Here is a 55,953-nt window from a genome sequence, read left to right as displayed (position 1 = left end):
CGTTGAAAAGATAACCAACTGCCCCACCTTCCGTTGCCGCTCAGCCCGGAGCATCCCTTCCCTTTCATCCCAATCGACCTCGTCGACTGACCTCACAAGGTCAGCCAACTCGTCATCGAACAGGGCCGGATCAAGGTCACTGGCCAGGTAGATCCGTTCCTCACGTTGACCTTGCCGGCTTCCCAGGTCGGCCACCACCAGCCACTCATGCTTAATCAGGGCGTCTGGCTCAGAAAACACTGCGGCGCGCCCGTTGGAGAGACGGTACTCGGATGCACTTGCACGCCTCTGCAGGCCTATTCGGTCAGGGTAGGCGAACGCCAGGAGGCACCCTACCCATCGTGGGTGATCGGGCTCGCTGACGGGGCTGGAGGCCTTCCCACGCAGCAGAGATCGGTACTGCCGAGCAGACTGCTTCACGTGCTGGAGGGAACCCCCACTACGACGTGAATGTTGCTCGCCTGACAAGGCACTCAGCCTGGTGTGAAGGTCGGCACCTGTTCCACGCAGGATGTCCTTTTCACCCAGCACAGCCGCGATGTTGCACGCCAAGTCATCCAGCCCCATCGCATTGCCTTTGAGGAGCATGTGGGCGATCCGTGGATGCGCCGGGAGCTCGCTCATGGCTGATCCGTGCGGTGTGAGCTGTCCAGCATCGTCGAGTGCGCCCAGACGCTTCAGCAGGTCTCTGGCTTGGCCAAAAGGAGCTGATGGAGGTTGGTCGAGCCAGGTCATCTCTTCCGGCTTCATTCCCCACCGGGCCAACTGGAGTGCCAGGGCTGCGAGATCCGCCTGCAGGATCTCTGGAGTGCTGTAGCCGGCCATTTGCTCGTGCTGCGACTCCGACCACAGGCGATAGCAGACGCCTGGCTCCAGGCGCCCTGCTCGCCCCGCACGCTGGGTAGCGCTGGCCTTCGAGATTCGCTGCGTGTCGAGTCGGGTCATGCCACTGCGAGGATCGAACTTCGGCACTCGCTCCAGACCACTGTCCACCACGACCCTGACGCCTTCGATGGTCAAGCTGGTCTCGGCGATGTTCGTAGCCAGTACGATCTTCCGGGAGCCTTTGGGTGGCGGGTCTATCGCAGCACGCTGTGTGTTCAGGTCAAGGTCACCGTACAGCGGGCATACGATCACGTCGGGACGGCTGCTCAACTGCTCTTTGAGTGTCTCTGCCACCCGCCGAATCTCTGCCTGCCCAGGAAGGAAAACCAGAACGCTTCCAGCCTGTTCGTTGATGGCAGCCAAGCAGGTGTCAGTGACCCTCGCATCGATTCGCTCGCCCGGCTGATAGGGGCTACCCCAAACCGTCGAGACGGGATGCATTCGCCCTTCACTGGTGATCACGGGAGCGTCACCCAGGGCCTTCGAAAGCCGATCGCCTTCGAGCGTTGCGGACATCAGAAGCAGCTTCAGTGGTGGCTCATCACGCAGGAGCTCCCGGCCACTCAAACACAGCGCAAGGGCAAGATCAGCGTCCAGGCTGCGCAGGTGGTACTCGTCAAAGATGACAAGGCCTACGCCATCCAGGGCAGGATCATCTTGGAGCCGACGAGCCAGGATACCTTCCGTGACGACTTCGATCCGGGTGCGCGGGCCGACCTTGCTTTCAAGGCGGATGCGGTAGCCGACCGTCTGACCAACCTGCTCACCCAGTTCGCTTGCCAACCGCTCGGCCGCCGCACGGGCGGCCAACCGCCGGGGTTCGAGCATGAGAATGGTCTGCCCCGCCAGCCAGGGCTCGTTCAGCAGCGCCAGCGGCACGCGGGTAGTCTTGCCGGCGCCGGGGGGGGCTTCGAGCACGGCTTCGTCGCGGTTTTCCAGGGCCTGGCGCAGGGCGGGCAACACGGCATCGATTGGTAATGAAATCATGGTGGTCCTCGAACAGTCGCGCGAGTATAACGGCGAACCCAGCCTGCTCTATCATGGTCTTAGCTTCAGGTACTGGCGCTTCGCTTGCCCTGCTGAACACCTTTTCGGAGATTTACATGCGTATCCCATCCCGCGTCATCGGTGGCGCACTCATCGTCACCCTGCTGACCCAGCTGACGGCCTGCGGCACGCTGTTCTACCCAGATCGCCGCGGCCAGATCGATGGCAAGATCGACCCCGTGGTCGCCGCGATGGATGCCATCGGCATCCTGTTCTACGTGATCCCGGGCCTGATCGCATTTGGCATCGACTTCGCCACCGGCGCGATCTACTACCCTGGCGGCCGCACGGCGCAGGTCGCCCCGGAAAAACTGCGTGAAGCGGTAAGCCCGGATGGCAAGGTCGACAACCTCAAGCTCCAGGCCATTCTCGAAAGCGAGCTGGGCCGGCGCCTGCCGCTGAACGATCCGCGGCTGATCCAGCACCGTGGCAGCGTCGAGCAACTGGCCAGCTTTGGCCTGGTACCGGCGGCCTGAACCGCCCAAGGACAGCACTGAGGCATGACCACCCCCGCTGAACACCAGCGCCTACTGCGCCTGGCAACCCGCGCCTCGCTGGCGGTTGCCAGCATCCTGGTCCTGAGCAAGGCCGTCGCCTGGTGGCTGAGCGGCTCGGTCAGCCTGCTGGCGGGGCTGACCGACTCGGCACTGGATGCCGTGGCTTCGTTCCTCAACCTGCTGGCTGTGCACTATGCGCTGCGCCCGGCCGATGACGACCATCGCTTCGGCCATGGCAAGGCAGAAGCCTTGGCAGGCATGGCCCAAGCCTTGTTCATCGGGGTGAGTGCGGTACTGATCGGCTTCCAGGCATTCGAGCGCCTGCAAACACCGCAGCCACTGGGTGATACCGGCATCGGCATCGGTGTCATGCTGCTGTCGCTGGGGTTGACCATTGCCTTGCTGGCCTTGCAGCGCCGGGTCATCCGCCTGACCGGCTCAACGGCGGTGCGCGCCGATTCGCTGCACTATCGCTCTGATTTGCTGCTCAATGGCAGCATTCTCCTGGCCCTGTTGCTGGCGCGCTTCGGCTGGCCGCAGCTGGATGCACTGTTCGGCCTGGGCATTGCCCTTTACATCCTCTGGAGTGCCCTGCAGATCGCCCGTGAGAGCACGGGCATCTTGATGGACCAGGAACTGCCCGGCGACATCGGCGAGGGCATGACCGACCTGGTGCTGGGCATCCCCGGCGTGAAAGGGGTGCATGACCTGCGTACGCGAGTGTCCGGCAACCAGTGGTTCGTGCAATTGCACCTGGAGCTGCCCGGGCAGTTACCGCTGCACGAGGCACATGCCCTGTGTGTAGAAGCCTCGCAGGTAATCCGCGCACGTTACCCCAAGGCCGATGTGATGGTGCACGCCGACCCTGTCTGAGCCTCTCACCTCAGTTGATACTGTAGCCCCGCCCACTGAAGCAGGCGCCCAACGCACGCCGGTAGGTGTCTGCCACGTTGCCCGGCGGCGCATAGGTCGCCGTCGCGGGATCGAACCCGGACTGGCTCACCGCCCAACGATGGCATTGGTAGCGGTCCTGGTCCTGCTGCTGCTGCCCTTGCCCGGACATCGGGTAGGCCACCACATCGTACGCATTACCTGCAGGCGCCACGGGCGCCGGCGCCGGAGCCACGGCAGGTGGGCTGACCACCACGTATTGCTGGGAGTCGGCCAGGTACTGGTAATAGGTATCGGCAACCAGGAAGAACAGCGCGTTCCCCACCCAGACTTCACGCGCATAGGGCGGCAGGTAAGCCACCCGCACGCCATAGGGCGGTGTCACCACGATGTAGCTACCGGCGTGCGGGCGGTACCAATAGCCACCTGAGTAGAAGTAATCCTGCCCACGGTACGGCACTTTCCAGTAACGGTCGGGGAAATGATCGACGGTGTGCCCCGGGCGGTACTGTGGCCCAGGCCCCCAACCATTGCCGTGCCCGTCCGGGCGCCCCTGCCATTCACCACCAGGCCGTTGCCCGGGGCCACCCGCTTCCCACTGGCGGTAGTCGCCATTGCGCCGGGGAATGTCCTGGTAATAGCCTTGGCGCGCCGGCTGAGTCTGGCGCACCTCGTCACGCGAGTTGAGCGATGAGCGGCCTTCGGCACCGCCATAGGCGTCCTGTCGGCCATTGCCGCCGCGCCCATCTTCCGGGCCTTGAGCCAAGGCCCCCAGGCTGATGCTCATGCCAAGCAAACCTACACCGGCCCACTGCCAGATGCGCGACTTCATGGTGTTCCTCTCGGTAAAAACGGCACGCTGACAGTTTACCGCGCCCGTACCCCGGGCAGATGAAATCACGGACATGAAAAAAGGGAGGCCACTGGGGCCTCCCTTCGAGAATTGTCGTCCGTGCTCGGCGCTTGTGGCGCCGGCTCACCTCACACGCTCTTGTGGAGTGTGTGTAGCCCGGGGGCCTGCAGATCCGGTGGGATGGCGGGCCGCGACCGCCCGCCTAGGGCGCGTCGCCGTGGACTGATGTCCGGGCAGTGATTCTGTGGATAAAGATACGGGAGTGCCTGGGGCAGGAGATTGCGAATATTGCTCATATAAATAGCACTTGCGCAATTTTTAACCCTGGATCGATAATTCACAGCAATCCGAACAGAAAAGGCCTTTTCCATGAGCAAGCTTGACCGCTACGACCTGAGCATCCTCGCCGAATTGCAACGCGACGCCCGCATCTCCAACCAGGAGTTGGCCGAACGCATCGGCCTGTCGCCCTCGCCGTGCTCGCGTCGGGTCAAGCAGTTGGAGGACGACGGCTACATCTCGCGCCAGGTTGCCCTGCTCGATCGCAAGAAACTCGGCCTGAGCCTGACCGCCTATGTGCTGATCGGCATGGACCGCCATACCCCAGAGCGCTTCGAGACGTTCGAAGCAGCGATTCGCAACTTGCCCCAGGTGCTCGAATGCAGCCTGGTCACCGGTATGGATGCCGACTATCAGCTCAAGGTCGTGGTGCCGGACATGGATCACTACCAGAAATTACTACTAGGCAGCCTGACCCGTATTGAAGGCGTCACCAGCGTGCGCTCCAGCTTCGTGCTCAACCAGGTGCTGGCGAGCACCGAGCTACCCTTGACCCACCTTCGTTAAATGCTCGCACCGCCCGGCGTATAATCAGCCGCTCAGCCAGCCTGGAGAACAACAATGGATCCCGCCGTATTCGAAGAATGGATGATGATCATCCTGGTCACCGTGTTGATCGGTTTCATGGGTTTCATCGTCTGGGACCTGGCGAAAAAGTCCAAGGCTGGGCGGTTTGGCACGATGATCCTGTTCTTCGTACTGGGCTTGGGGGTGCTGGCCTTCATCATCAAGAGCGTGGTGGTGGGGTTTCTGGAAGGGGTCTAGCGGCCTCTCGAACGGGTAGGCGATGACGGAATGTAGGCTTGCCAGCGCCTAAGGTCATGGGGGCTTGCCCCACGAAACAGGCAACGCGGTGGTGGCGGGGCAAGCGTGCAGCCACAGGAACTGCGTCAACGTTCGAAGGGCAGTCCAGGCACCCCGCGAGCGCTACAGCCTTGCCGGCACCTCGCGCCAGCAGCCCTGCTCCAACCCATCCAGTGCCCAATCCCCAATTCGCACCCGCACCAGGCGCAAGGTCGGCAAGCCCACCGCCGCCGTCATGCGCCGCACCTGGCGGTTACGCCCCTCGCGAATCACCAGCTCCAGCCAGCTTGTCGGCACGCTCTTGCGATAGCGTACCGGCGGGTTGCGTGGCCACAGGTCAGGCTCACCCAGGCGCCGTGCTTGAGCCGGCAGCGTCGGGCCATCATTGAGCTCGACCCCCTCACGCAGCCGCTGTAACTGTTCGTCGCTTGGCTCGCCTTCGACCTGCACCCAGTAGGTCTTGGCCAGCTTGTGCCTGGGATCGGCAATGCGCGCCTGCAGCCCCCCATCGTTGGTCAGCAGCAACAGGCCTTCACTGTCCCGGTCCAACCGCCCGGCCGGGTAGACGCCGGGGATATCGATGTAGTCCTTGAGCGTCGCACGCCCTTCGCCGTCGCTGAACTGGGTCAGTACATCGAACGGTTTGTTGAACAGGATCAGGCGCGGCTCGGCCGGCGGCGCCTTGGGCTGGCGTCGCGGGCCGGCAGGCCGCGCCTGCGGGCGGCGCGGCTTGGAACGGGGTGGAAGTGGCATGGACCCTCAGCGGAACGGCGGCTCATCGAAGCTGCGCAGTTTACGCGAGTGCAGCGAATTGAGCTCGGTGCGCAACAGGTCGAGTGCGGCAATGCCGATCTTCAGGTGCTGGCTGACCGCACGGTTGTAGAAAGCGTTGGCCGAACCCGGCAACTTGATTTCACTGTGCAACGGCTTGTCGGACACACACAGCAACGTGCCGTAGGGCACCCGCAGGCGATAACCCTGGGCGGCGATGGTGCCGCTTTCCATGTCTACCGCCACGGCCCGCGACAGGTTGATCAGCGGCCGTTCCTGGGCCCATCGCAATTCCCAGTTACGGTCGTCGTAGGTCAGCACGGTGCCGGTGCGCAGGCGCTTTTTCAGCTCTTCGCCACGTTCGCCGGTGACCTGCGCTGCCGCCTCCTGGAGCGCCAGCTGCACTTCTGCCAGCGCGGGAATCGGGATGTTCGGCGGCACGACCCGGTCGAGGATGCCGTCGCGGCGCATGTAGGCGTGGGCCAGCACATAGTCGCCAATGGTCTGCGACTGCCGCAGGCCGCCACAGTGGCCGATCATCAGCCAGCAGTGCGGGCGCAGCACGGCCAGGTGGTCGGTGATGTTCTTGGCGTTGGACGGGCCGACGCCGATGTTGACCAGGGTGACGCCATCGCCGTCGGCCGCGATCAGGTGGTAGGCCGGCATCTGGTAGCGGTGCCAGACCACGCTGGCCACCAGCGCCTGCGCCTCACCGTGGTCCATGCCTTTTTCGATCGACACGTTACCCGGCAGCACCATGCGCACGAAGCGCGGGTCATCTCGCAGTTGCTCGAGGCCGTGGCTGATGAACTGGTCGACATAGCGGTGATAGTTGGTCAGCAGGATCCACGGTTGCACATGGCGCCAGTCGCTGCCGGTGTAATGCACCAGGCGGCGCAGGGAGAAATCGACGCGGGCGGCGTCGAACAGTGCCAGAGGCAGGGTCTCGGCGCTGCCCCAGTCGCACAGGCCATCGGCAATGTTGTCGGTGGCGGCGGACAGGTCGGTGCTGGGGAATACCCGCGCCAGTTCGGCGGCGGTGATACCGCTGCCAGCCAGTTCATCGCCCTGGTCGACCACATACGGGTACGGGATGTTCTGTTCACTGATGCCGACTTCCACGGTCACGGTGTAGTCATGCATCAACGGGCGCAACTGCTCGAGCAGGTAACCGCGAAAGGCCGCAGGCTGGGTGACGGTGACGCTGTAGGTACCGGCGACCTGGACCTTGGCATAGGCGCGGGTGGTGGCGGCAACCTCGCCGTGGCTGTAGTAGGTCAGGCGCAGCGCCGGGTACCGGTACACGGCGCGCTCGTCGGCGTCCGGCTCGGTACGATCCTTCAGGTAACGCTTGAGGGCCTGGCTGAGGGCCCCGGTGGCCTGTTCATGCAGGGCCGCCAGACGATCGACGGCCTGTTCGGGGGTATCAACGACTACAAAGGCGTGGCTCACACTGTGCTTCCTGTCTGGACATGCGTGTCAGCCATCTTGCCTACCTTCGTCGCTAAAAACACCCCCTGTCAGCTCGGCCAGACAGGCGTAGCCCGCGCCACCAGCGCCTGGACGTCGGCGCCCCGGGGCAAGGCCCCATAAGCCCGGCCGCCCGTTGCCAGTCGGCTGCCGATGAAGGCATCGCTGACCGCCGCATTTCCGGCCTCCAGCAACAGCTTAGCCTGCAGGGCCAAGGCAATGTCCTCGGTCAACTGCCGCGCACGGTACTGAATGTCACTGGTGTCGGCGAAGGCGCCCTTGAGGTTGCCGATGTGCGCAGCCAGCCGCGGGTCGCCGTGCCCATCGCCCAGTTCGGCGAACAGCGCATCGAGCACGCCCGGCTCCTTGGACAACGCCCGCAGCACGTCCAGGCACTGCACATTGCCCGAGCCTTCCCAGGTGGAATTGACCGGCGCCTCGCGATAAAGGCGCGGCAGGATGCTGTCCTCGACATAACCGGCACCGCCCAGGCATTCGGCGGCCTCGTTGATCATCCCTGGCGCGCGTTTGCAGATCCAGTACTTGCCCACTGCCGTGACCAACCGGGCGAAGTGCGCCTGGTGCGGGTCATCGAGCTGCTCCAGGGCTTGCCCCATGCGCAGGCTCAATGCCAGCGCCGCTTCGCTTTCCAAGGCCAGGTCGGCGAGCACGTTCTGCATCAGGGGCTGCTCGCTCAGCACCCGGCCACCGACCTTGCGGTGCGCGCAATGGTGGGTGGCCTGGGTCAGGGCCTGGCGCATCAAAGCACTGGAGCCGACCATGCAGTCGAAACGAGTCATGGCCACCATCTCGATGATGGTCGGCACACCCCGCCCCTCCTCGCCCACCATCCAGGCCAGGGCGCCACGGAACTCCACCTCGCTGGAGGCATTGGAGCTGTTGCCCAGTTTGTTCTTCAGGCGCTGAATGTAGAACTGGTTGCGGTTGTCGTCCGGGCGGTGGCGCGGCAGCAGGAAGCAGCTCAGGCCCTTGTCGGTCTGCGCCAGGGTCAGGAAGGCGTCGCACATCGGTGCCGAGCAGAACCACTTGTGCCCGACCAGTTCGTAGGGCTGGCCCGGGCCGGGGCTGCCGACTGGGTAGGCGCGGGTGGTGTTGGCACGCACATCGGTACCGCCCTGCTTTTCGGTCATGGCCATGCCGATGGTTACGCCGGCCTTGTGGCGATCGCCGACATTGCGTGGGTCATACTCGCGGGCGAGGATCTTCGGCAGCCAGTATTCAGCCAGTTCGGGCTGCAACCTGAGCGCAGGCACAGCGGCGAAGGTCATGGTCAGCGGGCAGCCCGTGCCGGCTTCAGCCTGGCTGTGCAGGTAGGTCATAGCGGCCCGGGCCACATGGGCGCCGGCGCGGGGCTCGGCCCAGGGCAACGAGGGCAGGCCGTGCTCCACGGCTGTGCGCATCAGTTCATGGTAGGCGGGGTGAAATTCCACCAGGTCGATGCGGTGGCCATAGCGGTCGTGGCTGCTGAATTCGGGCTTGTGTGCATTGGCCAAAAAACCGGCAGCCATCAGCGGCCCGCCCGCCAAGGCACCGTAGGCGTCGATCCGCGACTCGGCCCATCCGGCCCCGAAGCGCCGCGACCACGCCTGCAACGGCAGGTCCAGGCGGTACAGGTTGGCACCGTCGAGCGACGGCGGCTGGTTGGTGACTTCGTGGGTTTCAGCGTACTGGTGCAGGTTCATCGCGAGCTCCTGGAGGCCGGGTATGCCTGAAAGCCCCAGTGAAGCACTCCCTGCCGGGCAGTCAAAGTGACAAAAATGACTAAACGTGTAGTCGCAGCCCGCTAACCTAGAACCCGTTGCCCGCCGAAACCGCCCTGCCCGGCGGCCTCTGCAACTGGGCAATCGCCACCTGCAAGGTAAACTCGAACCGGCTGCCCAGCCCGCGCGTCGACTCGTGGGACAACCTGCCGCCCAGCACCTCACCCATCTGCCGGCAGATAGACAGGCCAATCCCCAGCCCGCCATAGCGCCGGGTCATCGAACCATCGACCTGGAAGAAGCGCTGGTAGAGCAGCGCCTGGTCAAGGTCATCGAAACCGATGCCGCTGTCGCTCACGGTGAACGTCAGCACCAGGCTGCCCGGCCCCTGACGTCGGCCGCGGGCCTGAATCATCACCCCGCCCTGGTGGGTGAACTTCAGGCCGTTATCTACCAGACAGCCCAGGCAACGGGCCAACTTGTGCGAATCGCCAAGCAATTCGTCCGGCAGGTCGGCGGGAACATCCAGGCTCAGGTACAACCCCTTGCTCAGGGCCATTCCGGCGTAACCGGCGCGCAGTTCCTGAAGCATGCGGCGCAGGCTGAATGGCGCGGCCTGCACCCGCGCCCGCCCGGCCTGCAGTTCGGTGAGGGTCAGGATATCGTCAACCATGCCCATCATGTCCTGGGCAGAGCCCGCCGCAGTACGCTGGTACTGGGCCATCTCGGCGCTCATGGGCAGCGTCTGCATCAACTCCAGCGAGCCGATCACGCCATTCATTGGCGTGCGCAACTCGTGGGTGACGGTGGCGAGGAATTCGTCCTTGAGCAGATTGCTCCTGGCCAGTTGCTGGTTCAGTTGCTCCAGAGTACGCCCGGTATCACGCAGGGTCTGCGCCTGCTGGTTGCGCATGCTGTTGATACGGTCGGCCAGCGCCAGGGACAACAACGCCACCTCCAAGGCCGAACCCAGCTGGCTGGCGTACATGGTGATGAACACGTTGGGCAGATACCCCAGTACCATCAGGGTGTTCACCAGCCCGCCGAGCAGAAACGCCGTCCAGGCGATGATGAACCAGCGCGCCACGCGCAGGCCGCGCGACCAGGCATACAGCCCGGCAGTGAAAATGCTGACGGTGAACAGCAGGGCCAGTACCGTGGCCATGCGCAAAGCAATGCCGTAGGGCATGGTCACCGCCAGCAGCATCACCCCCCCTCCACCGAGCATCAGTAGCTGCAGAAGCCGGTCCAGGCCCCGGCTGAGCTTGCCCAGGCGCAGGAAGTAGCGGGCGAACTGGCAACCGAACAAACCGGCCGCACCGATGAACAGGGGCGTCGCAGCATTGGCCCACCATGGGCTGTTGGGCCAGAAGTAAGCCACCCCGGCGCCGTTAACCGACACCTGGTAAAGGCCGAATGAGGCGATGTAGAGGATGTAATAGAGGTAACTGACATCTCGCACGCTGAGGTAGATGAACAGGTTGTACACCAGCATCACCAGCAACACGCCGTAGATCATCCCCAGTACATACAGCCGAGTGGGCTGCTCTTCCATGTAGGCTTCGCTCGACCACAGCGCCAGCGGCGCCTGCACCGATCCCTCGCTGTGCAAGCGCAGATAGACCGTGGTCGCCTGGCCGGGTAGCAAGGGTAACGTGAACAGGTAGTTGTTCTGGCGGATCTGCCGGCTGTCATAGGGCAGGGCATCACCGGTGCGCTGCACCAGGCGGTAGACGCCATCGCTGTCAGGCAGGTACAGCTCGAGATGGTCCAGTGGCGGATAGGCCAGTTCCAGCAACCATTGGCGAGGAGCGCTGCGGGCCGGGGCCAGGTAATGCAGGTCGACCTTGAGCCAGAACACCGAAGTCGAATAGCCGGCGTTCAGCACGTCTTCATGGTGTGTGCGGAAGCGGTTGGCGAACAGGGGCGCCGAGACCTGGGCAATGCTGGCGCTGCCCTCGCGGTCTTCATACACCTGCATGACCCTGCCCAGCGGAAGATGCCGGGTGGTATCGTCGAATTCGACCGCACGGGCCAGCACGGGCAACAAGCCCAGAAGCACAATTACCAAATAGCGCATACAGCCCCAGCATGGCCTGTCCAGTTGCGTCGCGATGGCCCCCTATCCTTTTGAGACGACGAAATCCGGCAGCACCCGTTTATCGAGTTATTCGAGCACTCTAGCATAGCTTTCCCTGCGGGTAACGAGCCACTCCAACCTTGAAAGAAAAGGCTCTAAAACAATGCTTTCAGAGCATATCAAAGGACAAATCTGACCATCCGATCAACAAAACCCATTTGTAGGACGATCCGCACAAATGGGTTTGGTGGTAAGCTCGCCGACCATGAATACCTACAGCTCCCGCCCTGTTGTCCTCTGTCTCTCCGGCCACGACCCAAGTGGCGGTGCCGGCTTGCAGGCAGATATCGAAGCCCTGATCGCCCAAGGCTGTCATGCCGCGCCTGCGGTAACCGCCTTGACCGTGCAGGATACCGTCAATGTTTCCGACTTCCGCGTGCTCGATCGCGAGTGGGTGCTGGCCCAGGCCAACGCCGTGCTGGCCGACTCCACGGTAGCCGCCGTCAAGCTGGGGATGCTCGGCTCGCTGGAGATGGTCGATACCGTCGCCGAACTGCTTGGCGCCCACCCTCACCTGCCGCTGGTCTGCGACCCCGTGCTACGTGCCGGTGGTGGCGGCCGCCTGGGCAAGGACGAAGTGGGCTATGCCCTGCGCGAGCGCCTGCTGCCGCTGGCGACCATCGCCACGCCAAACTTGCCCGAGGCCCGTATCCTCGCCGAGCTACCGGAAGGCACCGCAGATGAATGTGCGCAAAAGCTGTTGCCGTTCTGTAGACACCTGCTGATTACCGGCGGTCACGGCGACGAAGACGAAATCCACAACCGCCTGTACAGCCGTGATGGCCAGCGCCACACCTGGACCTGCCAGCGCCTGCCCGGCAGCTACCATGGCTCGGGGTGCACCCTGGCCAGCGCCCTGGCTGGCCGCCTGGCCCTGGGCGAGCAACTGCAGAGCGCGGTCCGCAGTGCACTCGACTACACCTGGCGCACCCTGCGTGACGCCGAGCAGTTGGGCAAGGGCCAGTTCGTCCCGCGCCGCCTGCCCCTGGACTACTGCTCCTGATACGAGGCTCTCAGATGAAGCTCCGCGGTCTGTATGCAATCACCGACAGCCAGCTGCTCGCCGGCCGTTTCCTGTCCCATGTCGAGGCAGCGCTGGAAGGCGGCGTGTGCCTGCTGCAGTACCGCGACAAGAGTGACGACGCAGCCCGTCGCCTGCGCGAAGCCGAAGGGCTGATGAAACTCTGCGAGCGCTACGGCACGCAGCTGATCATCAACGATGACGCCGAACTGGCCGCGCGCCTGGGCGTCGGCGTGCACCTGGGGCAGACAGACGGCCCGCTGACCCCGGCCCGTGCCTTGCTCGGCCGCCAGGCGATCATCGGCTCGACCTGCCACGCGCAACTCGAGCTGGCCAAGCAAGCGGCCAGCGAAGGCGCCAGCTACGTCGCCTTTGGCCGCTTTTTCAATTCTGTGACCAAGCCGGGGGCGCCTGCCGCCAACGTCGACCTGCTGGAGCAGGCCCGTGCCCAGGTCAAACTGCCGATCGCCGTGATCGGCGGCATCACCCTCGACAACGCCGCCCCACTGGTCGCCCACGGTGCCGACCTGCTGGCGGTGATCCATGGCCTGTTCGGTGCCGACAGCGCGCAGGAAGTTACCCGCCGCGCCCGCGCCTTCAACGCCCTGTTCGCTTCCTGATTTCGAGAGAAGATCCCATGTCCCGTTCCGAATCCCTGTTCGCCCAAGCCCAGAAGCACATCCCCGGTGGCGTCAACTCGCCGGTGCGCGCCTTCAAGAGCGTTGGCGGCACCCCGCTGTTTTTCAAGCACGCTGAAGGCGCCTATGTCGTCGACGAGGACGACAAGCGCTACGTTGACTACGTCGGTTCCTGGGGCCCGATGATCCTTGGCCACGGCCACCCGGACGTGCTTGATGCGGTGCGCAACCAATTGCAGCACGGCCTGTCCTACGGCGCCCCGACCGCCATGGAAACCGAGATGGCCGACCTGGTCTGCTCGCTGGTGCCGTCCATGGAGATGGTGCGCATGGTCAGCTCCGGCACCGAAGCCACCATGAGCGCGATCCGCCTGGCGCGTGGCTATACAGGCCGCGATGCCATCATCAAGTTCGAAGGCTGCTACCACGGCCACTCCGACAGCCTGCTGGTCAAGGCCGGTTCCGGCCTGCTGACCCAAGGCGTGCCAAGCTCGGCGGGTGTCCCGGCTGATTTCGCCAAACATACCCTGACCCTGCCGTTCAACGATATCGCCGCCGTCGAGAAGACCCTGGCCGACGTCGGCCAGACCGTGGCCTGCATCATCGTCGAACCGGTGGCTGGCAACATGAACTGCGTACCGCCGGCACCCGGTTTCCTCGAAGGGCTGCGCGAGCAGTGCGACAAGCATGGCGTCGTGCTGATCTTCGACGAAGTGATGACCGGGTTCCGCGTCTCGCTGGGCGGCGCCCAGGGTTACTACGGCATCACCCCGGACCTGTCGACCTTCGGCAAGATCGTCGGCGGCGGCATGCCGGTCGGTTGCTTCGGCGGCAAGCGCGAGATCATGGGCTGCATCGCCCCGCTCGGCCCGGTCTACCAGGCCGGTACCCTGTCGGGCAACCCACTGGCCATGGCAGCCGGCCTGACCACCCTGAAACTGATCAGCCGCCCGGGCTTCCATGCCGAACTGACCGACTTCACCAGCCGTATGCTCGACGGCCTGCAACAACGTGCCGATGCCGCTGGCGTGCCATTCGTCACCACCCAGGCAGGTGCCATGTTCGGCCTGTACTTCAGCGGTGCCGACGACATCGTCACCTTCGATGACGTGATGGCCAGCGACGCGGAACGTTTCAAGCGCTTCTTCCATCTGATGCTCGAAGGTGGCGTGTACCTGGCGCCCAGTGCGTTCGAGGCGGGCTTTACCTCGATTGCTCACGGCGAAAAAGAGCTGCAGATCACCCTGGATGCGGCTGAGCGGGCGTTTGCTGCACTGAAGTAAATGCATTGCCTGGGCAGGCTGTTCGCAAGCAGACCCGTCCCCCACCGAGACCGCCACGGACGTTGAAAACCGGGGTGCATGCAGGGGAGCGGGTTGGCCCGCCCAGGCAATATCGGAGCAGCCACAATCAGCCAGCTCCCCAACCCCTACAGAAATTCGAGTAAAACTTTGTAAGGTTGGCGCTGCTTATCCCATAATGTGCCACCAGAGACATTGGCCGCAGCTTTGCAGAGGTAAGTCGATCCCCATGAACCGCACCGGCCGCGCCCTGACCTTGGGCTGCCTGTTGCTTCTTCAGCCCCTGCTGGCCCTGGCGGAGGGTGGTAACTCGTTGCTGATTCCGGCAACGGGGCGCTGCACGCTCAATGTCCAGCCAGAAGACCTGCAGAACGCTCTCAAGGCTTGCGAGCAGACGGCGGCGACCGGGGACGCCCAGGCGCAGTACGAGTTGGGTGAGTACTACTACACGCAAACGCCCAAGGACTTGAAAAGGGCCCTGGACTGGTTCGAAAAAGCCTCGCTGCAAGGCCATGCCGAAGCCCAGTATCGCCTCGGTGCCATGTTCTTCCATGGCGAAGGGGTCAAGGCCAATAACGTGCAGGCCTACATCCTGTTGAAGATGGCCGCGGTCAACGGCGCTGAAGATGCGCTGGACATGGCCGACGAAGTGACCGAGCAGATGCCCCGCGACGAGCTGGAGCACGCTACCCAGGTGCTTGGCCAGATCTTCCGCAAATACCTGCTGGAACTGCAGAACGCCGAAGGGCGCACGCCGTTCTCGCCGCTTCCCTGATTCGTTTTACTTTTCAGGCATCGGCATGGGGAACGGCATCACGTTGCCACCACCCTTGGCTTCGCTGATCTTGGCTGTGCCCAGGCGTTCCACCTCGTCGATACGCACGATCGAGTGCATCGGCACGAAGCTGCGGATCACACCCTCGAACTGGTTCTTGAGTTTCTCCTCGCTCGGGTCGACCACCACCTGGGTGCGCTCGCCGAAAACGAATTCCTCGATTTCCAGGAAGCCCCACAGGTCGCTTTGATAGATCTGTTTGGCATACATCTCGAAGACCTGCCCCTGGTTGAGGAAGATCACTTTATAGATGGCGGGTTCGCGCTTGCTCATGTTGGGCGGGATAACACATGTGTAAGAAAAGTCGCGCATCATAGCAGACAGGCCTGTTGATCTGTGCTGCTCGTACCGTTGAACGTTTCAGTGCTTTCGCCCCTGCCGTTCAAGGGTTATTCTTGAGTTCACCCTTATTGCCGTCGAGCGGCCAAAAAAAACCTTGAACGCACCCATAGAACCCCATCGCTTCATCCTCGAACCTTTCGAGGCCCACCGTTTCGCCAACCTGTGCGGCCAGTTCGACGAGCACCTGCGCCTGATCGAACAACGCCTGGCTATCGAGATCCGCAACCGCGGCAATCAATTCGAGCTGATCGGCGAACCCAAGACCACCTCCGCTGCCGAGCAACTGCTGCGCCGCCTCTATCGCGAGGCCAAGGCCACCGAGCTGTCGCCGGAAACCGTACACCTGTACCTGCAGGAGTCGACCGTCGAGAACATCGACAACCCAGCGGTCAACGAGGTGAGCGTCTCGCTGCGCACGCGCAAGGGCAATATCCGCCCGCGCGGCGTCAACCAGCAGCGCTACGTCAAAGAAATCCTCGCCAACGACATCAACTTCGGCATCGGCCCAGCGGGTACTGGCAAGACGTACCTGGCCGTGGCCTGCGCCGTGGATGCCCTGGAGCGCGAACAAGTGCGCCGCATCCTGTTGGTGCGCCCAGCGGTGGAGGCCGGCGAGAAGCTCGGCTTCCTGCCTGGCGACCTCGCGCAGAAGATCGACCCGTACCTGCGCCCGCTGTATGACGCCCTGTACGAAATGCTGGGGTTCGAGCACGTGGCCAAGTTGATCGAGCGCCAGGTGATCGAGATCGCCCCGCTGGCCTACATGCGTGGCCGCACCCTGAACAACAGCTTCATCATCCTCGACGAGAGCCAGAACACCACGCTCGAGCAGATGAAGATGTTCCTTACCCGCATCGGCTTCGGCTCTACCGCCGTGATCACCGGCGACATCACCCAGGTCGACCTGCCACGCGGTACCAAGTCCGGCCTGGCTCATGTGATCGAAGTGCTCAGGGACGTCCCCGGTATCAGCTTTACCCACTTCCAGCCCAAGGATGTGGTTCGCCACCCACTGGTGCAGCGTATCGTCGAAGCCTATGACCGTTTCGATGCACGCCAGGCCAAGCCCGAGGCAGCCGGCAAAGATGCTTGAACTCGACCTGCAACGGGCCACGGACGCCGCCGCCCCCGACGATGTCGCTTTCCGCCGCTGGTGCGAGCTGGCCCTGCGCCAGCGCACGGCCGATTCGGAAATGACCATCCGCCTGGTGGACGAGGCCGAAGGCCGCGAGCTCAACCACACCTATCGGCACAAGGACTACGCGACCAACGTGCTGTCGTTCCCGGCCGACGTACCCGATGAACTGCTCGACATCCCACTGCTCGGCGACCTGGTGATCTGCGTCCCCGTGGTCGAGCGCGAGGCGGTCGAACAGGGCAAGTCGCTGCAAGCCCACTGGGCGCACCTGGTCATCCACGGCTGCCTGCACCTGCTCGGCTACGACCACATCGAAGACGATGAGGCCGAAGAGATGGAAGCATTGGAACGCCAATTGCTGGCAGAACTGGGTCACCCGGACCCTTATGCCGATGACCAGACCGATTCAATCACACACTGATACTGCAAGGATCACGAGAAACCGCCATGAGCGAAGATCGATCGAGCAACGGGCAGAAGTCCTGGCTGGGTAAACTGACCCAGGCTTTTGCCCATGAGCCGAAAAACCGCCAGGAGCTCCTTGAGCTGCTGCGCGAAGCCCATCAGAACAAGCTGCTCGACAGCGAAGCACTGACCATCGTCGAAGGTGCCATTCAGGTCGCCGACCTGCAGGTACGCGACATCATGGTGCCGCGTTCGCAGATGATCAGCATCAAGGCCACCCAATCACCCCGCGAATTCCTGCCGGCCATCATCGATGCCGCACACTCGCGCTACCCGGTGATCGGCGAAAGCCATGACGATGTGCTCGGGATCCTGCTGGCCAAGGACCTGCTGCCGCTGATCCTCAAGGAGAACGGCGACAGCTTCAACATCAAGGACCTGCTGCGCCCGGCCACGTTCGTGCCGGAGTCCAAGCGCCTGAACGTGCTGCTGCGCGAGTTCCGGGCCAACCACAACCACATGGCCATCGTCATCGATGAATATGGTGGTGTGGCGGGCCTGGTGACCATCGAGGACGTGCTCGAACAGATCGTCGGTGACATCGAAGACGAACACGACGTCGAGGAAGACAGCTATATCAAGCCGCTGCCCAGCGGCGACTTCCTGGTCAAGGCGCTGACACCAATCGAAAACTTCAACGAATTCTTCGACAGTGATTTTTCCGACGATGAGTTCGACACGGTTGGCGGCCTGGTGATGAGCGCCTTCGGCCACCTGCCCAAGCGCAACGAGACCACCGAGATCGGGCCTTACAAGTTCCGTATTCTCAACGCCGACAGCCGGCGGATACACTTGCTGCGCCTTACACCGATCACCCGCTAAGGACAATCATGCGTTGGATCACCCGCCCCGGCTGGCCCGGTAACCTGCTGGCCTTGGCGGCCGGCGCTTCCACCCTGCTGGCCCTGGCGCCATTCGACATCTGGCCGCTGGCCTTGCTGTCCATTGCCGTGCTCTACCTGGGCCTGCGCGAGCTCACCCCGCGTCAGGCCATGTGGCGCGGCTGGTGCTTCGGGTTCGGCTTGTACGGTGCCGGCACCTGGTGGATCTACGTCAGCATGAACACCTACGGCGGCGCCTCGCCGTTGCTGGCGATCCTGCTGCTGCTGGCCTTCTTCGCTGCGCTTGCCTGGTTCTTTGCCCTGCCCACCTGGCTGTGGGCACGCTGGCTGCGGCGTAATGAAGCGCCATTGGCCGATGCCCTGTGCTTTGCCGCACTGTGGCTGATGCAGGAGGCCTTCCGTGGTTGGTTCCTCACCGGGTTCCCCTGGCTGTATGCCGGTTACAGCCAACTGGATGGCCCGCTGGCAGGCCTGGCCCCACTGGGCGGCGTGTGGCTGATCTCCTTTACCCTGGCGCTGAGCGCCGCATTGCTGTGCAACCTGCACCGGTTGCGCGCACGCCCGTCCTTCCTCGTCGCCGGCGTGGTCCTGCTGTTGGCCCCGTGGGTGGTCGGCATGGCACTCAAAGGCCACGCCTGGACCAAGCCCGCTGGCGACCCGCTCAAGGTCGCGGCCCTGCAAGGCAACGTCGAGCAAGAGCTCAAATGGGACCCGGCGCACATCGATGCACAGTTGGCGCTGTACCGCGACATGAGCTTCAGCGCCAAGCCCGTGGACCTGCTGGTCTGGCCGGAAACGGCCGTACCCATCCTCAAGGACCAGGCCCAGGGCTACATCGATGTGATGGGCCGCTTTGCCGCCGAGCGGCATTCGGCGCTGATCACCGGCGTACCGGTACGTGAAGTGGTGCATCACCAGCGCCGCTATTACAACGGCATCACCGTCACCGGTGAAGGCGACGGTACCTACCTCAAGCAGAAGCTGGTGCCGTTCGGCGAGTATGTGCCTCTGCAGGACATGCTTCGCGGCCTGATCGAGTTCTTCAACCTGCCGATGTCGGACTTTGCCCGCGGCCCTGAAGACCAGCCGCTGCTGCAGGCCAAGGGTTACCAGATTGCCCCGTACATCTGCTACGAGGTCGTCTACCCCGAATTCGCCGCAAGCCTGGCGGCGCGCAGCGACCTGTTGCTGACCATCAGCAACGATACCTGGTTCGGCACCTCGATCGGCCCGCTGCAGCACCTGCAGATGGCGCAGATGCGCGCGCTTGAAGCGGGCCGCTGGATGATCCGCGCCACCAACAACGGCGTCACTGCACTGATCGACCCCCATGGCAAGATCACTGCGCAGATTCCTCAGTTCCAGCGGGCGATCCTGTATGGCGAGGTGGTACCGATGCAGCAGCTGACGCCGTACCTGCAGTGGCGGTCGTGGCCGCTGGCGATTGTCTGTGTGTTGTTGCTGGGCTGGGCGTTGCTGGCCGGGCGTATCGCCAAGACCGTGTGACGCGGCCTGGAGCGGGTTTGCCCGGCGGGCACAGGAAGGTCGCGTTAACATCCAGCAGTGGGCGACAGCTCCATTACCGGCCTTGTGGCCGGTAATGCCAGGGCAAGGCTCAGTAGAACAGCCGATACCCTAGCAACCCTACCGCTTCATTCAACAGTTGCCCGCTCTGCCACATCGCCCGGCTCTCGGGCAGCAAGCCAGCGAATGGCCGCGCATGGTCACGCCCAAGGAACCCCATCGGCGCCGGCACCACCTCGAACCCGGCACGCTCGAAGCTCCAGCGCGAACGCTGCATGTGCCAGGCCTGGGTTACCACGACCACCCGGCGAATCCCCAACGGCTGCAGAATGTCGGCACTGAACTGGGCGTTTTCCCAAGTGGTGCGGCTGCCCCCTTCCTGCCATTTGACCTCGACCGAAAAGTCTTCGCGCAAGCGATCGGCCATCAACTGTGCCTCGCTCGGCGGCGTGCCGTAGTGCAAGCCACCGCTGGTCAATAGGGGCAAACCGGAGGCCTTGGCCAGCCGCGCAGCAAAGCGCATACGCTCAAGGGCGGTGGCCGCAGGCTGGTCATCGCCGCCCCACGCCGGGTCGCCGCGCTCGCGCCCTGCTCCCAGCACCACGATGGCATCGGCCCGCTTCGCCAGCCCTGCCCACTCGCTCACCGCCAGCGGCGACTCGGTCTCCAACACACGCGCCCCCTGCTGCACCACCAGCGGGAGGCTCATCAGCCACAGCCCACCCAGCCCCAGCACAAAGCACAATGCCGCCAGCCGCGGGCGCCGGGTGCGTAACCACCAGGCAGCGAGCAGCAGCAGGAACAGGACGCCTGGCGGCATCAACCATTGCTTGATGAAGAATCGAATCGGCATCGGCCACACCTCCATGGAAGGCGTGCAGCCTAAGAGGATCGGCGCCGGTCAACAAGGGGTGCGACCGGCGCCGATCATGAGCAGTGTATTGAAGAACCGGCGCGCAATGGCCTGCGCCTGGCGTCCTGAACGGCTAGCGATGCGGCAGCGTCCTGGAACTCGCCGTATTGGCGGGGCGTTTCTTGTCCTTTAGCCAGATGATCTTTGCCGACGTCGGTTCCACTTTTGCGTAGGCACCGGCGCAGGCATTGCGGCGTTCCGGGAGGGACTCCAGGTAGGCCCTGATCACTTCGAACTCTGCGTGGCTAAGGCCGCGCAACTCCAGCTCGGCTGGCATCTCGTCGCGCAACCGCACCGAGGTTCTGGCGACTTCCAGCGCCAGGCCCAAACGGTCGATCAGGCGTTCGTAAAGCTCCGGTTTGATTGCGGTTAGCTGCGTCTCTCCCATCCGTTCACCTCATTGAAGATAAGAATATCTCCCCCCACACATGAGCTTAGCGGCACTGCAAAAAGCAGCAGAGCGCAGCGACCAGCGGCCATTCGCAATCAAGGTTTCCCACGACGCGCGGCGCTGCTGTATGCTACGGCGTTCACCCTTACGACACCGGAGTGCCGGACGCAGCGAGGTTCCGCTGCCTGGAACAAGGTCTCATTTCTCTCAGCCAAAAGTAGCCATGCACGAACAATACACGCCCCGTGATATCGAAGCCGCCGCCCAGAAGTTCTGGGACGAGCAACAATCGTTCGCTGTTACCGAACAGCCAGGCAAAGACACCTACTATTGCCTATCGATGTTCCCGTACCCGAGCGGCAAGCTACACATGGGCCACGTTCGCAACTACACCATCGGCGACGTGATTGCCCGCTACCAGCGCATGCTGGGCAAGAACGTCCTGCAGCCGATGGGCTGGGACGCCTTCGGCATGCCCGCAGAAAACGCGGCGATGAAGAACAACGTCGCGCCGGCCAAGTGGACCTACGAAAACATCGACTACATGAAAACCCAGCTCAAGAGCCTGGGCCTGGCCATCGACTGGGCACGTGAAGTCACCACTTGCAAGCCGGACTACTACCGCTGGGAACAGTGGCTGTTCACCCGCCTGTTCGAAAAAGGCATCATCTACCGCAAGAACGGTACCGTGAACTGGGACCCGGCCGACCAGACCGTACTCGCCAACGAGCAGGTCATCGACGGCCGCGGCTGGCGTTCGGGCGCGCTGATCGAAAAGCGCGAAATCCCGATGTACTACTTCCGCATCACCGACTACGCCGACGAGCTGCTGGAAAGCCTCGATGAGCTGCCGGGCTGGCCTGAACAGGTCAAGACCATGCAGCGCAACTGGATCGGCAAGTCGCGCGGGATGGAAGTGCAGTTTCCGTACGACCAGGCGAGCATCGGCCACGAAGGCACGCTGAAGGTCTTCACCACTCGCCCGGACACCCTCATGGGTGCCACCTACGTTGCCGTCGCCGCCGAGCACCCGCTGGCCACCCAGGCTGCCCAGGGCAACCCGGCGCTGCAGGCGTTCATCGACGAGTGCAAGAGCGGCAGCGTCGCCGAAGCCGACATGGCCACCCAGGAGAAGAAGGGCATGGCCACTTCCCTGCTGGTCGAACACCCGCTGACTGGCGAGAAACTGCCGGTATGGGTCGCCAACTACGTGCTCATGCACTACGGCGACGGCGCCGTGATGGCCGTCCCAGCCCATGACGAGCGTGATTTCGAGTTCGCCCACAAGTACAACCTGCCGGTCAAGGCCGTGGTGCGTACCAGCGCTGGCGATGAAGTCAGCAGCGAGTGGCAGGCCGCCTACGGCGAGCATGGCCAGCTGATCAACTCCGGCGAGTTCGACGGCCTGGACTTCGCCGGTGCCTTCGACGCCATCGAAGCGGCCCTGATCCGCAAAGAGCTGGGCAAGTCGCGTACCCAGTTCCGCCTGCGCGACTGGGGCATCAGCCGCCAGCGCTACTGGGGCTGCCCGATCCCGATCATCCACTGCCCCTCCTGCGGCGACGTACCGGTGCCGGAAGATCAACTGCCGGTCACCCTGCCTGAGAACGTGGTACCCGACGGCGCCGGTTCGCCACTGGCACGCATGCCTGAGTTCTATGAGTGCACCTGCCCTAAATGCGGCACCGCAGCCAAGCGCGAAACCGACACCATGGACACCTTCGTCGAGTCGTCCTGGTACTTCGCTCGCTACGCCTCGCCGAACTACGACCAGGGCCTGGTCGACCCTAAAGCGGCCAACCACTGGCTGCCGGTGGACCAGTACATCGGGGGTATCGAACACGCGATCCTGCACCTGCTGTACGCGCGCTTCTTCCACAAGCTGATGCGTGACGAAGGCCTGGTGACCTCGAACGAGCCATTCAAGAACCTGCTGACCCAGGGCATGGTCGTCGCCGAAACCTACTTCCGTACCGCCAGCAATGGTGGCCGCGAATGGTTCAACCCTGCCGACGTCGAAGTCGAACGTGATGCCAAGGCCAAGATCGTTGGCGCGCGCCTGAAGACCGATGGCCTGCCGGTAGAAATCGGTGGCACCGAGAAGATGTCGAAGTCCAAGAACAACGGCGTCGACCCGCAATCGATGATCGAAGCCTACGGTGCCGACACCTGCCGTCTGTTCATGATGTTCGCTTCGCCGCCCGACATGAGCCTGGAGTGGTCGGACTCCGGCGTCGAAGGTGCAAGCCGCTTCCTGCGCCGTGTCTGGCGCCTGGCTCAAGCGCATGTAGGCCAAGGCCTGCCGGGTAAGCTGGACACTGCCGCCCTGAGCGACGAGCAGAAGGTCATCCGCCGCGCGATCCACGCTGCAATCAAACAGGCCAGCAACGATGTAGGCCAGTTCCACAAGTTCAACACCGCCATCGCCCAGGTGATGACCGTGATGAACGTACTGGAGAAGGCACCGCAAGCCAGCGAACAGGACCGCGCCCTGCTTCACGAAGGCCTGGAAGCCGTTACCCTGCTGCTGGCGCCGATCACCCCGCACATCTCCCACGAACTGTGGAAGGCGCTGGGCCACGAGCAAGCGGTGATCGATGCAAGCTGGCCTGCCGTCGACGAAAACGCCCTGGTGCAAGACACCGTCACGCTGGTGGTGCAGGTCAACGGCAAGCTGCGTGGCCAGGTTGAAATGCCTGCTGCCGCCAGCCGCGAAGACATCGAAGCCGCAGCCCGCAATAACGAAAATGTCCTGCGCTTCATCGATGGCCTGACCATCCGCAAGGTCATCGTGGTACCGGGCAAGCTGGTCAACATCGTCGCCAACTGATGGCAACGCCCACCCGCAGTCAGTGCGGGTGGGCGGTATCGGCCCACAAGGGAGCAACAACATGATCAAACGCAATCTGCTGGTAATGGGCCTGGCCGTCATGCTCAGCGCCTGCGGTTTCCAGTTGCGCGGTACCGGCACCAACGAGCTCAGCATCAAGGAGATGGACGTCAGCGCACGCAACGCCTACGGCCAGACCGTGAACGAGCTGCGTCAGATTCTCCAGCGTAGCGGTGTCAACATCCATACCGGCGCGCCGTATCGCCTGGTGCTCACCAACGAGCAGGAAAACCAGCGCGCGGCGAGTTACAACGGCGGTAGCCGCACGGCCGAGTACGAACTCAACACCGTGCTCAACTACAGCATCCTGGGGTTGAACAACCTCGAGCTGCTCAGCGACAAGGTCGAAGTGCGCAAGGTGTATGTACGTGACGGCTCGAACGTCACCGGCTCCGACCAGGAGGCCACCCAGGCCCGCGCGGAAATGCGCCGTGACCTGGTACAGTCGTTGATCGCACGCCTGCAGAACCTGACGCCGGCTCAGCTGGACGAACTGCAGCGCAAGGCCGACGACCGCGCCAAGGCCGAGGCCGACGCGCTGGAAGCTGCGCGCCGTCAGCAGGCGGAGACACCACAGCAATCGCCGCTGGAAATCCCGGGCCAGTGAGCCCGAGCGGGGCACCTCGGTGCCCCGCCTGTTTCCCATGAAACTCGCACCCGCCCAACTCAACAAGCACCTGCAAGGCGCCTTGGCCCCTGTCTATGTGGTCAGTGGCGATGACCCGCTGCTGTGCCAGGAAGCCGCCGATGCCATCCGCAACGCGGCGCGCCAGCAAGGTTTCGACGAACGCCAGGTGTTCAGCGCCGACGCCAACTTCGACTGGGGCACATTGCTTCAGGCGGGCGCCAGCCTCTCCCTGTTCGCTCAACGCCGCCTGCTGGAGCTGCGCCTGCCTTCCGGCAAGCCTGGTGACAAAGGCGCTGCGGCGTTGATGGAATACTGCGCCAACCCCGCTGAAGACACCTTGCTGCTGGTCAGCCTGCCCAAGCTCGATGGCAGCGCGCAGAAGACCAAATGGGGCAAGGCGCTGATCGAAGGCGCCCACTGCCAGTTCATCCAGATCTGGCCGGTGGACGCCCAACAGTTGCCACAATGGATCAACCAACGCCTGGCCCAGGCCGGGCTCTCGGCGCAGCGCGATGCGGTCGACCTGATCGCTGCGCGGGTCGAAGGCAACCTGCTGGCTGCGGCCCAGGAAATCGAAAAGCTCAAACTGCTCGCCGAAGGCAACCAGATCACCGTCGAAACGGTGCAATCTGCCGTGGCCGACAGCGCGCGCTTCGATGTGTTTGGCCTGGTCGATGCCATCCTCAATGGCGAGGCCGCGCATGCCCTGCGCATGCTCGAAGGCCTGCGTGGCGAAGGCGTGGAGCCCCCGGTGATTCTCTGGGCGCTGGCCCGTGAGCTGCGCCTGCTGGCTGGGTTGGCCCAGCAGTTCAGCCAGGGCGTGCCGCTGGACAAGGCCTTCAGCCAGGCCAGGCCACCGGTGTGGGACAAACGTCGCCCACTGGTCAGCAAAGCCCTGCAGCGTCTTTCGGCGCAGCGTTGGGCGCAGTTGCTGCAGGATGCCCAGCGCATCGATGCCCAGATCAAAGGGCAGGCCGAGGGTTCGCCCTGGACCGGGCTGTCACGTTTGTCGCTGCTCATGGCTGGGCAGCGCCTGGTACTGCCGCCCGAGTGAGCCAGGCATCCCCGCCCCCTTTCCATATACACAATCAATTGGCCCTGCCCTCTCTTCGGGCCTACAGTCCGCCCCGCAATCCACCCCAAACGGGATTATCGCCATGAGCAAAAAGCCGAAAAAGCACGGCCCCAACAAGGCCAAGTCGATCATCGCCCAGCCACTGTTCCGCTGCCGCCAGGAACAACCGAACAAAGGCAAAGGCAGCTACCGCCGCGAAGCCTTCCAATCGAGAGATTGGGAGGCTTCTTACTTTTTGGCCGCATGAAAGCATCGAAAGCGCAGGCATGGTATGGTCGGCACCTGACCTGAAATTCTGGATCTGTGCATGCCCTTCAGCCTTCTCCCCCGTTGGAAATCCCGCCAACTGCTCGCGGCCTCCAGCTTCATCCTGCTCGTCGCCTGTGCGGAAAAACCCACCGCCGCCGACGCCCTGCCGCTGGCACCTGCCCAGCCCGCGCCGGTAGTGACCCTGCCCAGCGCCACGCCCGACGTCAGCACTGACATCCAGCCGCTGCAGACCTTTGCCCAATGGCAGGCCGGCTTCCGTCAGCAGGCGCTGCAAGCGGGTATTTCGGCAAGCACCTTTGACCGTGCGTTCATCGGCGTGACACCCGACATGGACGTGATCAAGGCCGATCGCAGCCAGCCCGAATTCACCCGCCCGGTGTGGGAGTACCTCGAAGGCGCACTGTCGCCCCTGCGGGTACGAAACGGCAAGAAGCTGCTGGAGCAGAATGCCGAACTGCTGAGCCGAATCGAACAGCGCTATGGCGTTGACCGCCAGGTGCTGGTCTCGGTATGGGGCATGGAGAGTAACTTCGGCCAGTTCCAGGGCAGCAAGTCAGTGATTCGCTCACTGGCCACCCTTGCCTACGAGGGCCGCCGCCCACAGTTTGCCCAAGACCAGCTGATCGCCGCGCTGCAGATCATCCAGCATGGCGACATCCAGCCCGAGGCCATGCGCGGCTCGTGGGCCGGCGCCATGGGCCAGACCCAGTTCATTCCGACCACGTACAACACCCACGCCGTGGACTTCGACGGTGATGGCCGCCGGGATATCTGGAACAGCACCCCAGACGCCCTGGCCTCGACGGCCCACTATCTGCAAAGCTCGGGCTGGAAGCGCGGCCAGCCCTGGGGCTTCGAGGTGCAGGTACCGGCAGGGTTCGACTACTGGCTGGCCGACGGCTCGCTGCGCAAGCCGGTCAGCGAATGGCTGCAAATGGGTGTGAAACTGCCCGCGGGCACGCAATTGCCGGCGGGCAGCAACGAGTTGTCTGCCGCCCTGCTGCTGCCGGCTGGCGCTCGAGGCCCGGCCTTCTTGGTGCTGGACAATTTCCGCGCGATCCTCAGGTACAACAACTCATCGTCCTACGCACTGGCGGTGAGCCTGCTGGGCGATCGTTTCTCAGGGTGGGGCTTCATTGCCGGCAGTTGGCCGAAGGAGGACCTGCCGTTGAGCCGCAGCGAACGCATGGAGCTGCAGAACCTGCTCAATGCCAGCGGGCACGAGGCAGGCAACCCGGACGGCATCATCGGTGCCAACACCCGCAAGGCCATTCGTAATGCCCAGCAGGCGCTTGGGTGGCCGGCAGACGGCTATCCGACGCACAAGCTGCTCGATAGCCTGCGCCAGCGCTGAAACCCAGGCGTGCAGCCGGCTCCCACAGGTACAGCCTTGTCGGAGCTGGCATGCCAGCGGTGGGCCGCCGAGCGGCCCCAAATATTCAACCCCTGAACAGGTCTTGCGCCAACACCAGGCTCAGCTTCTCGCTGTCGAGCACCACCTCGCCCCCCAGCGGCAAACACACATTCGGATCACAATGCCCACTGCGCCAGCCAGCCAGTACCGGCACGCCCAGCGGGCCAAAGATGTCCTGCAACAGCGGTGTCAAAGCCGCCACGGTAATCCCGGCGAAATCCCCCACCAGCACACCCTTCACCCCCTCCAGCTTGCCAGCCAGGCGCAACTGAGTCAGCAAACGGTCGACCCGGTACAGGGGCTCATTGACGTCCTCGATGAACAGGATGCTGCCCTGCGTATCGATCTCGGCCATCGTCCCCAGGGTTGCGCCCAGTATCGACAGGTTACCGCCCAGCAAACGCCCGCTGGCAACACCCGGTACGATGCAACTCAAGGCAAAATCGGCCGGATGCGCAATGGCATCGCCCTCCCCCAGTTGCCCGCTCAGTTGTGCCAGTAGCGAGGACTCGGTCGGCTCCCGCTTGGCCCCCAGCAGGTCAGCATTGAGCATCGCCCCATGGAAGGCCAGCAAGCCGGTATGCCGGAAGATGGCCAGGTGCAGCGCTGTGATATCGCTATAGCCGATCAACGGCTTGGGGTTACGGCGGATCAGCTCAAAGTCGAGCTGATCGAGCAGGCGCATGCTGCCGTAGCCACCACGCATGCACAAAATGGCATCGATGGCCGGGTTGGCAAAGGCATCGTGCAGATCCTGCAGGCGTTGCTGGTCCGCGCCAGCCAGATAACCTTCAGCTTGATCGACCCCCGGATAGATACGGCACCTGTAGCCGCGGCTGGCAAACCACTGGCTGGCCTTCTGCGCATCCAGCCGAGCCGGTCCGGCCGGCGCGACGATGGCAAAGCAGGCGTTACCCGGCAGCGCGGCGGGCAAGCGAGGGTCAAAGGTCTCAGTGCAAATCATTGCGACTCCTTGCAGTGCATGACGCCAAAACAACAATGCCGATGCCGCCTTTCGGCGCGCATCGGCATGTAGGGCTCAAACCAGGATCAGAGCTTGATCTTGGCTTCGTGAGCCTGCTGGTCGGCGTGGTAGGACGAACGCACCAGCGGGCCCGACGCGACGTTCTTGAAGCCCATTTTGTAGCCTTCCTCGGCGAACCAGGCAAAGGTGTCCGGGTGAACGAAGCGCTGCACCGGCAAGTGGCTGCGCGAAGGCTGCAGGTACTGGCCGAGGGTCAGCATGTCGATGTCATGCTCGCGCATGCGGTGCATCACCTCGATCACTTCCTCGTCGGTTTCGCCCAGGCCGAGCATCAGGCCCGACTTGGTCGGCACATGCGGCACCATCTGCTTGAACTTCTGCAGCAGGTCCAGCGACCAGTCGTAGTCCGAACCTGGGCGGGCGGCCTTGTACAGGCGCGGGACGGTTTCGAGGTTGTGGTTGAAGACATCCGGCGGCTCTTGCGCGGTGATCTCCAGGGCCACGTCCATACGGCCACGGTAGTCCGGCACCAGCGTCTCAAGCTGCACGCCCGGCGACAACGCGCGGATCTCACGGATGCAATCGGCGAAGTGCTGAGCACCGCCGTCACGCAGGTCGTCGCGGTCCACCGAGGTAATCACCACGTACTTCAGGCGCAGGTCGGCGATGGCGACGGCCAGGTTCTTCGGCTCGTCCACATCCAATGGCTTGGGCCGGCCGTGGCCGACGTCACAGAACGGGCAGCGACGGGTACAGATGTCACCCATGATCATGAAGGTCGCGGTGCCGCCAGAGAAGCACTCGCCCAGGTTCGGGCAGGATGCCTCTTCGCAGACACTGTGCAGCTTGTGCTTGCGCAGCAGTTGCTTGATGCGGTCTACCTCGGGGGAAACCGGGATGCGCACACGGATCCAGTCGGGCTTTTTCGGCAGCTCGTCAGTGGGGATGATCTTCACCGGGATGCGCGCGACCTTATCGGCTCCCCGCAGCTTGACCCCAGCTTCCACTTTCTTCGGCGCTGGGCGCGCGGTGGCATCCTGGGTAGGTATCAGGTTCGGCACGGCTTCTTGCACAGTTGTCATATTCAGTCGATTCCGCCCGTCAGGGTCGTCTGCTCAGCATAGTCGAGGTGCTTGACCAGCTGTCCGCGCAGCCTTGTCCTGACCTCGTCGAGTTCGATCGGACCTGCCAGGTCGCGCAACTGGGTCATGGCCAGCCCCGCATACCCACAGGGGTTGATTCGGCGGAATGGCGCAAGGTCCATATCCACGTTCAGAGCAAGGCCGTGAAAAGAACGGCCGTTGCGGATTCGCAGGCCGAGGGAGGCGATCTTCGCTCCATCGACATAGACACCCGGCGCATCGGGCTTGGCAGCGGCGCTGATACCGTAGCTGGCCAGTAGCTCGATCAGCGTCTGCTCGATGCGGCTGACCAGTTCGCGCACGCCAAAGCCCAGGCGGCGCACGTCCAGCAACAGGTAGGCCACCAGTTGCCCGGGGCCATGGTAGGTCACCTGGCCGCCGCGGTCTGTCTGCACCACCGGGATATCGCCCGGCACCAACAGGTGCTCGGCCTTGCCGGCCTGGCCCTGGGTGAAGACCGCGGGGTGCTCGACCAGCCAGACTTCGTCCTGGCTGTCCGGGCTACGCTGCTCGGTAAAGCGACGCATGGCCTCCAGCACGGGTTCATAGCGCTGCAGGCCAAGGTCGCGAAAGCCGAGACAAGCGGGCATCAGAGCACCATTTTCACGATGCCAGTCGCGCGCAAGGCACTGTTGATGTCGTGTAGCTGGTTCTCGCTTTCGGCAACGATGTGCAATTGCACCGTGGTGTACTTGCCTTCCTTGCTCTGGCGCTCGGCCAGGGTGGAAAGGTCGACCTTGGCGTGCTTGCTCAGGACTTCGATCACCATGTCCTTGAAGCCGACAACGGTGTCGCCGATGACCTTGATCGGGTAATCGACGCAGGGGAATTCGATTTTGTGTGACTTGACGTCAGGTTCGCTCATGGCGGAAACGGCCTCGTAAGCCGTGGCAACAACAACGCCCCCGCAAGATGAGCGGGGGCATGCAGGTCACGTATCAGTTGAACAACCCGTAGAAGAATAGACGGATGCTATCCCACATACGACGGAAGAAACCACCTTCCTCGACGCCATCGAGGGCGATCAGGTCGGCGCTGTGAACCACGTTCTCGTCCAGTTTGACTTCCACTTTGCCGATCACGTCACCTTTGGCGATCGGCGCGGTGAGCTGCGGGTTCATGGTCATCGAAGCCTGCAGGCGCTTCAATTGGCCTTTAGGCATAGTCATGGTCAGGTCGTTGGCCAGACCAGCCTTCACCTGGCTGGTGGCGCCTTTCCAGACTGGCGCCTGAGTCAGCTCGGTGCCCTTCTGGTAGAAGGTCTGGGTTTCGAAGAAGCGGAAACCGTAAGTCAGCAGCTTCTGGGTCTCGGCGGCACGCGCCTGCTCGCTGTTGGTACCGAACACCACGGCGATCAGGCGCTGGCCGTCACGTACGGCGGAGGCGACCATGCAGTAGCCCGCTTCGTCGGTGTGGCCAGTCTTCAGGCCGTCGACGGTCTTGTCACGCCACAGCAGCAGGTTGCGGTTTGGCTGCTTGATGTTGTTCCAGAAGAACTCTTTCTGCGAGTAGATCGCGTAGTGCGCCGGGTCTTCGTCGATGATCGCACGGGCCAGCAGGGCCATGTCGTGGGCCGAGGAGTAGTGCTCCGGGTTCGGCAGGCCAGTCGGGTTCATGAAGTGGCTGTTGGACATGCCCAGGTCGGCGGCAGTCTTGTTCATCATGTCGGCGAAAGCGTCTTCGCTGCCGGCGATGTGCTCGGACAGGGCGACCGAAGCGTCGTTACCCGACTGGATGATGATGCCGTGCAGCAGGTCGCTGACGGTGACCTGGCTGCCCACCTTGATGAACATGCGCGAACCACCGGTGCGCCAGGCATTTTCGCTGACGGTGACCGGGTCGTTCTCACCGATCTGGCCGCGGCGGATGTCCAGGGTGGCGATGTAGGCAGTCATCAGCTTGGTCAGGCTGGCTGGCGGCAGGCGCTCGTCACCGTTGTTCTCGACCAGCACGTTGCCGCTGGACGCGTCCATGAGTACGTAGGACTTGGCGGCCAGCTGCGGTGGCGATGGCATCATCTGCTCGGCTGCGAAGGCAACCGGCGTGATCATCAGCAGTACGGGCAGGCAAAGTCGTTTGGCAAGGTTGGTGATGTTCATCCGTCTCTCGAAAATCGCTAATGGTCTGAGATGTTCCCTGGGCCACATCGTGTGCCCAGCGCCAGTCAGTCTAGTTTTTGTGGCCTTCGGCCAGGCCCGCAAAATGCGGCTGCGTGTCGCCGCGGGCAAAAGCGGACATTGTACATATCCGCGCCCCGCAATTCATGACAAAACCGACAGTTTGACGTCGCCTTCTTCGCCGGTAAAGCCGCGCCCGCAAGGCAGTGCAACACCCTGCGGGAGCGGCTTTACCCGCGAAGAAAGCAACACGGTCAGTCAGCTGTGACCAGCTTGGCTTGCCCAAGGTTCGCCAGGCGGATGCTGTCCTGTGCCTGCTGGATCTCGCCCTGGCTGCCGATCGGCCCCAGGCGCACGCGGTGCAGGGTCTGCTGGTTACGCACGATGGAGCTGATGAACACTGGCGCGCTGACCATGGTGCTGAGCTTCGAGCGCAGCAGCTCGGCGGCGTCCGGGTTGGCGAAGGCGCCAACCTGCAGGAAGCTGCCGCCGTTGTTGCCCGGCACATTGTTGCCACCCACTTGCACCGGCACCACCGGCGCCGCATGTTGCTGCGGTGGCGGCGTCCATTGTTCGACACGCCCGGTGCTGGCCGGGATCGCCTGGGTCTGGGCCACCTGGGGTTCCTTGAGCACCAGTGGCGGTTGCTGGCCACGCTGGGCCCACCATTGCTGCGGGTCAATGCCTTCTACGCGCACATGCGCAGTGCCGATTTCGGCATAGCCAAGCTTCTTCGCCGCCGCGTACGACAAGTCGATGATGCGGTCGGAATAGAACGGGCCACGATCATTGACCCGCAGGATTACGCTGCGCCCGTTGGCCAGGTTGGTCACCCGTACGTAGGCCGGCAGCGGCAGTGTCTTGTGCGCCGCGCTCATGCCATAGAGGTCGTACAGCTCGCCGTTGGCGGTGTTCTGCCCGTGGAACTTGGTGCCATACCACGACGCGGTCCCCTCGGCGCGGTAGTTGCGCGCGTCCTGCATCGGGTAATAGGTCTTGCCCAGCACAGTGTAAGGGTTGGCCTTGTAGGCACCGGTGTGCACGGTCGGCGTCGCGTCGGGGATCTTGTTCACATCCACGTCCCACCACGGCGCACCGTCCTTGTGGGCCCGATTGATGTCCAGGCCGGGCTGCGAGCGCACGGTGTTACCGCTTTGCTGCGTGGTCGGGCGGCTGGAGGAACAGCTGACCAGCAGCATGCCGACGGTCATGCAGGTCAGCAGCTTGAAGGTGTTGGCAGAGAATATTGCGCGCATTTACTTGACGCCCCGTGCTAGGACCAGCTGTTCCGAAAGCTGATGCACGGCCATGGCATACATCACGCTGCGGTTGTAGCGAGTGATCGCGTAGAAGTTCTTCAGGCCCATCCAGTACTCGGGACCGTTTTCACCTTCCAGGCGGAAGGCGGTAACTGGCAGATCATCGCGCAGCGCATCATGACTCGACCAGCCCAGCGCCCGCAACTGTGCAACCGTTTTCACCGGCTCAATGCCGGTGGTCAGGCCCTCGTCGGCCCGCTCGCCACTGACCTGGGCGCGGCTGACCACACCCTGGCCGGCGACCCAGCCATGGCGCTTGAAGTAGCTGGCGACGCTGCCGATGGCGTCGTCCGGGTTGTTCCAGATATTGATGTGGCCGTCGCCATCGAAGTCCACGGCGTAATTGCGGAAACTGCTCGGCATGAACTGCGGCAGGCCCATGGCGCCGGCATAGGAGCCCTTGAGCGTCAGCGGGTCGAGCTGTTCTTCACGGGCCAGCAGCAGGTATTCACGCAGCTCCTTGCGGAAGAATTCGGCACGCGGCGGGTAGTCGAAACCCAAGGTGGACAGCGCATCGATCACCCGGTAGTTGCCGGTGTTGCGACCAAAGAAGGTTTCCACACCGATGATCGCCACGATGTATTGCGCCGGCACGCCATATTCCTGCTCGGCGCGGGCCAGCACGGCTTCGTGCTGGCGCCAGAAGTCCACCCCTCGCGCGATGCGCGCGTCGGTGATGAACATCGGGCGATACTCCTTCCACGGCTTGACCCGTTCGGCCGGACGCGAAATGGCGTCGAGGATCGATTGCTTGCGCTGCACCTCACGGAACACGCCCATCAGTTGCTCGCTGGCAAAGCCGTAGTCGCGGGCCATCTCGCCGACGAACTCGGCCACTTGCGGCGAACCGTCGTAATCGCCGGCGTGAGCCTGCTGGACAGCGCCGAACAGGCCCACCGCGCCAATCCACGGCGCACAACGGGCAGCCCAGTTACGCACTGCTTGCATTAAATTCTTCACCTTATTCAAACCTGTGCGATCCATTTGCGGTGCGTATGGATCGACATCAGAACGCCAAACGCTGACAGCAGCGTCACCAACGAAGTTCCGCCATAGCTAATGAAGGGCAGCGGCACGCCCACCACGGGCAGAAGGCCGCTGACCATACCGATATTGACGAACACATACACAAAGAAAGTCATGGTCAGGCTGCCCGCCAGCAGCTTGCCGAACAAGGTCTGCGCCTGCGCAGTGATCATCAGCCCGCGGCCGATCAGCAACAGGTAGACAATCAGCAGCAGGCAAATGCCGACCAGGCCGAACTCCTCACCCAGCACCGCAATGATGAAGTCGGTGTGGCTCTCCGGCAGGAAGTCCAGGTGCGACTGGGTGCCTAACAGCCAACCCTTGCCAAACACCCCGCCCGAGCCGATCGCCGCCTTGGACTGGATGATGTTCCAGCCAGTGCCCAGCGGGTCGCTTTCCGGGTCGAGGAAGGTCAGTACCCGCTGCTTCTGGTAGTCGTGCATGACAAAGAACCACATCGCCACGGCCACCGGCACCGCTGCCGTGACCACGCTCAGGATCCAGCGCCAGCGCAGCCCCCCCATGAACAGCACGAATGCACCGGAGGCCAGAATCAGCAGCGCAGTCCCCAGGTCCGGCTGGCGCACGATGAGGATGAACGGCATGCCGATCAGCACCAGGCTGATGGCCACATGCTTGAGGTGCGGCGGCAAGGTGCGCTTGGACAGGTACCAGGCGATGGTCGCCGGCATGATGATCTTCATGAATTCCGAGGGCTGGAAGCGGATCACCCCGGGGATGTTGATCCAGCGCGTGGCACCCATGGCGTTGTGCCCCATCACATCCACCACGATCAGCAGGAACACCCCGGCCAGGTAGGCCAGCGGCACCCAGCGGGCCATGAAACGAGGCTCGAGCTGGGCGATGACGAACATCGACACCAGGCCGATGCCGAACGAGGTAGCCTGCTTGAGCAGCAGGTCCCAGTTCTTGCCACTGGCCGAATACAGCACGAACAGGCTGCCAGCCGCGAGGGTCAGCAGAATGACCAGCAGGGGGCCGTCGATGTGGATGCGCTGCAGGAAGCTGGCGCGTCGACGCATCACGTCCTCGCTGGAGAGCATGCGATCGAAATTGTTCTTCACAGGGCCTTTTCCTGGGCGACGGTGGCAGGAGCGTACTCAGGCTTGAGCCGGCCGCTTTCATCGAGCAACCAGGCATCCATGATCTGCCGCACCACGGGCGCGGCGACACCGGAGCCGGACTCGCCGTTCTCGACCATCACCGACACCACGATCTTCGGCGCATCGGCCGGGGCGAAGGCGACGAACAACGCGTGGTCACGGTGACGCTCCTGAAGTTTGTTGCGGTCGTATTTTTCGCCTTGCTTGATGGCCACCACCTGGGCGGTACCGCTCTTGCCGGCAATGCGGTATTGCGCACCGGCCGCTGCCTTGCGTGCCGTGCCACGGGCGTTGTGCATCACCTGCTCCATGCCGTGGGTGACCTTGGCCCAATCGGATTTGTCACGCAGAACGATGTCATCCATGGGGTTAGGGTCCACCGGCTGCTGGCCTTCGATGGTCTTGGCCAGGTGCGGGCGATTCCACACACCCTTGTTGGCGATCAGCGCAGTGGCTTGCGCCAGTTGCAGCGGCGTGGCCTGCATGTAGCCCTGGCCGATCCCCAGGATCAGGGTTTCCCCCGGGAACCAGGCTTGCCGGCGGGTGGCGCGCTTCCACTCACGCGATGGCATCAGGCCGGACGACTCCTCGAACATGTCGAGGGCGACCCTCTGGCCGATGCCGAACTTGTTCATGTAAGTGGATAGCCGATCAATGCCCATTTTGTGGGCAAGATCGTAGAAGTAGGTGTCATTGGATCGCATGATGGCGGTATCCAGGTCGACCCAACCGTCGCCGGTGCGGTTCCAGTTACGGTATTTGTGATCGTAGTTGGGCAACTGGTAGTAACCGGGGTCGAACACCCGGCTGCTGGCGTTGACCACACCACTGTCCAGGCCAGCGATGGCCACCGCCGGCTTGATGGTCGAGCCCGGCGGATACAGGCCACGCAACACACGGTTGAACAACGGGCGATCGATCGAATCGCGCAATTCGGCGTAGGCTTTGAAACTGATGCCGGTGACGAACAGGTTGGGGTCGAAGCTCGGTTGGCTGACCATCGCCAGCACTTCGCCAGTGCGTGGGTCGAGCGCCACCACGGCCCCCCGACGGCCGCCCAGGGCTGCTTCGGCGGCTTCCTGCAACTTGATGTCCAGGCTCAGCACAATGTCTTTGCCCGGCTTCGGGTCGGTGCGCTTGAGCACCCGCAGCACCCGGCCACGGGCGTTGGTCTCGACTTCTTCGTAGCCGACCTGGCCGTGCAGGTCGTCTTCGTAGAACCGTTCGATGCCGGTCTTGCCGATGTGGTGGGTGCCGCTGTAGTTGACCGGATCAAGGGTCTTGAGCTCTTTCTCGTTGATCCGCCCCACGTAGCCGACCGAGTGCGCAAAATGTGCCCCCTGCGGGTAATGCCGCACCAACTGGGCGACCACTTCCACACCCGGCAGACGGAACTGGTTGACCGCCACACGGGCGATCTGCTCTTCGTTCAACTCGAACAGAATGGGCACCGGTTCGAAGGGCCGCCGCCCCTGCTTCATGCGTTTTTCGAACAGCGCACGGTCATCGGGTGTCAGCTCCAGCACTTCAACGATGCTGTCCAGTACTGCCTGCCAATCACCGGCACGCTCGCGAGTCATCGACAAGCTGAAACTAGGCCGGTTGTCGGCAACGACCACGCCGTTGCGGTCGAAGATCAGCCCGCGGGTCGGCGGGATCGGCTGCACGTGCACCCGGTTGTTCTCCGACAGCGTCGAGTGATAGTCGTACTGGATGATCTGCAGGTAGTAAAGCCGCGCAATCAGCACGCAAATGAGCAGGATGATCGCCACCGCGCCGACCACGACGCGGTTACGCACCAGGCGGGCGTCTTTCTCGTGGTCCTTGAGACGGATCGGCTGCGACATCTGACTGCTTACAGGCTCATTTGTGGTAAGGGTGCCCGGACAACACTGTCCAGGCGCGATAGATCTGCTCGCCGATGAGTATCCTTACCAACGGGTGCGGCAACGTCAGCGGCGACAACGACCAGCGTTGCTCGGCCCGCGCACAGACCTCCGGTGCCAGCCCTTCCGGGCCGCCCACCATCAGGTTCACCGTCCGCGAGTCCAGGCGCCAGCGGTCCAGCTCGGTCGCCAGCTGCTCGGTACTCCAGGGCTTGCCATGGACCTCGAGGGTGACAATGCGTTCCCCGGGTTGAACCTTGCTCAGCATGGCCTCGCCCTCCTGACGGATCAGGCGGGCGACGTCGGCATTCTTGCCACGGGTGTTCAGCGGAATTTCCACCAGCTCTAGCGACAGCTCCTGGGGCAGGCGCTTGGCATATTCATGCCAGCCTTCCTCGACCCACTTGGGCATGCGCGAGCCGACCGCGATCAGGCGCAGACGCACGACGCTTCCTTATTCCCGGTCTTTGAGCTTGTCGGTGAAGTAGTCGCTGGCGTTTTCCGGGCTGTGGTGCTTGGCATCGGCCGCACGGCTTTGCTCGGCACCCAGCCACAGGCGCTCCAGGTCGTAGAACTGGCGGGCAGCGGCGGTCATCATGTGCACGATGACGTCGTTGAGGTCCAGCAACACCCAGTCGCTGTCGCCCTTGCCTTCTTCGCCCAGCGGCTGCGCGCCTTCTTTCTTGACCGCTTCACGGACCTTTTCCAGCATTGCGTTGATCTGGCGGTTGGAGGTACCGGTGGCAATGATCATGTAGTCGGTCAGGCTGTGCTTCTCGCGCACGTCGATGACCTGGATATCCTGGGCCTTGACGTCTTCCAGAGCGCTAATGGTCAGTTTGACCAGTTCTTCGCCATTGATTTTTTGCTTGCTCATATAAAACTCGTTCAACTCGTAGGATGAGGCGCCCGCAGGGCACCGTCAGTTAGGCACACGATACAGTTCGTGCGCCTCGATGTAGGCCAGTACGGCGTCCGGCACCAGGAACCTCACCGATTTGCCGCTGGCCAGCAGCTGTCGGATCTGTGTAGCCGACACCGCGAGCGGCGTCTGCCAGACGAACGAAATATTCCCCGCCGGGCCGGACATGGCGGTGGGATCGCTCTCGGAGCGCGCAGCCAGCAGGTTGCGCAGCTCGTCAGGGGGTTCAACGTCGGCATCCGGGCGTTGCAGCACCAGGATGTGACAGTGTTGCAGTAGTTCTTCCCAGCGGTGCCAGCCCGGCAAGCCGCAGAAGGCGTCCCAACCGAGCACCAGGAACAGCTGGTCGTCGGCGCCCAGTTCAGCACGGATCGATTCCAGCGTATCGATGGTGTACGACGGCTTGTCACGCTCAAGCTCACGGGCATCCACGCTCAGGCACTCGACGCCCTGCACGGCGCTGCGCACCATGGCCAGGCGATCTTCGGCTGCCACTTGCGGGGTGTCGCGGTGCGGCGGACGGGCGTTGGGCAGCAGGCGCAGTTCATCCAGCGCCATGAACTCGGCCACCTCCAGCGCGCTGCGCAGGTGGCCGATGTGCACGGGGTCGAAAGTACCACCGAGAATGCCGATACGCCGGACTGCCTGGGCCTTGCTCAACTCAGCAGGACTCCTGGCCGCGTAGCTGGCCGTCGCCGATCACGACATACTTCTCGCAGGTCAGCCCTTCCAGGCCGACCGGGCCACGGGCGTGCAGCTTGTCGGTGGAGATGCCGATTTCTGCACCCAGGCCGTATTCGAAACCATCGGCGAAGCACGTCGGGGTATTGAGCATCACCGACGCCGAGTCGACCTCAGCCATGAACTGGCGAGCCTGGCCCTGGTGTTCGGTGATGATCGAGTCGGTGTGGTGCGAGCCATAGTGGTTGATGTGCTCGATGGCCTGGTCCAGGCCGTCGACCACACGGACCGACAGAATAGCGTCGAGGTACTCGGTATGCCAATCGTCTTCTGTGGCCGGCTTGGCCTCGATCAGTGCACGGGTACGTTCGCAGCCACGCAGCTCGACGCCTTTTTCCTGGAAGCGACGGGCCATTTCTGGCAGGAAGCCTTGCGCCACGCGCTGATCGACCAACAGGGTTTCCATCGCACCGCAAATGCCATAACGGTAGGTCTTGGCATTGAAGGCAACGCGCCAGGCCTTGTCCAGATCGGCATGCTCAGCCACATAGACATGGCAGATACCGTCCAGGTGCTTGATCACCGGCACCCGGGCATCACGGCTGATGCGCTCGATCAGGCCACGGCCACCGCGGGGGACGATGACATCGACGAACTCCGGCATGCTGATCAGCGCGCCGACGGCTTCCCGGTCGGTGGTCTCGACCACTTGCACCACGGCCGCCGGCAGGTCGGCTTCGGCCAGGCCGCGCTGGATGCAGGTGGCGATCGCGCGGTTGGAGTGGATGGCCTCGGAGCCCCCACGCAGGATGGTGGCGTTGCCCGACTTCAGGCACAGGCTGGCGGCATCGATGGTCACATTGGGACGCGACTCGTAGATGATCCCGATCACCCCCAGCGGTACACGCATCTTGCCGACCTGGATGCCCGACGGGCGATAGCTCATGTCACGGATGGCGCCGACCGGGTCCGGCAGGCTGGCCACCTGACGCAGGCCGGTGATCATGCCGTCGATGCGCGCCGGAGTCAGTGCCAGGCGGTCCAGCAGCGCCGGCTCCAGGCCATTGGCACGGCCGGCGGCCAGGTCCAGTTCGTTGGCTGCGGCGAGCTCGGCACGGGCGGCGTCCAGCGCATCGGCGGCGGCCTGCAGGGCGCGGTTCTTCTGCGCGGTGCTGGCACGCGCGATCACCCGGGACGCCTGGCGAGCGGAGCGACCCAAACGGGTCATATAGTCAAGAACGGACTCAGTCATGGGTTCGATGTCTTGGCGAAGGGGAAATCGACTGATTATAACTGTCGTACAGGTATACGCCCAGCGGCGGGTGGCGGATGGTAGAAAATGGCTGATCGAAAGAGGTAGGAAAGATGTAACCGGTCTTAACGAGTTGTCCTGATTCAGCCTCGATTAAGCCATTCATTGCTATCATCCGCGCCTTCACCACGACGAACCGCCAGCATGCCAGACACCACCCCCTGCCCTGCCCGCGCCCTGCCCGACAGCTTCTTCGATCGCGACGCCCAAACCTTGGCCAAGGCCCTGCTGGGCAAGGTCATCCGCCATCGCCATGGCGACCTGTGGCTGGCAGCGCGAATCATCGAGACCGAGGCCTACTACCTCACCGACAAGGGTAGCCACGCCTCGCTTGGCTATACCGAGAAACGCAAGGCGCTGTTCCTCGACGGTGGGCACATCTATATGTATTACGCCCGCGGCGGCGACTCGCTGAACTTCAGCGCCCACGGCCCTGGCAACGCGGTATTGATAAAGTCCGCCTACCCCTGGGTGGACGCCATTTCCGATGCCAACAGCCTGGCCCAGATGCAGTTGAACAACCCCGATGCCAGTGGCAACCTGCGGCCCGCCGAGCGCCTGTGTGCCGGCCAGACCCTGCTGTGTCGCGCCCTGGGCCTGAAAGTGCCGGATTGGGACGCCCAGCGTTTCGACGCCGAGCGCCTGTACGTCGAAGATTGCGGCATCGCCGTACCGAAGGTTATCCAGGCAGCACGCCTGGGCATCCCCCATGGCCGCGACGAGCATTTGCCCTACCGCTTCGTCGACGCCGAATTTGCCCGTTTCTGCACCCGGAACCCGCTGCGCCGTGGCCAGGTCGAAGGGCGGGACTTCTCCATAATTGAACGCCCCCTCACTCAAGAAGGAAGCTGAAACATGGGCCAATGGCTCGACAGCTTGACTGGCTGGCTCAGTGCAAACCCGCAGTGGCTTGGCCTGGCCATCTTCCTGGTGGCTTGCATCGAGTGCCTGGCCATCGCCGGCATCATCGTGCCAGGCACGGTATTACTGTTCGCGGTGGCAGTGCTGGCCGGCAGCGGCACCTTCAGCCTGGGTGAAACATTGCTGCTGGGGTTTCTCGGTGGCGTGCTCGGTGACGCCTTGTCCTACGCGATAGGTAAATACTTCCACCAGAACATCCGCCGCCTGCCACTGCTGCGTCACCACCCGGAATGGATCGGCAGTGCCGAGGCCTATTTCCAACGGTACGGCATCGCCAGCCTGCTGGTAGGCCGGTTCATCGGCCCGTTGCGACCGATGCTGCCGATGGTCGCCGGCATGTTCGACATGCCACTACCGCGGTTCATCGCGGTCAGCCTGGTGGCGGGCGCCGGCTGGTCGGTGGCCTACCTGTTGCCGGGCTGGGCCACTGGGGCGGCCATGCGCCTGCCGCTGCCGGAAGGTTTCTGGCTCGACGCCGGCATTGTCGCAGGCACTTTGGCAGTGTTGATCGGCCTGAGCCTGAACAGCAGCATTCGCGACCAGCGCCACGGCACCCGGCTGATCGCTGGCTTGAGCTTCCTGGCGTTGGCCGGGGTGTTTCTGGGCTGGCCGTACCTTCAGGCGTTCGACCAAGGGGTGATGACCCTGGTCCAGGAACACCGCAGCCGCGCCATCGACGGGACCGTGGTGCTGGTGACCCGCCTGGGTGATTTCCGCACCCAGCTGTTCCTCGGCGGGCTGCTCACCGCCTTGCTGCTGCTCGCCCGCCAATGGCGCCATGCCGTGTTCGCCGGCGCCACACTGCTGGGCACGGCCATCGCCAATGGCTCGTTGAAATGGCTGTTCGCCCGGGCGCGCCCGGAAGTGCTGACCGACCCGCTGACCAGCTACAGCATGCCCAGCGGGCACAGTTCGGCATCGTTTGCGTTCTTTCTGGTGCTGGCGGTGCTGGCCGGGCGCGCGCAACCGCCGCGCATGCGCCTGACCTGGGTAATGCTGGGCTGTATTCCGGCACTGGCAATCGCCCTGTCGCGGGTATACCTGGGGGCGCACTGGCCGACCGACGTGCTGGCCGGGGCCCTGCTGGCATGCTGCGTATGTGCAGCGAGCCTGACGCTGGTGCAGTACCGTCAACCGCTCAATGCACTACCACAGCGGGTGTGGTGGCTGGTGTTGCCGGCCTGTATTGCGCTGCTGGCGTTTTTTGCCATGCATGCACTGCCGCATGCGCTGGCGCGTTACCAGTACTGAGGTCGCCTGTGGTGGCCTCTTCGCAGCTAAAACACAAAGAGGCCATGCAGACAGCCCTGATCAATCAGGCAAACAATTCACCTTGAATCCGCTCCAGCAGCCTCTGAATCTCTGCCAGCCGCTCTGATGGGGAGTCGATCACCAGCAGGTCCAGCTTGTCTTCCTCCATGAACGGCAGCAGATAGGCCAGCTGATTGGCCAGCGCCTGGCGCCCATCGATCGCTCGGGGCATGTCCAGGGCCTCGACCATCGGATGCTCGCCCAGCGCCACCAGCAGGGCGAGCAAGTCATCATCCTGCTCGGTCAAGGGGCTGTCCGCCTGCTCGGGCAACCAGTGCACGTCACCCACCAGCAACTGGTCCTTCTGCACCTCGCTTTGGTTCAGTTCGAAGCGCCGCACCCCCTCCACACGGATGCCCAACAAGCCGTTTTCCTGCTGGACGAAATCCCGGACCATCGCTTCGCAGCCGATCGACGCGACCACAGGTGGCGCCTTGCCGACCTGCTCACCTTCGAGGATGCACACCACGCCAAAGCCCGTGCCCTGTTTCATGCAGCGGCCGATCATGTCCAGGTAGCGCGCCTCGAAGATCTGCAGGTCGAGCAGGCAACCGGGAAACAGCACGGTATTGAGGGGAAACAGCGGTAGCGTCATCACAACTCCTCAAGCCACCAGGCTGACCGCCAGCGGCAGGAAAACCGCCGTGGCCACCCCCATCAGGCTCATCGCCAGCGCGGCAAACGCGCCGCACTCGTCACTTTCCTGCAGGGCCACCGAAGTGCCTACGGCATGCGCCGTCACACCCAGCGACATACCACGGGCCTCGGGGCTGTTCACACCAAAACGGCTCAACAGCGCCGGGCCGAAAATGGCCCCGATCACGCCAGTGATCAGCACGAACACCGCTGCCAGCGCCGCGACGCCGCCAATCTGTTCGGCCACCAGCATGGCAATCGGCGAAGTAACCGACTTGGGCGCCATGGTCATCAGGATCATGTGCTCGGCACCGAACCACCAGCCCAGCAGCAGGCAGCACACCGTGGCGAACAGGCCCCCGAGTACCAGCGTAGTAAATGTCGGCCAGAACAGCTGACGGATACGCCGCAGGTTGAGGTACAGCGGCACGGCCAAGGCCACCGTAGCAGGCCCCAGAAGAATGTTCATGATTTCGGTGCTTTTGCGGTATTCACGGTAGTCGATGCCACAGGCCAGCAATACGCCAATGACCAGCAGCATCGACACCAGCACCGGCTGCAGGAAGATCCAGCGGGTTTTTTCGTAAGCCGCCAGCACGATCTGGTAAGCCCCCAATGTAACGCCGATACCAAACAGCGGGTGGTGGACGACAGCATCGAGCGCGCCTTGCCAGTCCAGGTTCATGGCAACTCCTCGCGCTTGCGTTGGCGATGCATCAGCGTTTGCATCAGCACACCGACGAAGACCAGGGTGACCAGGCAAGAGATCAGCAAGGCCCCAGCGATGGCCCAGAAGTCAGCCGCGATGTCCTTGGCGTAAACCATTACCCCGACCGCTGGCGGTACCAACAGCAACGGCAGATAGCGCAACAGGCTGCTGGCCGCTTCGTTCAGCGGCTTGCCGACTTCGCCACGGGCCATCAGGAAGAACAACAATAGCAACAGGCCGATAATCGGCCCCGGCAGAATCGGCACGAGCAGATGATTGATCGCCGTACCCAGCAGTTGAAAAAACACCAGCCAGGTCAAACCACGCAACAGCATAAGGATCTCCTTCGAGCATGCCGGCCATTATAAGCATGCCCTGCCTATATGCCGATATTCGCCGAAAAGCAGGCAACTTGACTGAAACGGTTCGCCGTGCTGATCTTGCACTTTCGTACCAAATGAGAACCTGGAGAGTCGCGATGCCCCATGTACCGGTTAACGAACTTTCGCAGTACGTTGGAAAGGAGCTGGGACGCTCCGACTGGCTGAAGATCGATCAGCAGCGCATCAACCTGTTCGCCGAGGCCACCGGCGATTTTCAATTCATCCATGTCGACCCGGAAAAGGCGGCTAAAACCCCGTTCGGCGGCACCATTGCGCACGGCTTTCTGACGCTGTCGTTGATCCCCACGCTGATGGAAGACATTCTCGTGCTGCCTGAAGGGTTGAAGATGGTGGTCAACTACGGCCTGGATAGCGTGCGCTTCATTCAGCCGGTGAAAGTCGACAGCAAGGTGCGGCTGAAGGTGGAGCTGGGCGAGGTGACGGAGAAAAAGCCTGGGCAGTGGCTGCTCAAAGCGACCGCGACCCTTGAAATCGAGGGGGAAGAGAAGCCCGCCTATATTGCCCAACCGCTTTCGCTCTGCTTCGTCTGACGGCCTTCGGGGCCGCCGCGCGGCCCCGTGCCATGGCTGTCTCATTGCCCCCATTGTGCGGCATACTCGGCAGATCTTTTGCCTGGATTCCGCCATGCGTCCTCTGCTCCCCCTTGCCCTGACACTGATGCTCGCTGCCTGCGGCGATGGCGAAGCGCTGTCGCCACCGGACGCCCGACTGCCCGACGGCGGCCGCTATCGGGGCCAAGTGGTGGACGGCCTGCTGCAAGGCGAAGGGCGCATCGATTACCCCAATGGCAGCTGGTACGCCGGGGGTTTCAAGGATGGTCAGTGGCATGGCCAGGGCCAATGGCATGGCAGCAATGGCGAGGTCTATCGCGGGCAGTTCGCTGCTGGCCTGTTCGATGGCCTGGGCGACCTGACCACGCCGGGCAGCCACTACGCTGGCACCTTCAGTCATGGCCGGCGCGATGGCGAGGGCACGCTCAAGCAGGCCGACCAGACCTACCGTGGCCAGTTCAAGGACGACCAGTACGAAGGCGCGGGGCAGCTCGAACTGGCCGACGGCAGCCGTTACCAGGGGCTGTTCGCCAAGGGCAAACCCAACGGGGCCGGCGTGCGCAGCGATGCCAGCGGCAACCAGTTCAGTGGCCGCTTCGTCGATGGCCAGTTGCAAGGCAGCGGCACCTACGACAGCGTCGATGGCGAGCAATACATTGGCGAATTCAAGGACAACCGCCTGGAAGGTCGCGGCCGCTACGAAAATGCCGACGGCGATGTGTGGATCGGCGAATTCAAGGATGGCTCGCTCACTGGCCAAGGCGAACTGTTGGGCAGTGACGGCAGCCACTACAAGGGCAGCTTCATCGATTGGCGGCTGTCCGGCCAGGGCAATCTGCGATTGCCCGATGGCAGCACCTACATAGGCGGTTTCGAAAACGATGCTTATCACGGCCAAGGCAAACTGACCCTGGCCAATGGCAAGGTTGAAAGCGGCACCTGGGTCAATGGGGTACGCGTGCGCGACCAAACAGGCAAGTTACTGCCCGACCCGCTCGACCTGGGCCTGCTCAATCAGGGCCGGCTGCTGGATGAAGCCCTGGCCCGAGTGCCACGCTCCGTTGCGCCGATCCAACTCTACAGCCTGGTACTGGCAGGCGACGGCCAGCAGAGCGTGTTCATGCGCGAGGCCGATTACGTGAGCAACATGCTCAAGGTGCGCTTCGGCGCCCGCGGCCAGATCACCCTGGTCAACCACCGCGACCAGTTGGCGACGCGGCCCATGGCCACCCGCGAGAACCTGACCCGGGCCGCCCGCACCCTGGCCGAGCGCACTGGCCCGCAAGACCTGGTGTTCATTTACCTCACCAGCCACGGTAGCCAGGACCACCAGCTGGTGCTGGACCAACCGCGCCTGCAACTGGCCGACCTGTCCGCCGACCAGCTGGCCAGCGCCCTGGCGCCGCTCAAGGAGCGCGACAAGGTGATTGTCATCTCCGCCTGCTATTCCGGGGGGTATATTGCACCCCTAAAAGACGAGCGCACGGTGATCATGACCGCCGCACGTGCGGACCGGGTGTCCTTCGGCTGCTCGGAAGAAGCGGATTTCACCTATTTCGGTGACGCCCTGTTCGCCCAGGCGCTGAACCAGACCGACGACCTGAAACAGGCGTTTGAACTGGCGCGTACCAGTGTTGCCGAAAGGGAACGAAGGGACGGGTTCGAAGCCTCCGAGCCCCAACTCTGGGCACCGCCCGCAGTACTGGACCATTGGCATCGACTGCGCCAGCAACAGGCCGAGGAGGCCTTGCGTAATGCCGCACAAGCGCACACGCAGCGACAGGCAAAAAAGCCCGGCAACCACTAAGCTTGTGTGTAACAAGGGAGAGACATCATGTACTTGACGCCTCAGCATGTCCTGCTTGCCGGAGCCACTGGGCTGACCGGTGAACACCTGCTTGACCGCCTGCTCAACGAGCCGACCATCAGCCGTGTCCTGGCACCGACCCGGCGGCCGCTGGCCAAGCACCCGCACCTGGAAAACCCGGTAGGTGATCCGGCGGTATTTCTCCCGCAACTGGCTGGCCGTGTCGATATTGCCTATTGCTGCCTGGGCACCACGCTCAAGCAAGCGGGCTCCGAACAGGCATTTCGCGCCGTGGACCTGGACATGGTCGTGGCTTTCAGCAAGCGCGCCCGGGAAATGGGGGCACGCCACCTGTTGGTGGTCAGCGCCATCGGTGCCGATCCCAACTCGTCGATTTTCTACAATCGGGTCAAGGGCGAAATGGAAGAGGCACTCAAGGCTCAGGACTGGCCGCAGCTGACGATCGTCAGGCCGTCGCTGCTGCTGGGGGACCGCATCGAGCCACGGCTTGGCGAACGTCTGGCCTCACCTTTTGCACGGCTGATCCCTGGCAAGTACCGCGGCATCGAAGCCTGCACCTTGGCACGCGCGCTGTGGCGACTGGCTCTGGAAGAAGAAGACGGGCTTCGCATTGTCGAGTCCGATGAGCTGCGCCGCCTCGGGAAAATCTAGCGCTTGGCTGCAAACCACTCCCAGCCCCCGGCGGGCGGCCTTTACAGGCCCCCGCTGGCCTGAAACGTGATACCGGCTGCGGTCAGCAAAGACAGTGGCAATATCAGGGTATCGAGCAGCATGCTCCCCGGCAGGTCCAGCCGCGGGAAGGCCGGGGCCTCGGCCCCGAAACGATATTTTGGGCAACATCCGCCATTGATCACATACAGATCCAGCCTGGTCCCGGCATACACCACCGGCGCACCCGGGCTGTTGGCATCCAGCGTGCGCACAGTGGCGCAGCCACTGAACAATGTCATCGCCAGCACCCCACCCAACACGCGCTTCAATCATCGACCCCAAAGTGATGCTCACCCCAGCGCGGCAACATGTCCTGCGGGATATCCAACAGATTGAGGATGCGCGCCACCACGAAATCGACCAGATCATCGATGGTCTGCGGCTGATGGTAAAAACCGGGTGCCGCAGGAAGAATGACCGCCCCCATCTGCGACAGCTTGAGCATGTTTTCCAGGTGGATGGTGGACAGGGGTGCCTCGCGCGGCACCAGGATCAACTGGCGACGCTCCTTGAGCGTCACGTCGGCGGCGCGCTCAATCAGGTTGTTGCACGCACCGGTGGCGATGGCCGACAGCGTCCCGGTGGAACAGGGCACCACCACCATCGCCGCCGGCGCACCGGAGCCCGAGGCCACCGGCGACATCCAGTCTTCCTTGCCATACACGCGGACCTGCCCGTCGGCAGCGCCCGTGTATTCGGTCAGAAACGCCTGCATGGCCTGGGGCTTGGCCGGCAGCACCACGTCCGTCTCGGTGGCCATTACCAGTTGCGCAGCCTTGGAGATGAGGAAATGCACCTCACGGTCCTCACGCACCAGGCAATCGAGTAGGCGCAGGCCATACTGCGCCCCGGAGGCACCGGTCATGGCCAGGGTGATGCGTTCCGGCCCGTTCACTTCAATGCCTCGGCCAACTTGCTGTGCAGGCCACCAAAGCCGCCGTTGCTCATGATCACCACGTGCGTCCCCGGCCGCGCCTGGCCCTTGACCCGCTCGATGATCGCTTCGAGGCTGTCGGCGACGACGCTCGGCACGGTGCACTGCGCGGCCGTGGCAGCCAAGTCCCAGCCCAGGTTGGCCGGCGCATACCAGATGACCTGGTCGGCATCATTGACGCTTTCCGGCAGGCCATCACGGTGCGCCCCCAGCTTCATCGAGTTGGAGCGCGGCTCGATGATGGCGATTACTGGCGCCTCGCCTACCCGCTTGCGCAGGCCATCTAGGGTGGTGGCGATCGCCGTCGGGTGGTGGGCGAAGTCGTCGTAGAGGGTCACGCCCTGCACTTCAGCGACCTTCTCCATGCGCCGTTTGACGCTTTTGAACGCGCTCAAACCCTCGATCGCCATGGCAGGCACTACCCCTACATGGCGTGCCGCCGCCAACGTGGCCAGGGCATTGGCCACGTTGTGCTGGCCGGTCAGAGGCCAGTCCACCACACCCTGGGCTTCACCCTCGAACAGCACTTCGAAGCGCGAGCCGTCGGCGCTCAGCAAGCGTGCCTGCCATTGGCCACCTTCACCGGTGGTCTGCACCGGGGTCCAGCAGCCCATGCCGATCACCCGGTCAAGCGCCTGCTCGGTGGTTGGGTGGATCACCAGGCCTTCGCTCGGAATGGTACGCACCAGGTGGTGGAACTGCCGCTCGATGGCAGCCAGATCAGGGAAGATGTCCGCATGATCGAACTCGAGATTGTTCAGGATCGCAGTACGCGGGTGGTAGTGAACGAACTTGGATCGTTTGTCGAAGAAGGCACTGTCGTACTCATCCGCCTCCACCACGAAGAACGGGGTACCACCCAGGCGGGCCGACACCGAGAAATTCTGCGGTACACCACCGATCAGGAAACCAGGGCTCATGCCCGCGTGCTCCAGTACCCAGGCCAGCATGCTGCTGGTCGTGGTCTTGCCGTGGGTGCCGGCCACGGCCAGCACCCAGCGGCCCTGCAACACATGGTCTGCCAACCACTGCGGGCCGGACACGTAGGGCAAGCCCTTGTTGAGCACATACTCGACCGCCGGGTTGCCCCGCGACATGGCATTGCCAATGACCACAAGGTCTGGCGCCGGGTCCAGCTGGGCCGGGTCGTAGCCTTGGGTCAGCTCGATGCCCTGGGCTTCGAGCTGGGTACTCATAGGGGGGTAGACATTGGCGTCCGACCCTGTGACATGGTGGCCCAGCTCTTTGGCCAGCACCGCCAGCGAACCCATGAAAGTGCCGCAAATACCGAGAATATGAATATGCATGGTCGACCTCGCAAAACGTCGAGGCAGGGTAGCCCAGGGCGCGTAAAATCGCACCCGCTGTTTCGCTCAGGCGCCTCTGGCAATGCCGTGTTTGCGCAGTTTTCGATACAAGGTGTTGCGGCTGATGCCCAACTGCTCGGCGACCCGGGTCAGGTGCCAGCGATTTGCCTCCAGTACTGACAACAGCGCCTGGCATTCAACATCCGCCAGCAGTGCTGGCCCTGTTACCGGCAAGGCTGCTTGCACAGGTGCCGCGACACCTTCACCTAGTGCACCATTGCCGTTGGCGCTGGCTTGTCGCCGGTCAAGGGCAACACCCTGGCCAGCAGTGTTGGAGATGATTGCCGGAAGATCGGCAAGCACTATGTGGTCATGCTCACAAAGCGCCACCAACGTGCGCAGCACGTTGCGCATCTGCCGCACGTTGCCCGGCCAGGCAAAATCCAGCAGCGCCTGCCGCGCACGTGGCTCGATGTCCATCCCCTGCCCTTGCGCCTCCTGCTGCAGCAGGAAATCCAGCAGCTGAGCCTTGTCTCTGCGCTCGCGCACCGCTGGCAGCGCCACCTCCAGGCCGTTCAGGCGGTAATACAAATCTTCGCGGAAGGTGCCCTGCGCCACTCGCTCCAGCAAGTCGCGGTGGGTGGCGCTGACGATGCGCACATCCACCGCCTGCGCATCGCCGCCAATCGGCACCACCTGGCGGTCTTCCAGTACCCGCAGCAGGCGGGTCTGCAGGGCCAGCGGCATGTCACCGATCTCGTCCAGCAGCAGTGTGCCGCCATCGGCCTGCAGCAGCTTGCCGCGCATGCCCTCCTTGCGCGCGCCCGTAAAACTGCCGCCGCGATAACCAAACAACTCGCTCTCGATCAGGCTTTCCGGGATCGAGGCACAGTTGACCGCCACGAAAGGCTTGCCCCGGCGCTGGCTGGCCTGGTGCACGGCCTGGGCAAAAGCCTCCTTGCCACAGCCCGTCTCGCCCCGCAGCAGCAGCGGCACATCCCGTTCGAACACCCGCACGGCGCGATGGAAGTCGTGCAGCAGCGCAGGGTCGAGCAGGCAAATACCGGGAGCAGCCGGGGGCTGGGCCTCGGGAGGGCTGGCGGGCATTGCCCACACAGGTTTGCGCGTCTGCCCTCGCAGGCTGGCATAGACCTGGCGGCCATCGCGGGTATGCAGCGGCCAGGCCGTGCTGCCGTTGGGCATGGCCCGGCTGAACAGCTCGTCATGGCTGCAGTTGAAGAACCGGTCCAATGGCTTGCCCAGCACACCGCCACGAACGGTCCCCAGCAGGTTGAGAGCGCTCTGGTTGGCCGCGCAAATGCGGCCGTCGCCGTCAAAGGCCAGCAAGCCTTCGCTGAACAGGCCCACCGACTCGGCCTGCAGATGAAAGCGCAGCAGCCAGTGTTGTTCAAAATGCCGCAGGAAATAGCAACTCTCGATCATCTTCGCCGAGAGGTTGACCAGCGCCATGGTGTGGAACTGGCTCTGGCGCGAGACATCCGGGCGTGCAGATGACACATCGAGCACAGCCAGCAGTTCGCCATGCGGGTCGAACACCGGGCTGGCGGAGCATGTCAGGCCGGTGTGGCGGCCACGAAAATGCTCGTTCTGATGGATCGTCAGCGCCTGGCGCTCGACCAGGCAGGTCCCGATGCCATTGGTGCCCTCACGGGCCTCGCTCCAATCCGCCCCCAGCCACAGCCCAGCACGTTCGAAGATGCGCCGCTCACTGGGCGCGGTCACGCAGTTGAGGATCACCCCACGGGCATCGGTCAGCAGGACCGCATGCCCGGCACCGGACAGCTGCTGGTGCAGGCTGTTCATTTCGCTATCGGCGATTTGCAGCACCTGATGCAAGCGCTCGCGGCTTTCCAGCAGACGGCCATGTTCAAGCACAACCGGCGCCTGGATAACTGACGGATCGAGGTGGTAGTCCTCCAGGCAGCGCAGCCAGGAGCGGGCGATGGAGGGGTCACTGCCCGCACCGCCAGCCCCGCCGCGGGCAACGGTAAGGACCTGCTGGGCATGACGACTGAAGTGATTGTTCTGCATTAGTTGTTGTTCTCCGCAGATAGAGATTCACCTCAGCATCCTCTTCCACGCCAGGCTTTGCAATGCACCGTCACCCAACGTGTCGCAAACGGTACAAAGTGTCACTTCAGCCGTGCCAGGCCCGACACAGTGCGGCGCCGGACGCGCCAGGTCGGTGCTGCAAGCCATTGATTCGCCTGAGCCTCCCCACGCTGGCCCAACCTTTGCTCTACGCTTTTCAACTCCTCAACAAACACAATTAACCAGGAGACACACCATGCGTTATGCACATCCCGGTACCGAGGGCGCGAAGGTTTCCTTCAAGAGCCGCTACGGCAACTACATCGGTGGTGAGTTCGTAGCTCCGGTCAAGGGGCAGTACTTCGACAATACCTCCCCGGTGAATGGCAAACTGATCGCCGAATTCCCCCGTTCCACTGCCGAAGACATCGACAAGGCGCTCGACGCCGCCCACGCTGCCGCTGACGCCTGGGGCCGCACCTCGGTGCAGGACCGCTCCAACGTGTTGCTCAAGATCGCCGACCGTATCGAGCAGAACCTCGAGGTCCTGGCCATTACCGAAACCTGGGACAACGGCAAGCCAGTACGCGAAACCCTCAACGCCGATATCCCGCTGGCGGTCGATCACTTCCGCTACTTCGCCGGCTGCATCCGCGCCCAGGAAGGCGGCGCCGCTGAAATCAATGAAAACACCGTGGCCTACCACATCCACGAGCCACTGGGCGTGGTCGGGCAAATCATTCCGTGGAACTTCCCAATCCTGATGGCCGCCTGGAAGCTCGCCCCGGCCCTGGCCGCCGGCAACTGCGTGGTGCTCAAGCCGGCCGAGCAGACTCCGCTGGGCATCACCGTGCTGGTCGAGCTGATCGGCGACCTCCTGCCGCCTGGCGTGCTCAATGTGGTCCAGGGTTATGGCCGCGAGGCAGGTGAAGCGCTGGCCACCAGCAAGCGCATCGCCAAGATCGCGTTCACCGGCTCCACGCCGGTTGGCTCGCACATCATGAAATGCGCTGCCGAGAACATCATCCCGTCTACCGTCGAACTGGGCGGCAAGTCGCCGAACGTGTATTTCGAAGACATCATGCAGGCCGAGCCGAGCTTCATCGACAAGGCCGCCGAAGGCATGGTGCTGGCCTTCTTCAACCAGGGCGAAGTGTGCACCTGCCCATCACGGGCGCTGGTGCAGGAGTCGATCTACCCGCAGTTCATGGAAGTGGTGATGAAGAAGGTGCTGCAGATCAAGCGCGGCGACCCGCTCGACACCGACACCATGGTCGGCGCCCAGGCCTCGCAGCAGCAGTTCGAGAAGATCCTCTCGTACCTGCAGATTGCCCAGGATGAAGGTGCCGAGCTGCTGACCGGCGGCAAGGTTGAGAAGCTGGAGGGCGCACTGGCCACCGGTTACTACATTCAGCCGACCCTGCTCAAGGGCAACAACAAGATGCGCGTGTTCCAGGAAGAAATCTTTGGCCCGGTGGTCAGCGTCACCACTTTCAAGGACGAAGCCGAAGCCCTGGCCATCGCCAACGACACCGAGTTCGGCCTCGGCGCCGGCGTGTGGACCCGCGACATCAACCGCGCCTACCGCATGGGCCGCGGCATCAAGGCGGGCCGCGTGTGGACCAACTGCTACCACCTGTACCCGGCGCATGCCGCTTTCGGCGGCTACAAGAAGTCCGGCGTTGGCCGTGAAACCCACAAGATGATGCTCGACCACTACCAGCAGACCAAGAACCTGCTGGTGAGCTACGACATCAACCCGCTGGGCTTCTTCTAAGCCAATCGCTTCAAGTTGCCAGCTTCAAGCTGCAAGAAAGCACGCCGACGCGCTTTTTCTTGAAGCTTGGAGCTTGCGGCTTGAAGCGCCCTGGCTCGCTTCCTGCAGTACCCATCACCATTGGCCGGAACCCTTCCGGCCACCAAGAAAAAGAACAGGTGAAACTATGCCAAGCGATCAATCCGCCGGCGCGCCGGCAGGTTCTTCCGTCGATTTCGAAAAGGTCGGCTCGGACTACTTCCAGCAACGTGAATTGAAAAAAGGCGCCGCAGGCTGGGTGCTGCTGGTGGGTCTAGGCGTGGCCTACGTGATTTCCGGCGACTACGCCGGCTGGAACTTCGGCCTGGCCCAGGGCGGTTGGGGCGGCATGTTCCTCGCCACGCTACTGATGGCCACCATGTACCTGTGCATGTGCTTCTCGCTGGCCGAACTGTCGTCGATGATCCCGACCGCCGGCGGCGGCTATGGCTTTGCCCGCAGCGCTTTCGGCCCCTGGGGCGGCTTTCTCACTGGCACGGCGATCCTCATTGAATACGCCATCGCACCCGCGGCCATCGCGGTGTTCATCGGTGCCTACTGCCAGTCATTGTTCGGCATCGGCGGCTGGATGATCTACCTGGCGTTCTACATCGTGTTCATCGGTATCCACATCTTCGGGGTCGGTGAGGCGTTGAAACTGATGTTCATCATCACCGCCATCGCTGCCATTGCCCTGGCTGTGTTCCTGGTGAGCATGGTGCCCCATTTTGATGCAGCCAACCTGTTCGACATCGCCAAGACCGACGCGGTCGGCGCCAGCAGTTTCCTGCCATTCGGCTACGTCGGCGTGTGGGCGGCAATCCCCTATGCGATCTGGTTCTTCCTGGCGGTCGAAGGCGTGCCCCTGGCGGCCGAGGAAACCAAGAACCCCAAGCGCGACCTGCCGCGCGGCCTGATCGGCGCAATGCTGGTACTGCTCGCCTTCGCCTTGCTGATTCTGGTGGTCGGCCCCGGCGGCGCAGGCTCTGAAGCACTCAAGGCCTCGGGCAACCCGCTGGTCGAAGCGCTGGCCAAGGCCTACGGCGGCTCCACCTGGATGGGCAGCTTCGTCAACCTGGTGGGCCTGGCCGGGCTTATCGCCAGCTTTTTCTCGATCATCTATGCCTACTCGCGGCAAATCTTCGCCCTTTCGCGTGCCGGCTACCTGCCGCGCAAGTTGTCCGAAACCAACAAGAGCAAAGCCCCCGTGCTGGCGCTGGTCATCCCCGGCATCATCGGCTTTGCCCTGTCGTTGACCGGCCAAGGTGACCTGCTGATCCTAGTAGCCGTGTTCGGCGCCACCCTGTCCTACGTGCTGATGATGGCTGCTCACATCACCCTGCGCATCCGTCGGCCTAAAATGGAACGCCCATACCGCACGCCAGGCGGTATCTTCACCTCGGGCGTTGCTCTGGTGCTCGCCTGCATCGCCGTGGTCGCAGGCTTCCTGGTCGACCCACGGGTGGTCATTGGCGCCGCCGTGATCTATGCCGTATTGATTGCCTACTTTGCGTTCTACAGCCGCCACCATCTGGTGGCAGGCACACCGGAAGAGGAATTCGCTGCGATCCAGCAGGCCGAAGAGGCCTTGCACTGATTGCCGACACCCGCCGCGGGCCAGGCCTGCGGCGCTCTGGAGATTCTGTATGGCAAGTTTCGTACACACGGTTGGCCACCTGGTCTACCGCTTCGACAGCCTCAAGGACGTGCTGGCCAAGGCCAGCCCCGCGCGTTCAGGGGATTACCTGGCAGGGGTTGCTGCCGCCAACGACGGGGAACGGGTCGCCGCGCAAATGGCCCTGGCCAACATTCCGCTCAGCCATTTTCTCAGTGAAGCGCTGATCCCTTACGAGCAGGACGAGGTCACCCGCCTGATCATCGACACCCACGACGCCCAGGCCTTTGCCCCGGTCAGCCACCTCACCGTCGGCGGCCTGCGCGACTGGCTGCTCAGCGATGAAGCCACCGAGGCCAGCCTGCGCGCCCTGGCGCCGGGGCTCACCCCGGAAATGGCCGCCGCCGTGTCGAAGATCATGCGCGTGCAGGACCTGGTGCTGGTCGCGCAGAAAATCCGTGTAGTGACCCGTTTTCGCGGCACCATGGGGCTGCGTGGGCGCCTGTCGACACGCCTGCAGCCCAACCACCCCACGGATGAACCGGCCGGGATTGCCGCCAGCATCCTCGACGGCCTGCTGTACGGTAACGGCGATGCCATGATCGGCATCAACCCGGCCACCGACAGCATCGCCTCGATCTGCGCCCTGCTGGAAATGCTCGACGCCATTATCCAACGCTATGACATCCCTACCCAGGCCTGCGTGCTGACCCACGTCACCACGTCGATCGAGGCCATCAACCGTGGCGTGCCGCTGGACCTGGTGTTCCAGTCGATCGCCGGAACCGAGGCCGCCAACGCCGGCTTCGGTATCAACCTGAACGTGCTGCAGGAAGGCTATGAGGCGGGCTTGTCGCTCAAGCGCGGCACCCTGGGGCAGAACCTCATGTACTTCGAGACCGGCCAGGGCAGCGCCCTGTCGGCCAATGCCCACCACGGCGTCGACCAGCAGACCTGCGAAACCCGCGCCTATGCCGTGGCACGCCATTTCAAGCCGTTCTTGGTCAACACGGTGGTCGGGTTCATCGGCCCCGAGTACCTGTACAACGGCAAGCAGATCATCCGCGCAGGCCTGGAAGACCACTTCTGCGGCAAGCTGCTGGGCGTGCCGATGGGTTGCGATATCTGCTACACCAACCACGCCGAGGCTGACCAGGATGACATGGACACCCTGCTGACCCTGCTGGGTGTGGCCGGGATCAACTTCATCATGGGCATCCCCGGCTCCGACGACATCATGCTCAACTACCAGACCACCTCGTTCCATGATGCGCTGTACGCGCGCCAGACCCTGGGCCTCAAGCCCGGGCCGGAGTTCGAGGCATGGCTGGAGCGCACAGGCATCTTCACCCAGGCCGATGGCCGAGTGCGCTTCGGCGACAACCTGCCGCCCGCGTTCCGCCAAGCCTTGGCGCAACTGACTTAGAGGTGACCATGGACCATCGCACGCCCACCCCCGAGAACCCCTGGCTGGCCCTGCGCAGCCTGACCCCGGCCCGCATCGCCCTGGGCCGCAGCGGGATCAGCCTGCCGACCGGCGCGCAGCTGGATTTTCAGTTC

General features: G+C 63.4%; 55 protein-coding genes (2 of these 55 running past the window's edge). 26 read left to right on the top strand and 29 right to left on the bottom strand.

The genetic code is table 11. The features are described 5' to 3' along the window. A protein-coding gene (hrpB, locus tag APH34_RS09315) for an ATP-dependent helicase HrpB (RefSeq protein ID WP_054900883.1) crosses the window boundary here: on the bottom strand, positions 1-1,872 show its 5' portion. The gene continues 651 nt to the left of window position 1, outside the view; 1,872 of the gene's 2,523 nt are visible here — the first part of the coding sequence; its start codon is at positions 1,870-1,872; the stop codon falls past the left edge of the window. Between the two features lie 116 nt (positions 1,873-1,988). On the opposite strand from hrpB, the gene APH34_RS09310 reads away from it, so the two are divergent. Further along, positions 1,989-2,408 (top strand): hypothetical protein, encoded by a 420-nt coding sequence (locus APH34_RS09310; protein WP_054900882.1) that lies wholly within the window; start codon positions 1,989-1,991, stop codon positions 2,406-2,408. A gap of 24 nt (positions 2,409-2,432) precedes the next feature. Beyond that, positions 2,433-3,302, top strand: a complete 870-nt coding sequence (locus APH34_RS09305; protein ID WP_054900881.1) for a cation diffusion facilitator family transporter — start codon at positions 2,433-2,435, stop codon at positions 3,300-3,302. Positions 3,303-3,312: 10 nt separating this feature from the next. Here the strand turns inward: APH34_RS09305 and APH34_RS09300 are convergent, their stop codons facing one another. Continuing rightward, positions 3,313-4,152, bottom strand: a complete 840-nt coding sequence (locus APH34_RS09300; RefSeq protein ID WP_054900880.1) for a DUF6515 family protein — start codon at positions 4,150-4,152, stop codon at positions 3,313-3,315. Between the two features lie 390 nt (positions 4,153-4,542). Between APH34_RS09300 and APH34_RS09295 the strand changes: the two genes are divergently transcribed. After that, entirely contained in the window at positions 4,543-5,019 is a 477-nt protein-coding gene (locus tag APH34_RS09295) for an Lrp/AsnC family transcriptional regulator (RefSeq protein WP_003249795.1), read from the top strand. Between the two features lie 54 nt (positions 5,020-5,073). After that, a complete protein-coding gene (locus APH34_RS09290; RefSeq protein ID WP_008092861.1) occupies positions 5,074-5,277 on the top strand; it encodes a DUF2788 domain-containing protein in 204 nt (67 codons plus the stop codon). Positions 5,278-5,439: 162 nt separating this feature from the next. On the opposite strand, the gene APH34_RS09285 is transcribed toward APH34_RS09290, so the two are convergent. From APH34_RS09285 to APH34_RS09270, 4 genes are all read right to left on the bottom strand, one after another. Then, positions 5,440-6,069, bottom strand: coding sequence for a pseudouridine synthase (locus tag APH34_RS09285; protein ID WP_054900879.1), 630 nt, complete (start codon positions 6,067-6,069; stop codon positions 5,440-5,442). 6 nt (positions 6,070-6,075) lie between these two features. Next, positions 6,076-7,539, bottom strand: coding sequence for an AMP nucleosidase (gene amn / locus APH34_RS09280; RefSeq protein WP_054900878.1), 1,464 nt, complete (start codon positions 7,537-7,539; stop codon positions 6,076-6,078). 68 nt (positions 7,540-7,607) lie between these two features. Beyond that, a complete protein-coding gene (locus APH34_RS09275) occupies positions 7,608-9,260 on the bottom strand; it encodes an acyl-CoA dehydrogenase family protein (protein WP_054900877.1) in 1,653 nt (550 codons plus the stop codon). Positions 9,261-9,366: 106 nt separating this feature from the next. Continuing rightward, positions 9,367-11,358, bottom strand: coding sequence for a hybrid sensor histidine kinase/response regulator (locus APH34_RS09270; protein WP_054900876.1), 1,992 nt, complete (start codon positions 11,356-11,358; stop codon positions 9,367-9,369). Between the two features lie 265 nt (positions 11,359-11,623). Between APH34_RS09270 and APH34_RS09265 the strand changes: the two genes are divergently transcribed. The 4 genes from APH34_RS09265 (at position 11,624) to APH34_RS09250 (ending at position 15,153) form a co-directional block, all read left to right on the top strand. Continuing rightward, on the top strand, positions 11,624-12,421 hold the full coding sequence (locus APH34_RS09265) for a hydroxymethylpyrimidine/phosphomethylpyrimidine kinase (RefSeq protein ID WP_054900964.1): 798 nt from the start codon (positions 11,624-11,626) through the stop codon (positions 12,419-12,421). A gap of 14 nt (positions 12,422-12,435) precedes the next feature. Continuing rightward, positions 12,436-13,059, top strand: a complete 624-nt coding sequence (gene thiE, locus APH34_RS09260) for a thiamine phosphate synthase (RefSeq protein WP_054900875.1) — start codon at positions 12,436-12,438, stop codon at positions 13,057-13,059. Positions 13,060-13,076: 17 nt separating this feature from the next. Continuing rightward, positions 13,077-14,360, top strand: coding sequence for a glutamate-1-semialdehyde 2,1-aminomutase (hemL, locus tag APH34_RS09255; RefSeq protein ID WP_054900874.1), 1,284 nt, complete (start codon positions 13,077-13,079; stop codon positions 14,358-14,360). 247 nt (positions 14,361-14,607) lie between these two features. Further along, a complete protein-coding gene (locus tag APH34_RS09250; protein ID WP_054900873.1) occupies positions 14,608-15,153 on the top strand; it encodes a tetratricopeptide repeat protein in 546 nt (181 codons plus the stop codon). 6 nt (positions 15,154-15,159) lie between these two features. Here APH34_RS09250 and APH34_RS09245 read toward each other — a convergent pair whose 3' ends face one another. After that, positions 15,160-15,486 (bottom strand): DUF1820 family protein, encoded by a 327-nt coding sequence (locus APH34_RS09245; RefSeq protein WP_016393488.1) that lies wholly within the window; start codon positions 15,484-15,486, stop codon positions 15,160-15,162. Between the two features lie 163 nt (positions 15,487-15,649). Here APH34_RS09245 and APH34_RS09240 point away from each other — a divergent pair, with 163 nt between their 5' ends. The 4 genes from APH34_RS09240 to lnt are packed head-to-tail and all read left to right on the top strand — an operon-like array spanning position 15,650 to position 19,506. Next, positions 15,650-16,648, top strand: coding sequence for a PhoH family protein (locus tag APH34_RS09240; RefSeq protein WP_054900872.1), 999 nt, complete (start codon positions 15,650-15,652; stop codon positions 16,646-16,648). Further along, positions 16,641-17,114, top strand: a complete 474-nt coding sequence (ybeY, locus tag APH34_RS09235; RefSeq protein ID WP_054900871.1) for an rRNA maturation RNase YbeY — start codon at positions 16,641-16,643, stop codon at positions 17,112-17,114. The genes APH34_RS09240 and ybeY overlap by 8 nt, the downstream gene beginning before the upstream one ends. A gap of 26 nt (positions 17,115-17,140) precedes the next feature. Continuing rightward, entirely contained in the window at positions 17,141-17,980 is an 840-nt protein-coding gene (locus tag APH34_RS09230; RefSeq protein WP_054900870.1) for an HlyC/CorC family transporter, read from the top strand. An 8-nt stretch (positions 17,981-17,988) separates the two neighbouring features. Continuing rightward, on the top strand, positions 17,989-19,506 hold the full coding sequence (gene lnt / locus APH34_RS09225) for an apolipoprotein N-acyltransferase (RefSeq protein WP_054900869.1): 1,518 nt from the start codon (positions 17,989-17,991) through the stop codon (positions 19,504-19,506). A 109-nt stretch (positions 19,507-19,615) separates the two neighbouring features. On the opposite strand, the gene APH34_RS09220 is transcribed toward lnt, so the two are convergent. Next, on the bottom strand, positions 19,616-20,377 hold the full coding sequence (locus APH34_RS09220; protein WP_054900868.1) for a YdcF family protein: 762 nt from the start codon (positions 20,375-20,377) through the stop codon (positions 19,616-19,618). A gap of 133 nt (positions 20,378-20,510) precedes the next feature. Further along, positions 20,511-20,825: a hypothetical protein gene (locus APH34_RS09215; RefSeq protein ID WP_054900867.1), complete on the bottom strand. Its 315-nt coding sequence runs from the start codon at positions 20,823-20,825 to the stop codon at positions 20,511-20,513. A 226-nt stretch (positions 20,826-21,051) separates the two neighbouring features. Between APH34_RS09215 and leuS the strand changes: the two genes are divergently transcribed. From leuS to APH34_RS09190, 5 genes are all read left to right on the top strand, one after another. Continuing rightward, positions 21,052-23,658 (top strand): leucine--tRNA ligase, encoded by a 2,607-nt coding sequence (gene leuS / locus APH34_RS09210; protein ID WP_054900866.1) that lies wholly within the window; start codon positions 21,052-21,054, stop codon positions 23,656-23,658. Positions 23,659-23,719: 61 nt separating this feature from the next. Next, positions 23,720-24,325, top strand: coding sequence for an LPS assembly lipoprotein LptE (gene lptE / locus APH34_RS09205; protein ID WP_054900865.1), 606 nt, complete (start codon positions 23,720-23,722; stop codon positions 24,323-24,325). A 37-nt stretch (positions 24,326-24,362) separates the two neighbouring features. Beyond that, the gene (holA, locus tag APH34_RS09200) at positions 24,363-25,400 is read left to right on the top strand and encodes a DNA polymerase III subunit delta (protein WP_054900864.1); all 1,038 of its coding nucleotides are present in this window, start codon (positions 24,363-24,365) and stop codon (positions 25,398-25,400) included. Positions 25,401-25,503: 103 nt separating this feature from the next. Further along, positions 25,504-25,668, top strand: a complete 165-nt coding sequence (gene arfA, locus APH34_RS09195; RefSeq protein ID WP_003257578.1) for an alternative ribosome rescue factor ArfA — start codon at positions 25,504-25,506, stop codon at positions 25,666-25,668. A 60-nt stretch (positions 25,669-25,728) separates the two neighbouring features. Further along, positions 25,729-27,045, top strand: a complete 1,317-nt coding sequence (locus APH34_RS09190) for a lytic murein transglycosylase (RefSeq protein WP_054900863.1) — start codon at positions 25,729-25,731, stop codon at positions 27,043-27,045. An 85-nt stretch (positions 27,046-27,130) separates the two neighbouring features. On the opposite strand, the gene APH34_RS09185 is transcribed toward APH34_RS09190, so the two are convergent. The 13 genes from APH34_RS09185 to APH34_RS09125 form a co-directional block, all read right to left on the bottom strand. Continuing rightward, positions 27,131-28,069, bottom strand: coding sequence for an LD-carboxypeptidase (locus APH34_RS09185; RefSeq protein ID WP_054900862.1), 939 nt, complete (start codon positions 28,067-28,069; stop codon positions 27,131-27,133). Between the two features lie 86 nt (positions 28,070-28,155). Beyond that, the gene (gene lipA / locus APH34_RS09180) at positions 28,156-29,172 is read right to left on the bottom strand and encodes a lipoyl synthase (RefSeq protein WP_054900861.1); all 1,017 of its coding nucleotides are present in this window, start codon (positions 29,170-29,172) and stop codon (positions 28,156-28,158) included. Positions 29,173-29,174: 2 nt separating this feature from the next. After that, positions 29,175-29,822 (bottom strand): lipoyl(octanoyl) transferase LipB, encoded by a 648-nt coding sequence (lipB, locus tag APH34_RS09175; RefSeq protein ID WP_054900860.1) that lies wholly within the window; start codon positions 29,820-29,822, stop codon positions 29,175-29,177. Continuing rightward, positions 29,822-30,097 (bottom strand): DUF493 domain-containing protein, encoded by a 276-nt coding sequence (locus APH34_RS09170; protein ID WP_054900859.1) that lies wholly within the window; start codon positions 30,095-30,097, stop codon positions 29,822-29,824. Before APH34_RS09170 ends, lipB begins: the two co-directional genes overlap by 1 nt. A 73-nt stretch (positions 30,098-30,170) precedes the next feature. Further along, a complete protein-coding gene (locus APH34_RS09165; protein ID WP_054900858.1) occupies positions 30,171-31,331 on the bottom strand; it encodes a D-alanyl-D-alanine carboxypeptidase family protein in 1,161 nt (386 codons plus the stop codon). Positions 31,332-31,603: 272 nt separating this feature from the next. Then, positions 31,604-32,605, bottom strand: a complete 1,002-nt coding sequence (locus APH34_RS09160; protein ID WP_054900857.1) for a septal ring lytic transglycosylase RlpA family protein — start codon at positions 32,603-32,605, stop codon at positions 31,604-31,606. After that, a complete protein-coding gene (gene mltB / locus APH34_RS09155) occupies positions 32,606-33,616 on the bottom strand; it encodes a lytic murein transglycosylase B (RefSeq protein WP_054900856.1) in 1,011 nt (336 codons plus the stop codon). Between the two features lie 17 nt (positions 33,617-33,633). Continuing rightward, positions 33,634-34,737, bottom strand: coding sequence for a rod shape-determining protein RodA (gene rodA / locus APH34_RS09150; protein WP_054900963.1), 1,104 nt, complete (start codon positions 34,735-34,737; stop codon positions 33,634-33,636). A 38-nt stretch (positions 34,738-34,775) separates the two neighbouring features. After that, the gene (gene mrdA / locus APH34_RS09145) at positions 34,776-36,665 is read right to left on the bottom strand and encodes a penicillin-binding protein 2 (RefSeq protein ID WP_054900855.1); all 1,890 of its coding nucleotides are present in this window, start codon (positions 36,663-36,665) and stop codon (positions 34,776-34,778) included. Positions 36,666-36,681: 16 nt separating this feature from the next. Next, positions 36,682-37,149: a 23S rRNA (pseudouridine(1915)-N(3))-methyltransferase RlmH gene (gene rlmH / locus APH34_RS09140; protein ID WP_008090421.1), complete on the bottom strand. Its 468-nt coding sequence runs from the start codon at positions 37,147-37,149 to the stop codon at positions 36,682-36,684. Positions 37,150-37,158: 9 nt separating this feature from the next. Beyond that, entirely contained in the window at positions 37,159-37,581 is a 423-nt protein-coding gene (rsfS, locus tag APH34_RS09135) for a ribosome silencing factor (RefSeq protein WP_012312550.1), read from the bottom strand. A gap of 45 nt (positions 37,582-37,626) precedes the next feature. Continuing rightward, a complete protein-coding gene (gene nadD / locus APH34_RS09130; RefSeq protein ID WP_054900854.1) occupies positions 37,627-38,286 on the bottom strand; it encodes a nicotinate-nucleotide adenylyltransferase in 660 nt (219 codons plus the stop codon). Position 38,287: 1 nt separating this feature from the next. Next, positions 38,288-39,559 (bottom strand): glutamate-5-semialdehyde dehydrogenase, encoded by a 1,272-nt coding sequence (locus APH34_RS09125; RefSeq protein WP_054900853.1) that lies wholly within the window; start codon positions 39,557-39,559, stop codon positions 38,288-38,290. A gap of 204 nt (positions 39,560-39,763) precedes the next feature. Here APH34_RS09125 and APH34_RS09120 point away from each other — a divergent pair, with 204 nt between their 5' ends. Further along, on the top strand, positions 39,764-40,471 hold the full coding sequence (locus tag APH34_RS09120; protein ID WP_054900852.1) for a DNA-3-methyladenine glycosylase: 708 nt from the start codon (positions 39,764-39,766) through the stop codon (positions 40,469-40,471). A gap of 3 nt (positions 40,472-40,474) precedes the next feature. Continuing rightward, positions 40,475-41,791, top strand: a complete 1,317-nt coding sequence (locus APH34_RS09115; RefSeq protein WP_054900851.1) for a bifunctional DedA family/phosphatase PAP2 family protein — start codon at positions 40,475-40,477, stop codon at positions 41,789-41,791. A gap of 64 nt (positions 41,792-41,855) precedes the next feature. Here APH34_RS09115 and APH34_RS09110 read toward each other — a convergent pair whose 3' ends face one another. Genes APH34_RS09110 through APH34_RS09100 form a run of 3 tightly spaced genes read right to left on the bottom strand, consistent with a single transcriptional unit; the run spans position 41,856 to position 43,531 of the window. Further along, positions 41,856-42,446, bottom strand: a complete 591-nt coding sequence (locus tag APH34_RS09110; protein WP_054900850.1) for an LON peptidase substrate-binding domain-containing protein — start codon at positions 42,444-42,446, stop codon at positions 41,856-41,858. Positions 42,447-42,455: 9 nt separating this feature from the next. Continuing rightward, positions 42,456-43,166, bottom strand: a complete 711-nt coding sequence (locus tag APH34_RS09105) for an LrgB family protein (protein ID WP_177337021.1) — start codon at positions 43,164-43,166, stop codon at positions 42,456-42,458. 2 nt (positions 43,167-43,168) lie between these two features. After that, the gene (locus tag APH34_RS09100; RefSeq protein ID WP_054900848.1) at positions 43,169-43,531 is read right to left on the bottom strand and encodes a CidA/LrgA family protein; all 363 of its coding nucleotides are present in this window, start codon (positions 43,529-43,531) and stop codon (positions 43,169-43,171) included. 143 nt (positions 43,532-43,674) lie between these two features. Here APH34_RS09100 and APH34_RS09095 point away from each other — a divergent pair, with 143 nt between their 5' ends. The 3 genes from APH34_RS09095 to APH34_RS09085 all read left to right on the top strand — a co-directional run bounded on the left by APH34_RS09095 (position 43,675) and on the right by APH34_RS09085 (position 46,630). After that, on the top strand, positions 43,675-44,130 hold the full coding sequence (locus tag APH34_RS09095; RefSeq protein WP_054900847.1) for a MaoC family dehydratase: 456 nt from the start codon (positions 43,675-43,677) through the stop codon (positions 44,128-44,130). A 94-nt stretch (positions 44,131-44,224) separates the two neighbouring features. Next, entirely contained in the window at positions 44,225-45,958 is a 1,734-nt protein-coding gene (locus tag APH34_RS09090; RefSeq protein WP_054900846.1) for a C13 family peptidase, read from the top strand. Positions 45,959-45,985: 27 nt separating this feature from the next. Continuing rightward, positions 45,986-46,630 (top strand): oxidoreductase, encoded by a 645-nt coding sequence (locus tag APH34_RS09085; protein WP_054900845.1) that lies wholly within the window; start codon positions 45,986-45,988, stop codon positions 46,628-46,630. A 41-nt stretch (positions 46,631-46,671) separates the two neighbouring features. Here APH34_RS09085 and APH34_RS09080 read toward each other — a convergent pair whose 3' ends face one another. From APH34_RS09080 to APH34_RS09065, 4 genes are all read right to left on the bottom strand, one after another. Beyond that, positions 46,672-46,959, bottom strand: a complete 288-nt coding sequence (locus tag APH34_RS09080; protein ID WP_054900844.1) for a YceK/YidQ family lipoprotein — start codon at positions 46,957-46,959, stop codon at positions 46,672-46,674. Further along, the gene (ubiX, locus tag APH34_RS09075) at positions 46,956-47,585 is read right to left on the bottom strand and encodes a flavin prenyltransferase UbiX (RefSeq protein WP_054900843.1); all 630 of its coding nucleotides are present in this window, start codon (positions 47,583-47,585) and stop codon (positions 46,956-46,958) included. Before ubiX ends, APH34_RS09080 begins: the two co-directional genes overlap by 4 nt. Continuing rightward, positions 47,582-48,931 carry a UDP-N-acetylmuramate:L-alanyl-gamma-D-glutamyl-meso-diaminopimelate ligase gene (mpl, locus tag APH34_RS09070; RefSeq protein ID WP_054900842.1) on the bottom strand — a complete coding sequence of 450 codons (1,350 nt, stop codon included), beginning with the start codon at positions 48,929-48,931 and terminating at the stop codon, positions 47,582-47,584. Before mpl ends, ubiX begins: the two co-directional genes overlap by 4 nt. A 66-nt stretch (positions 48,932-48,997) precedes the next feature. Further along, a complete protein-coding gene (locus tag APH34_RS09065) occupies positions 48,998-50,983 on the bottom strand; it encodes a sigma-54-dependent Fis family transcriptional regulator (protein WP_054900841.1) in 1,986 nt (661 codons plus the stop codon). 256 nt (positions 50,984-51,239) lie between these two features. Here APH34_RS09065 and APH34_RS09060 point away from each other — a divergent pair, with 256 nt between their 5' ends. From APH34_RS09060 to eutC, 4 genes are all read left to right on the top strand, one after another. After that, positions 51,240-52,760, top strand: coding sequence for an aldehyde dehydrogenase family protein (locus APH34_RS09060; protein WP_012312535.1), 1,521 nt, complete (start codon positions 51,240-51,242; stop codon positions 52,758-52,760). Between the two features lie 166 nt (positions 52,761-52,926). Next, positions 52,927-54,375 (top strand): ethanolamine permease, encoded by a 1,449-nt coding sequence (gene eat / locus APH34_RS09055; RefSeq protein ID WP_054900840.1) that lies wholly within the window; start codon positions 52,927-52,929, stop codon positions 54,373-54,375. A gap of 49 nt (positions 54,376-54,424) precedes the next feature. Next, positions 54,425-55,819: an ethanolamine ammonia-lyase subunit EutB gene (locus APH34_RS09050; RefSeq protein ID WP_054900839.1), complete on the top strand. Its 1,395-nt coding sequence runs from the start codon at positions 54,425-54,427 to the stop codon at positions 55,817-55,819. Between the two features lie 8 nt (positions 55,820-55,827). Then, positions 55,828-55,953: the 5' end (the start) of an ethanolamine ammonia-lyase subunit EutC gene (gene eutC, locus APH34_RS09045; RefSeq protein ID WP_054900838.1), read on the top strand. It continues 693 nt past the right edge of the window; the window shows 126 of its 819 coding nt (coding positions 1-126); the start codon lies at positions 55,828-55,830; the stop codon falls past the right edge of the window.

Origin of the sequence: Pseudomonas sp. NBRC 111131 (genome assembly GCF_001320525.1) — a bacterium.
GTDB lineage: Bacteria > Pseudomonadota > Gammaproteobacteria > Pseudomonadales > Pseudomonadaceae > Aquipseudomonas > Aquipseudomonas ceruminis.
This window is presented reverse-complemented; position numbering and strand designations above follow the sequence as displayed.

What these genes read in the sequence shown, in the direction of transcription:
- thiE (WP_054900875.1), top strand. Translation starts at nt 12,436, where the DNA reads ATGAAGCTCCGCGGTCTGTATGCAATCACCGACAGCCAGCTGCTCGCC.
- APH34_RS09190 (WP_054900863.1), top strand. Translation starts at nt 25,729, where the DNA reads ATGCCCTTCAGCCTTCTCCCCCGTTGGAAATCCCGCCAACTGCTCGCG.
- APH34_RS09220 (WP_054900868.1), bottom strand. Translation starts at nt 20,377, where the DNA reads ATGCCGATTCGATTCTTCATCAAGCAATGGTTGATGCCGCCAGGCGTC.
- APH34_RS09115 (WP_054900851.1), top strand. Translation starts at nt 40,475, where the DNA reads ATGGGCCAATGGCTCGACAGCTTGACTGGCTGGCTCAGTGCAAACCCG.
- APH34_RS09100 (WP_054900848.1), bottom strand. Translation starts at nt 43,531, where the DNA reads ATGCTGTTGCGTGGTTTGACCTGGCTGGTGTTTTTTCAACTGCTGGGT.
- lnt (WP_054900869.1), top strand. Translation starts at nt 17,989, where the DNA reads ATGCGTTGGATCACCCGCCCCGGCTGGCCCGGTAACCTGCTGGCCTTG.
- APH34_RS09305 (WP_054900881.1), top strand. Translation starts at nt 2,433, where the DNA reads ATGACCACCCCCGCTGAACACCAGCGCCTACTGCGCCTGGCAACCCGC.
- arfA (WP_003257578.1), top strand. Translation starts at nt 25,504, where the DNA reads ATGAGCAAAAAGCCGAAAAAGCACGGCCCCAACAAGGCCAAGTCGATC.
- APH34_RS09090 (WP_054900846.1), top strand. Translation starts at nt 44,225, where the DNA reads ATGCGTCCTCTGCTCCCCCTTGCCCTGACACTGATGCTCGCTGCCTGC.
- APH34_RS09250 (WP_054900873.1), top strand. Translation starts at nt 14,608, where the DNA reads ATGAACCGCACCGGCCGCGCCCTGACCTTGGGCTGCCTGTTGCTTCTT.
- APH34_RS09185 (WP_054900862.1), bottom strand. Translation starts at nt 28,069, where the DNA reads ATGATTTGCACTGAGACCTTTGACCCTCGCTTGCCCGCCGCGCTGCCG.
- eat (WP_054900840.1), top strand. Translation starts at nt 52,927, where the DNA reads ATGCCAAGCGATCAATCCGCCGGCGCGCCGGCAGGTTCTTCCGTCGAT.
- APH34_RS09270 (WP_054900876.1), bottom strand. Translation starts at nt 11,358, where the DNA reads ATGCGCTATTTGGTAATTGTGCTTCTGGGCTTGTTGCCCGTGCTGGCC.
- mltB (WP_054900856.1), bottom strand. Translation starts at nt 33,616, where the DNA reads ATGCAAGCAGTGCGTAACTGGGCTGCCCGTTGTGCGCCGTGGATTGGC.
- APH34_RS09050 (WP_054900839.1), top strand. Translation starts at nt 54,425, where the DNA reads ATGGCAAGTTTCGTACACACGGTTGGCCACCTGGTCTACCGCTTCGAC.
- APH34_RS09295 (WP_003249795.1), top strand. Translation starts at nt 4,543, where the DNA reads ATGAGCAAGCTTGACCGCTACGACCTGAGCATCCTCGCCGAATTGCAA.
- mpl (WP_054900842.1), bottom strand. Translation starts at nt 48,931, where the DNA reads ATGCATATTCATATTCTCGGTATTTGCGGCACTTTCATGGGTTCGCTG.
- APH34_RS09230 (WP_054900870.1), top strand. Translation starts at nt 17,141, where the DNA reads ATGAGCGAAGATCGATCGAGCAACGGGCAGAAGTCCTGGCTGGGTAAA.
- mrdA (WP_054900855.1), bottom strand. Translation starts at nt 36,665, where the DNA reads ATGTCGCAGCCGATCCGTCTCAAGGACCACGAGAAAGACGCCCGCCTG.
- ybeY (WP_054900871.1), top strand. Translation starts at nt 16,641, where the DNA reads ATGCTTGAACTCGACCTGCAACGGGCCACGGACGCCGCCGCCCCCGAC.
- APH34_RS09120 (WP_054900852.1), top strand. Translation starts at nt 39,764, where the DNA reads ATGCCAGACACCACCCCCTGCCCTGCCCGCGCCCTGCCCGACAGCTTC.
- leuS (WP_054900866.1), top strand. Translation starts at nt 21,052, where the DNA reads ATGCACGAACAATACACGCCCCGTGATATCGAAGCCGCCGCCCAGAAG.
- APH34_RS09125 (WP_054900853.1), bottom strand. Translation starts at nt 39,559, where the DNA reads ATGACTGAGTCCGTTCTTGACTATATGACCCGTTTGGGTCGCTCCGCT.
- APH34_RS09215 (WP_054900867.1), bottom strand. Translation starts at nt 20,825, where the DNA reads ATGGGAGAGACGCAGCTAACCGCAATCAAACCGGAGCTTTACGAACGC.
- APH34_RS09275 (WP_054900877.1), bottom strand. Translation starts at nt 9,260, where the DNA reads ATGAACCTGCACCAGTACGCTGAAACCCACGAAGTCACCAACCAGCCG.
- APH34_RS09160 (WP_054900857.1), bottom strand. Translation starts at nt 32,605, where the DNA reads ATGCGCGCAATATTCTCTGCCAACACCTTCAAGCTGCTGACCTGCATG.
- APH34_RS09170 (WP_054900859.1), bottom strand. Translation starts at nt 30,097, where the DNA reads ATGAGCGAACCTGACGTCAAGTCACACAAAATCGAATTCCCCTGCGTC.
- APH34_RS09065 (WP_054900841.1), bottom strand. Translation starts at nt 50,983, where the DNA reads ATGCAGAACAATCACTTCAGTCGTCATGCCCAGCAGGTCCTTACCGTT.
- lipA (WP_054900861.1), bottom strand. Translation starts at nt 29,172, where the DNA reads ATGACAACTGTGCAAGAAGCCGTGCCGAACCTGATACCTACCCAGGAT.
- lipB (WP_054900860.1), bottom strand. Translation starts at nt 29,822, where the DNA reads ATGCCCGCTTGTCTCGGCTTTCGCGACCTTGGCCTGCAGCGCTATGAA.
- APH34_RS09290 (WP_008092861.1), top strand. Translation starts at nt 5,074, where the DNA reads ATGGATCCCGCCGTATTCGAAGAATGGATGATGATCATCCTGGTCACC.
- APH34_RS09265 (WP_054900964.1), top strand. Translation starts at nt 11,624, where the DNA reads ATGAATACCTACAGCTCCCGCCCTGTTGTCCTCTGTCTCTCCGGCCAC.
- holA (WP_054900864.1), top strand. Translation starts at nt 24,363, where the DNA reads ATGAAACTCGCACCCGCCCAACTCAACAAGCACCTGCAAGGCGCCTTG.
- APH34_RS09060 (WP_012312535.1), top strand. Translation starts at nt 51,240, where the DNA reads ATGCGTTATGCACATCCCGGTACCGAGGGCGCGAAGGTTTCCTTCAAG.
- APH34_RS09110 (WP_054900850.1), bottom strand. Translation starts at nt 42,446, where the DNA reads ATGACGCTACCGCTGTTTCCCCTCAATACCGTGCTGTTTCCCGGTTGC.
- APH34_RS09245 (WP_016393488.1), bottom strand. Translation starts at nt 15,486, where the DNA reads ATGAGCAAGCGCGAACCCGCCATCTATAAAGTGATCTTCCTCAACCAG.
- hemL (WP_054900874.1), top strand. Translation starts at nt 13,077, where the DNA reads ATGTCCCGTTCCGAATCCCTGTTCGCCCAAGCCCAGAAGCACATCCCC.
- APH34_RS09285 (WP_054900879.1), bottom strand. Translation starts at nt 6,069, where the DNA reads ATGCCACTTCCACCCCGTTCCAAGCCGCGCCGCCCGCAGGCGCGGCCT.
- rodA (WP_054900963.1), bottom strand. Translation starts at nt 34,737, where the DNA reads ATGCGTCGACGCGCCAGCTTCCTGCAGCGCATCCACATCGACGGCCCC.
- rsfS (WP_012312550.1), bottom strand. Translation starts at nt 37,581, where the DNA reads ATGAGCAAGCAAAAAATCAATGGCGAAGAACTGGTCAAACTGACCATT.
- APH34_RS09310 (WP_054900882.1), top strand. Translation starts at nt 1,989, where the DNA reads ATGCGTATCCCATCCCGCGTCATCGGTGGCGCACTCATCGTCACCCTG.
- APH34_RS09085 (WP_054900845.1), top strand. Translation starts at nt 45,986, where the DNA reads ATGTACTTGACGCCTCAGCATGTCCTGCTTGCCGGAGCCACTGGGCTG.
- APH34_RS09165 (WP_054900858.1), bottom strand. Translation starts at nt 31,331, where the DNA reads ATGAACATCACCAACCTTGCCAAACGACTTTGCCTGCCCGTACTGCTG.
- lptE (WP_054900865.1), top strand. Translation starts at nt 23,720, where the DNA reads ATGATCAAACGCAATCTGCTGGTAATGGGCCTGGCCGTCATGCTCAGC.
- APH34_RS09095 (WP_054900847.1), top strand. Translation starts at nt 43,675, where the DNA reads ATGCCCCATGTACCGGTTAACGAACTTTCGCAGTACGTTGGAAAGGAG.
- APH34_RS09300 (WP_054900880.1), bottom strand. Translation starts at nt 4,152, where the DNA reads ATGAAGTCGCGCATCTGGCAGTGGGCCGGTGTAGGTTTGCTTGGCATG.